Annotated in this window: 52 protein-coding genes and 1 pseudogene (1 of these 53 cut by a window edge); 21 read left to right on the forward strand and 32 right to left on the reverse strand. The window is 63.0% G+C overall.

Features of this window, described 5'->3' with window-relative positions; genetic code table 11:
- The first annotated feature begins 307 nt into the window (after nucleotides 1-307).
- A complete protein-coding gene (locus N805_RS27925) occupies nucleotides 308-931 on the forward strand; it encodes a response regulator transcription factor (RefSeq protein WP_019473397.1) in 624 nt (207 codons plus the stop codon).
- 55 nt (nucleotides 932-986) lie between these two features.
- Here the strand turns inward: N805_RS27925 and N805_RS30840 are convergent, their stop codons facing one another.
- The 7 genes from N805_RS30840 to metG form a co-directional block, all read right to left on the reverse strand.
- A complete protein-coding gene (locus N805_RS30840; protein WP_016498218.1) occupies nucleotides 987-1,163 on the reverse strand; it encodes a PA3496 family putative envelope integrity protein in 177 nt (58 codons plus the stop codon).
- A gap of 103 nt (nucleotides 1,164-1,266) precedes the next feature.
- Nucleotides 1,267-1,905, reverse strand: coding sequence for an endonuclease III (nth, locus tag N805_RS27935; protein ID WP_019473398.1), 639 nt, complete (start codon nucleotides 1,903-1,905; stop codon nucleotides 1,267-1,269).
- 4 nt (nucleotides 1,906-1,909) lie between these two features.
- Nucleotides 1,910-2,434, reverse strand: a complete 525-nt coding sequence (locus tag N805_RS27940; protein WP_019473399.1) for an Rnf-Nqr domain containing protein — start codon at nucleotides 2,432-2,434, stop codon at nucleotides 1,910-1,912.
- Nucleotides 2,427-3,029, reverse strand: a complete 603-nt coding sequence (locus tag N805_RS27945; RefSeq protein ID WP_019473400.1) for an RnfABCDGE type electron transport complex subunit G — start codon at nucleotides 3,027-3,029, stop codon at nucleotides 2,427-2,429. Before N805_RS27945 ends, N805_RS27940 begins: the two co-directional genes overlap by 8 nt.
- The gene (locus N805_RS27950) at nucleotides 3,026-4,000 is read right to left on the reverse strand and encodes an RnfABCDGE type electron transport complex subunit D (RefSeq protein ID WP_019473401.1); all 975 of its coding nucleotides are present in this window, start codon (nucleotides 3,998-4,000) and stop codon (nucleotides 3,026-3,028) included. The genes N805_RS27945 and N805_RS27950 overlap by 4 nt, the downstream gene beginning before the upstream one ends.
- Entirely contained in the window at nucleotides 3,997-4,539 is a 543-nt protein-coding gene (locus N805_RS27955) for an Rnf-Nqr domain containing protein (protein WP_019473402.1), read from the reverse strand. The genes N805_RS27950 and N805_RS27955 overlap by 4 nt, the downstream gene beginning before the upstream one ends.
- An 88-nt stretch (nucleotides 4,540-4,627) precedes the next feature.
- Nucleotides 4,628-6,667: a methionine--tRNA ligase gene (metG, locus tag N805_RS27960; protein ID WP_019473403.1), complete on the reverse strand. Its 2,040-nt coding sequence runs from the start codon at nucleotides 6,665-6,667 to the stop codon at nucleotides 4,628-4,630.
- A 158-nt stretch (nucleotides 6,668-6,825) separates the two neighbouring features.
- Here metG and apbC point away from each other — a divergent pair, with 158 nt between their 5' ends.
- Nucleotides 6,826-7,920 carry an iron-sulfur cluster carrier protein ApbC gene (gene apbC, locus N805_RS27965; RefSeq protein ID WP_016498225.1) on the forward strand — a complete coding sequence of 365 codons (1,095 nt, stop codon included), beginning with the start codon at nucleotides 6,826-6,828 and terminating at the stop codon, nucleotides 7,918-7,920.
- A 185-nt stretch (nucleotides 7,921-8,105) separates the two neighbouring features.
- On the opposite strand, the gene N805_RS27970 is transcribed toward apbC, so the two are convergent.
- Nucleotides 8,106-8,315, reverse strand: coding sequence for a cold-shock protein (locus N805_RS27970; protein ID WP_019473404.1), 210 nt, complete (start codon nucleotides 8,313-8,315; stop codon nucleotides 8,106-8,108).
- A 328-nt stretch (nucleotides 8,316-8,643) separates the two neighbouring features.
- On the opposite strand from N805_RS27970, the gene dcd reads away from it, so the two are divergent.
- Nucleotides 8,644-9,210: a dCTP deaminase gene (dcd, locus tag N805_RS27975; protein ID WP_003258001.1), complete on the forward strand. Its 567-nt coding sequence runs from the start codon at nucleotides 8,644-8,646 to the stop codon at nucleotides 9,208-9,210.
- A 94-nt stretch (nucleotides 9,211-9,304) separates the two neighbouring features.
- Nucleotides 9,305-9,532: a hypothetical protein gene (locus tag N805_RS27980; RefSeq protein ID WP_019473405.1), complete on the forward strand. Its 228-nt coding sequence runs from the start codon at nucleotides 9,305-9,307 to the stop codon at nucleotides 9,530-9,532.
- A gap of 5 nt (nucleotides 9,533-9,537) precedes the next feature.
- Here the strand turns inward: N805_RS27980 and pdeM are convergent, their stop codons facing one another.
- The 8 genes and pseudogenes from pdeM to N805_RS28020 form a co-directional block, all read right to left on the reverse strand.
- A complete protein-coding gene (gene pdeM / locus N805_RS27985) occupies nucleotides 9,538-10,188 on the reverse strand; it encodes a ligase-associated DNA damage response endonuclease PdeM (RefSeq protein WP_028614129.1) in 651 nt (216 codons plus the stop codon).
- On the reverse strand, nucleotides 10,185-12,647 hold the full coding sequence (locus tag N805_RS27990; RefSeq protein WP_019471890.1) for a ligase-associated DNA damage response DEXH box helicase: 2,463 nt from the start codon (nucleotides 12,645-12,647) through the stop codon (nucleotides 10,185-10,187). Before N805_RS27990 ends, pdeM begins: the two co-directional genes overlap by 4 nt.
- A 66-nt stretch (nucleotides 12,648-12,713) precedes the next feature.
- Complete coding sequence (locus tag N805_RS27995) at nucleotides 12,714-13,829, reverse strand: succinylglutamate desuccinylase/aspartoacylase family protein (protein WP_019471889.1); 1,116 nt, start codon at nucleotides 13,827-13,829, stop codon at nucleotides 12,714-12,716.
- 144 nt (nucleotides 13,830-13,973) lie between these two features.
- Entirely contained in the window at nucleotides 13,974-15,632 is a 1,659-nt protein-coding gene (locus N805_RS28000; RefSeq protein WP_019471888.1) for an ATP-dependent DNA ligase, read from the reverse strand.
- Nucleotides 15,629-16,645: a ligase-associated DNA damage response exonuclease gene (locus N805_RS28005; protein WP_019471887.1), complete on the reverse strand. Its 1,017-nt coding sequence runs from the start codon at nucleotides 16,643-16,645 to the stop codon at nucleotides 15,629-15,631. The genes N805_RS28000 and N805_RS28005 overlap by 4 nt, the downstream gene beginning before the upstream one ends.
- Before the next feature lie 118 nt (nucleotides 16,646-16,763).
- Nucleotides 16,764-17,102, reverse strand: a complete 339-nt coding sequence (locus N805_RS28010) for a hypothetical protein (protein ID WP_019471886.1) — start codon at nucleotides 17,100-17,102, stop codon at nucleotides 16,764-16,766.
- A 107-nt stretch (nucleotides 17,103-17,209) separates the two neighbouring features.
- Nucleotides 17,210-19,650 (reverse strand): annotated as a pseudogene (locus N805_RS28015) (penicillin acylase family protein).
- Nucleotides 19,651-19,753: 103 nt separating this feature from the next.
- A complete protein-coding gene (locus N805_RS28020) occupies nucleotides 19,754-21,094 on the reverse strand; it encodes a PLP-dependent aminotransferase family protein (RefSeq protein WP_019471884.1) in 1,341 nt (446 codons plus the stop codon).
- Between the two features lie 172 nt (nucleotides 21,095-21,266).
- Between N805_RS28020 and N805_RS28025 the strand changes: the two genes are divergently transcribed.
- Genes N805_RS28025 through N805_RS28040 form a run of 4 tightly spaced genes read left to right on the forward strand, consistent with a single transcriptional unit; the run spans nucleotide 21,267 to nucleotide 24,872 of the window.
- Nucleotides 21,267-21,980: a serine O-acetyltransferase gene (locus N805_RS28025; RefSeq protein WP_019471883.1), complete on the forward strand. Its 714-nt coding sequence runs from the start codon at nucleotides 21,267-21,269 to the stop codon at nucleotides 21,978-21,980.
- Nucleotides 21,977-22,765 carry an alanyl-tRNA editing protein gene (locus N805_RS28030; protein ID WP_019471882.1) on the forward strand — a complete coding sequence of 263 codons (789 nt, stop codon included), beginning with the start codon at nucleotides 21,977-21,979 and terminating at the stop codon, nucleotides 22,763-22,765. The genes N805_RS28025 and N805_RS28030 overlap by 4 nt, the downstream gene beginning before the upstream one ends.
- Complete coding sequence (locus N805_RS28035) at nucleotides 22,762-23,973, forward strand: MFS transporter (RefSeq protein ID WP_019471881.1); 1,212 nt, start codon at nucleotides 22,762-22,764, stop codon at nucleotides 23,971-23,973. The genes N805_RS28030 and N805_RS28035 overlap by 4 nt, the downstream gene beginning before the upstream one ends.
- A complete protein-coding gene (locus N805_RS28040; protein ID WP_019471880.1) occupies nucleotides 23,970-24,872 on the forward strand; it encodes a pyridoxal-phosphate dependent enzyme in 903 nt (300 codons plus the stop codon). Before N805_RS28035 ends, N805_RS28040 begins: the two co-directional genes overlap by 4 nt.
- A gap of 24 nt (nucleotides 24,873-24,896) precedes the next feature.
- Here the strand turns inward: N805_RS28040 and N805_RS30365 are convergent, their stop codons facing one another.
- Genes N805_RS30365 through N805_RS28060 form a run of 4 tightly spaced genes read right to left on the reverse strand, consistent with a single transcriptional unit; the run spans nucleotide 24,897 to nucleotide 26,569 of the window.
- Nucleotides 24,897-25,100, reverse strand: coding sequence for an SEC-C metal-binding domain-containing protein (locus N805_RS30365; RefSeq protein WP_019471879.1), 204 nt, complete (start codon nucleotides 25,098-25,100; stop codon nucleotides 24,897-24,899).
- Nucleotides 25,101-25,107: 7 nt separating this feature from the next.
- A complete protein-coding gene (locus tag N805_RS28050) occupies nucleotides 25,108-25,593 on the reverse strand; it encodes an LEA type 2 family protein (protein WP_019471878.1) in 486 nt (161 codons plus the stop codon).
- A 2-nt stretch (nucleotides 25,594-25,595) separates the two neighbouring features.
- Nucleotides 25,596-26,072, reverse strand: a complete 477-nt coding sequence (locus tag N805_RS28055) for a YchJ family protein (RefSeq protein WP_019471877.1) — start codon at nucleotides 26,070-26,072, stop codon at nucleotides 25,596-25,598.
- 2 nt (nucleotides 26,073-26,074) lie between these two features.
- Nucleotides 26,075-26,569, reverse strand: coding sequence for a DUF6231 family protein (locus N805_RS28060; protein ID WP_019471876.1), 495 nt, complete (start codon nucleotides 26,567-26,569; stop codon nucleotides 26,075-26,077).
- A gap of 159 nt (nucleotides 26,570-26,728) precedes the next feature.
- On the opposite strand from N805_RS28060, the gene N805_RS28065 reads away from it, so the two are divergent.
- The 4 genes from N805_RS28065 to N805_RS28080 all read left to right on the forward strand — a co-directional run bounded on the left by N805_RS28065 (nucleotide 26,729) and on the right by N805_RS28080 (nucleotide 29,355).
- Nucleotides 26,729-27,421, forward strand: a complete 693-nt coding sequence (locus N805_RS28065; RefSeq protein WP_019471875.1) for an OmpA family protein — start codon at nucleotides 26,729-26,731, stop codon at nucleotides 27,419-27,421.
- An 89-nt stretch (nucleotides 27,422-27,510) separates the two neighbouring features.
- Nucleotides 27,511-28,230, forward strand: coding sequence for an OmpA family protein (locus N805_RS28070; RefSeq protein ID WP_019471874.1), 720 nt, complete (start codon nucleotides 27,511-27,513; stop codon nucleotides 28,228-28,230).
- A gap of 98 nt (nucleotides 28,231-28,328) precedes the next feature.
- Nucleotides 28,329-28,604, forward strand: coding sequence for a DUF1145 domain-containing protein (locus tag N805_RS28075; protein WP_019471873.1), 276 nt, complete (start codon nucleotides 28,329-28,331; stop codon nucleotides 28,602-28,604).
- Nucleotides 28,597-29,355 carry a hypothetical protein gene (locus N805_RS28080; protein WP_019471872.1) on the forward strand — a complete coding sequence of 253 codons (759 nt, stop codon included), beginning with the start codon at nucleotides 28,597-28,599 and terminating at the stop codon, nucleotides 29,353-29,355. Before N805_RS28075 ends, N805_RS28080 begins: the two co-directional genes overlap by 8 nt.
- Nucleotides 29,356-29,504: 149 nt before the next feature.
- Here N805_RS28080 and N805_RS28085 read toward each other — a convergent pair whose 3' ends face one another.
- Nucleotides 29,505-29,969: a CopD family protein gene (locus N805_RS28085; RefSeq protein ID WP_019473748.1), complete on the reverse strand. Its 465-nt coding sequence runs from the start codon at nucleotides 29,967-29,969 to the stop codon at nucleotides 29,505-29,507.
- Between the two features lie 98 nt (nucleotides 29,970-30,067).
- On the opposite strand from N805_RS28085, the gene dinG reads away from it, so the two are divergent.
- From dinG to pdxH, 5 genes are all read left to right on the forward strand, one after another.
- Complete coding sequence (dinG, locus tag N805_RS28090; RefSeq protein WP_019473749.1) at nucleotides 30,068-32,212, forward strand: ATP-dependent DNA helicase DinG; 2,145 nt, start codon at nucleotides 30,068-30,070, stop codon at nucleotides 32,210-32,212.
- A 79-nt stretch (nucleotides 32,213-32,291) separates the two neighbouring features.
- Entirely contained in the window at nucleotides 32,292-34,526 is a 2,235-nt protein-coding gene (locus N805_RS28095) for a beta-galactosidase (protein WP_019473750.1), read from the forward strand.
- A 109-nt stretch (nucleotides 34,527-34,635) separates the two neighbouring features.
- Nucleotides 34,636-35,781 carry an EstA family serine hydrolase gene (locus tag N805_RS28100; RefSeq protein WP_019473751.1) on the forward strand — a complete coding sequence of 382 codons (1,146 nt, stop codon included), beginning with the start codon at nucleotides 34,636-34,638 and terminating at the stop codon, nucleotides 35,779-35,781.
- A 99-nt stretch (nucleotides 35,782-35,880) separates the two neighbouring features.
- Nucleotides 35,881-36,873: an OmpA family protein gene (locus N805_RS28105; protein WP_019473752.1), complete on the forward strand. Its 993-nt coding sequence runs from the start codon at nucleotides 35,881-35,883 to the stop codon at nucleotides 36,871-36,873.
- An 18-nt stretch (nucleotides 36,874-36,891) separates the two neighbouring features.
- A complete protein-coding gene (pdxH, locus tag N805_RS28110; RefSeq protein WP_019473753.1) occupies nucleotides 36,892-37,539 on the forward strand; it encodes a pyridoxamine 5'-phosphate oxidase in 648 nt (215 codons plus the stop codon).
- Between the two features lie 140 nt (nucleotides 37,540-37,679).
- On the opposite strand, the gene N805_RS28115 is transcribed toward pdxH, so the two are convergent.
- Entirely contained in the window at nucleotides 37,680-37,913 is a 234-nt protein-coding gene (locus N805_RS28115; protein ID WP_019472831.1) for a hypothetical protein, read from the reverse strand.
- 147 nt (nucleotides 37,914-38,060) lie between these two features.
- Here N805_RS28115 and N805_RS28120 point away from each other — a divergent pair, with 147 nt between their 5' ends.
- Nucleotides 38,061-38,525 (forward strand): glycine zipper 2TM domain-containing protein, encoded by a 465-nt coding sequence (locus N805_RS28120; RefSeq protein ID WP_009684613.1) that lies wholly within the window; start codon nucleotides 38,061-38,063, stop codon nucleotides 38,523-38,525.
- A 68-nt stretch (nucleotides 38,526-38,593) separates the two neighbouring features.
- Here N805_RS28120 and nhaA read toward each other — a convergent pair whose 3' ends face one another.
- The 8 genes from nhaA to N805_RS28160 form a co-directional block, all read right to left on the reverse strand.
- Nucleotides 38,594-39,769: a Na+/H+ antiporter NhaA gene (gene nhaA / locus N805_RS28125; protein ID WP_019472830.1), complete on the reverse strand. Its 1,176-nt coding sequence runs from the start codon at nucleotides 39,767-39,769 to the stop codon at nucleotides 38,594-38,596.
- Between the two features lie 313 nt (nucleotides 39,770-40,082).
- Nucleotides 40,083-41,690: an NAD(P)/FAD-dependent oxidoreductase gene (locus N805_RS28130; RefSeq protein ID WP_019472829.1), complete on the reverse strand. Its 1,608-nt coding sequence runs from the start codon at nucleotides 41,688-41,690 to the stop codon at nucleotides 40,083-40,085.
- Nucleotides 41,691-41,793: 103 nt separating this feature from the next.
- Complete coding sequence (locus tag N805_RS28135; RefSeq protein WP_019472828.1) at nucleotides 41,794-42,468, reverse strand: COG3650 family protein; 675 nt, start codon at nucleotides 42,466-42,468, stop codon at nucleotides 41,794-41,796.
- Between the two features lie 236 nt (nucleotides 42,469-42,704).
- Nucleotides 42,705-43,406, reverse strand: a complete 702-nt coding sequence (locus tag N805_RS28140; RefSeq protein ID WP_016498257.1) for an ABC transporter ATP-binding protein — start codon at nucleotides 43,404-43,406, stop codon at nucleotides 42,705-42,707.
- A complete protein-coding gene (gene livG / locus N805_RS28145) occupies nucleotides 43,407-44,174 on the reverse strand; it encodes a high-affinity branched-chain amino acid ABC transporter ATP-binding protein LivG (protein WP_019473322.1) in 768 nt (255 codons plus the stop codon). It abuts the gene before it with no gap.
- Nucleotides 44,171-45,427, reverse strand: a complete 1,257-nt coding sequence (locus N805_RS28150) for a high-affinity branched-chain amino acid ABC transporter permease LivM (RefSeq protein WP_019473323.1) — start codon at nucleotides 45,425-45,427, stop codon at nucleotides 44,171-44,173. The genes livG and N805_RS28150 overlap by 4 nt, the downstream gene beginning before the upstream one ends.
- Nucleotides 45,424-46,347 carry a high-affinity branched-chain amino acid ABC transporter permease LivH gene (livH, locus tag N805_RS28155; protein WP_008097482.1) on the reverse strand — a complete coding sequence of 308 codons (924 nt, stop codon included), beginning with the start codon at nucleotides 46,345-46,347 and terminating at the stop codon, nucleotides 45,424-45,426. The genes N805_RS28150 and livH overlap by 4 nt, the downstream gene beginning before the upstream one ends.
- A gap of 185 nt (nucleotides 46,348-46,532) precedes the next feature.
- The gene (locus N805_RS28160; RefSeq protein ID WP_019473324.1) at nucleotides 46,533-47,648 is read right to left on the reverse strand and encodes a branched-chain amino acid ABC transporter substrate-binding protein; all 1,116 of its coding nucleotides are present in this window, start codon (nucleotides 47,646-47,648) and stop codon (nucleotides 46,533-46,535) included.
- Nucleotides 47,649-48,007: 359 nt separating this feature from the next.
- Here N805_RS28160 and N805_RS28165 point away from each other — a divergent pair, with 359 nt between their 5' ends.
- Together N805_RS28165 and N805_RS28170 are read left to right on the forward strand one after the other, a co-directional pair.
- Nucleotides 48,008-48,319: a DUF2288 domain-containing protein gene (locus N805_RS28165; RefSeq protein WP_019473325.1), complete on the forward strand. Its 312-nt coding sequence runs from the start codon at nucleotides 48,008-48,010 to the stop codon at nucleotides 48,317-48,319.
- A gap of 171 nt (nucleotides 48,320-48,490) precedes the next feature.
- Nucleotides 48,491-49,378: an NAD(P)-dependent oxidoreductase gene (locus N805_RS28170; protein ID WP_019473326.1), complete on the forward strand. Its 888-nt coding sequence runs from the start codon at nucleotides 48,491-48,493 to the stop codon at nucleotides 49,376-49,378.
- Here the strand turns inward: N805_RS28170 and N805_RS28175 are convergent.
- Nucleotides 49,278-51,542, reverse strand: coding sequence for a putative bifunctional diguanylate cyclase/phosphodiesterase (locus N805_RS28175; RefSeq protein WP_019473327.1), 2,265 nt, complete (start codon nucleotides 51,540-51,542; stop codon nucleotides 49,278-49,280). The two genes, N805_RS28170 and N805_RS28175, sit on opposite strands and share 101 nt — an antisense overlap.
- Nucleotides 51,543-51,836: 294 nt before the next feature.
- Entirely contained in the window at nucleotides 51,837-54,683 is a 2,847-nt protein-coding gene (gene rapA, locus N805_RS28180) for an RNA polymerase-associated protein RapA (RefSeq protein WP_019473328.1), read from the reverse strand.
- Nucleotides 54,684-54,845: 162 nt separating this feature from the next.
- Here rapA and N805_RS28185 point away from each other — a divergent pair, with 162 nt between their 5' ends.
- Nucleotides 54,846-54,851, forward strand: the beginning of a protein-coding gene (locus N805_RS28185; RefSeq protein WP_019473329.1) for a M949_RS01915 family surface polysaccharide biosynthesis protein. 690 nt of this gene lie beyond the right edge of the window; only the first 6 of its 696 coding nucleotides appear in the window; the start codon lies at nucleotides 54,846-54,848; its stop codon lies beyond the right edge, outside the window.

Consider the following 54,851-nt stretch of genomic DNA (forward strand, 5'->3'; position numbering starts at 1 on the left):
TTGATTTCCGAATGAGGAATAATCGCCAAATAGCCTGGAGGCTTTGATTTTTCACCTTGTTTGAAGTGGATTTGTCTTCAAGAGCGCGTCAGCTTTCAACTGGTGCGCACGTGCGGCCGAATGCTACCGTCCGTTTGGTAATAAAGATGTTAGTTGTTACAACTGCACCCGTTATTTGTAGGAAATTTCCGTAAGTGATGTAAGTTTCTTCTGCTCATGAGTTTCGTCGGGAATTCGCTGCGCCATCGGGCGCCCTGTCGGTTATCGTGGCGTGCCAACGCAAAAATAATGAATCAATGGATATCGCATGAATAAAGTGCTTATCGTGGATGATCATCCGGTCATCCGCCTGGCCGTGCGCATGCTGATGGAGCGGCATGGGTATGACGTCGTGGCGGAGACCGACAACGGGGTGGCTGCACTGCAACTCACACGGCAACACCTGCCGGATATCGTGGTGCTCGATATTGGCATCCCCAGACTGGATGGCCTGGAGGTGATCGCGCGCATGGCAACCTTCAGCCCGTGCAGCAAGGTGCTGGTGCTGACGTCACAGGCCCCCGGCAACTTCTCGATGCGCTGCATGCAGGCGGGTGCATCAGGTTACGTGTGCAAGCAGCAGGAACTCACCGAGCTGCTGAGCGCTATCAAGGCCGTGCTGTCGGGTTACAGCTACTTTCCCAACCAGGCCCTTCATGCGTCGCGAGGCAGGGGAGGGGGTAGCGAGACGGATATGGTCAACCGTCTCTCGGCGCGCGAGATGACCGTGTTGCAACAGCTGGCGCGAGGGCGCTCGAACAAGGAAATTGCCGACAGCATGTTCCTCAGCAACAAGACGGTCAGTACCTACAAGTCCCGGCTGTTGCTCAAGCTCAATGCACGGTCGCTGGTTGACCTGATCGAGCTGGCGCAGCGGCAAGGTCTTAACTGACTGCCAGGCTGCAAAGCCTCCATTCCGGAGGCTTTGCCTGGGCTCCCGAGCAGCGCTACAAGTCGTAGTCGAAATCGGCCAACTGCTTTTGCAGGCGCCGTTCTTCCAGCATGTTGTCGATGGTGCGGCGTTTGCTCAGATTGGTCTTTGCGCTCTCCACCTGGGGTTCCGCTTCATCTTCTGTGGCAACAAAATCATCTTCGATCGACAGGTCGTCTTTATCGGTGCTCATGAGTCGCTCCAAGCCAAGGGGCCATTGGCCGTCCTTATAACCAGAAAGCAGACGCCGGTAAAAAAGATTTTTTCAATCGCCGCGAGCGGTTTGAGCTATCGGCTCAATCGTCGCTGGTCTTGTGCTTGTATTCGCACAAGTCTTCGATCCGGCAACTGCCGCACCTTGGCTTGCGTGCCTGGCACACATAACGCCCATGCAGGATCAACCAGTGATGGGCGTCGAGCAGGTAGTCCTTTGGCACGAACTTGACCAATTTCTTCTCCACCTCCAGCACCGTCTTGCCCGGCGCAATGCCCGTGCGGTTGCTGACCCGGAATATATGGGTATCCACTGCCATGGTCGGTTGGCGGAATGCAGTGTTCAGCACTACGTTGGCGGTCTTGCGGCCCACGCCGGGCAATGCCTCCAAAGCTTCGCGGGTTTGTGGCACCTGGCTGCCGTGCTGCTCGACCAGCAGCCGACAGGCTTCGATGACGTTCTTGGCCTTGCTGTTGTAAAGCCCGATGGTCTTGATGTATTCGCTCAGGCCGGCGACGCCCAGGGCAGAGATGGCCTCGGGGGTATTGGCGACGGGGAACAGGCGGGCGGTGGCCTTGTTGACGCCGACGTCGGTGGATTGCGCGGACAGCGTCACAGCGACCAGCAGTTCGAACGGGGTGGTGTAGGCCAGTTCGGTCTTCGGGTCGGGGTTGTCTTCGTGCAGCCTGCGAAAGATCTCCAGGCGTTTGGCGGCATTCATGAAATCAGAGCTTTCCTTGACGACGTGAGTGGGCTGAGCCCGGACGCAGGCGATTGTACAAGGCCAGCAGCAGTCCGAGCAGTAGCAGCGCGCCGGGGGCCAGGCTGGCAAGGTGCAGACCGGTCAGCTCGGCCAACCATTGGCGGAAGGCGCCGAGCAGCAGGCAGATGGCAAGCACGGCGCCAAGGTGCCTGGCGAGCAGGCGCCAGCGGCCCTGGCCAGGCAACAGGTGGTCGAAAGCCAGGCATTGCAGGCAAAGCAGCGCAGGATAATGGCCGAGGGCAATGGCCAGTGGCAGTAGCCACGCCCGCAGGGCCAGTTGCAGGCAGCTTGTCAGGGCCGCCAACAGCAGCAGGCTTGCCAGCACGTATGCCCAGGTGGCCAGCCGCTGGCGCAAGGGGGCCAGCAGCAACTGGTGCAAGCTGCTGATCACTATCGCGCACACGCCGATGGCAGCGCCCTCGCGCAGCGTTCTGGTGGCGCCAAGTACGGGCACAAGGCTTGCGGCCAGCCAGTAGAAGCTATTCATGCGCGGTGCCCTCCAGCAGCATGCTGCGCTGCTCGTCGAAATAGGTCAGGGCTTCCTGTAATGCTGTGATCACTGCCCGCGAGGTCACGGTTGCGCCAGCCAGTTGGTCGAAGTCACCCTGGTCCCGCTTCAACGCCCAGCGGTCGCCCAACTGACGGTTGGCAAACTGCCCCAACCAGTCCACCTGCGGGTCTGCCAGGCGGGCGCCCAACCCAGGGCTTTCCTGTTGCTCGACCACTTGGCTGCCGATCAGTCGGCCGTCTGTGGCGATGGCAATGCTCAGCACGATCGGCCCGGCATAGCCTTGGGCCTGCGTGATCAGGATGATTGCGGTTGGCTCGCCTGCCCGCATTGCCCGGTAAGCTGCCAGGATACGGCTGTTTGGCCGCTGTGCGGCGGGCCTTGGAAGGGGCGTGTCCAGTGGCTGGTTGTCGTAACTCCCTTCAGGCAGCACCGCCAATCGTTGACGGCTTTGCAGTTGCTTCTCGGCGCTGGCAATGGCAGTACCGGTCCATTGTCGCCATGCCAGCGTGGCAGACACAGCCAGTGCCCCGGTGAGCAGCAGCAGGCCTGCATTTCGCGCCAGGCTGTTCATCGGGCGGCCTGCTGGCGCTGCAGGGCCAGGCGCTCTAGGCTCGGCGCCACGAGGTTCATCAGCAGGATGGCGAATGCTGTGCCATCCGGGTAGCTGCCCCAGGTGCGAATCAGGTAGATCAGCAGCCCTGCTCCCAGGCCAAAGCACAACCTGGCCCACTCATTTTTGGGGCCGGAGACGGGCTCGGTGGCAATGAAGAACGCCGCCAGCATGGTCGAGCCGGAGAACAGGTGCAGCAACGGTGAGCCGTTGGAGTCCGACCCCGAACCGTTCCAGCCCAACAGGCTGAACACGAATAGCCCTGCCAGCAAGCCCGCAGGCGCATGCCAGCTGATCACCTTGCGCTGCAGCAGAAACAGGCCGCCCAGCAGGAACGCCAGGTTGGCCCATTCGCTGCCCCTCCCACCCATACTGCCGAAGCCCGGGTGGCTGGCGAACAGTTCATCCATGGTGAGGCTGCGGTTGTGGCGCAGGCCGTCGAGCAGCGTAGGGCGGGCCCAGGCATCGATGTGTTCGTTACCCGCAAACATCTGATGCAGGGTATCCAGCAGGCCGGGTGCGGGCCCTGGCCAGTGGTTCATCTGTAACGGGAAGCTCAGCAACACGAAGGCATAACCGACCATGGCCGGGTTGAACAGGTTGCGTCCGACACCGCCAAAGGCCTGCTTGCCGATGCCGATGGCAACGCTTGTGGCCACCACCGGCAACCACCACGGGGCCAGGGTGGGCAGGGCGCACGCCAGCAAGACGGCTGTCACCAGTGCGCTGCAGTCGCCAAGCGCCGGCTTCAGCGTTTGCCCGCGCATTGCCAGCAGCAGGGTTTCGCAGAGTATGGCGGCACTGGCGCAGAGCAACAGGTTCACCAGCAAACCCCAGCCGTGCAGCCACAGCAGTGTCAGCAGGCCAGGTATGCAGGCCAGCAAGACCAGGCTCATGCTGGTGCGTAGTCGCGGGTCAGGGCTGGTATTCATTGTGCAAACAACCCATTGAAACCGGAAAATGCCATGGCCATTACCCCGGCACCGATCAGTTCGATAGGCAGGCCGCGCAGCACGCCGGGGATATCGGCATGGGCACTGCGCTGGCGCAGGTCAGTGAACAAGACCAGTGCCAGCCAGAAGCCACCACCGGCCAGCAAGGCTTGCAGCAGAATGGCGGGCCACGTGCTGTCGTCGCTGGTCTGCTGTAGCGCCAGCCCCAGCGCTACGGCATTGCTCAAGAGCAGGGCTGGCAACCCCGTCACGGGCCAGGTCGGGCGCCATTTGTCCAGCAGCCACGGCACACCCCAGGCAAGCAATGCCAGCCAGGGCAATAGCACGAACAGAGCAAGGTCGTGGATGTGCAACGGGGCAAGTCGCATCAGCAACTGGGCACCGATCACGCCCAGCGCAATGCACAGCGCGCAGGCCAGGCCGTGCACATGCAGGTGCAGCCTGGGGGCTGACGGTTGTAGCAGGCACAGGTGATTGACCAGCGCGGCGCTGATCAGGACCAGGATGTAGTCGTTCATGAGATGACGATAGCCGGGAATCAGGGTGATTGTCCGGCAAGCAAGGCGCAGAAGGAACTGCCCCGGCACGAGGGCCGGGGCAGGGGCGTTACTTGATGCGCTGGCCTGGCTTGGCGCCGCTGTCCGGGCTCAGCAGGTAGATTTCTTCACCGCCAGGGCCGGCTGCCATGACCATGCCTTCGGACACGCCAAAGCGCATTTTCCGTGGCTTGAGGTTGGCTACCATCATGGTCAGGCGGCCTTCCAGCTTGGACGGGTCGGGGTAAGCCGACTTGATGCCGGAGAACACGTTGCGGCGCTCGTCACCGATGTCCAGGGTCAGCTGCAGCAGCTTGTCGGCACCCGCCACGGCTTCGGCCTTGACGATCAGTGCCACGCGCAGGTCAACGGCAGCAAAGGTGTCAAACTCGATTTCTGCCGACAGCGGGTCCTTGGTCAGCTCGCCATTGCCCGCCGGGGCCTTGGCTTCGGCGGCCAGCAGGTCTTCCTTGCTGGCGGCAATCATGGCTTCGACCTTGGCCGGTTCGATGCGGCTCATCAGCGCCTTGAACGGGTTCAACGGGTGGTTTTCCAGGCGCGACTGGTGGTCGTTCCAGGCCAGCGGGGCAACGTTGAGGAAGGCCTCGGCGTCGGCAGCCAGCACAGGCAGCACTGGCTTGAGGAAGATCACCAACTGACGGAACAGGTTGATGCCCTGGGCGCAGATGGCCTGCACTTCATCCTGCTTGCCTTCCTGCTTGGCCAGCGACCACGGTGCCTTGTCGGCGATCCAGGCGTTGGCGCGGTCGGCCAGCGCCATGATCTCGCGCATGGCGCGGCCAAAGTCGCGGCCTTCATAGGCTTCGGCGATAGACGGGGCAGCGGCCAGGAATGCTTCGGTCAGCTCCGGTGCGGCATCGCCGGCCACCATCACGCCTTCATTGCCTTTGTGGATGAACCCGGCGCAGCGGCTGGCGATGTTGACCACCTTGCCAACCAGGTCGGAGTTGACCTTCTGCACGAAGTCTTCCAGGTTCAGGTCCAGGTCGTCGACGCCTCGGCCCAGCTTGGCTGCATAGTAATAACGCAGGTATTCCGGCTGCAGGTGGTCAAGGTAGGTGCGGGCCTTGATGAAGGTGCCGCGCGACTTCGACATCTTGGCGCCGTTGACGGTCAGGTAGCCGTGCACGTTGACCGCGGTCGGCTTGCGGAAGCCGGCGCCTTCAAGCATGGCGGGCCAGAACAGGGCGTGGAAGTTGACGATGTCCTTGCCGATGAAGTGGTACAGCTCGGCCTTGGAGTCTTCCTTCCAGAAGGCGTCGAAGTCCAGCTCGGGGCGGCGTGCGCACAGGTTCTTGAAGCTGGCCATGTAGCCGATTGGCGCGTCCAGCCATACGTAGAAGTACTTGCCCGGCTCGCCCGGGATTTCGAAGCCGAAGTACGGCGCGTCACGGGAGATATCCCACTCCTGCAGCCCGGAATCCAGCCATTCGGCCAGCTTGTTGGCCACCGCGTCCTGCAGGGTGCCGCTGCGGGTCCACTGCTGCAGCATGGCCTGGAAGTCTGGCAGCTTGAAGAAGAAGTGCTGGGAATCACGCAGTACCGGGGTGGCACCGGAAATCGCCGACTTGGGGTTCTTCAGCTCGGTGGGCGCGTAGGTGGCGCCGCATTTTTCACAGTTGTCGCCGTACTGGTCTTCGGCCGCGCACTTGGGGCAGGTGCCCTTGATGAAGCGGTCGGCCAGGAACATGCCCTTTTCCGGGTCGAAGTACTGGGTTACCGAACGGGTAGCGATGTGCCCGGCTTCACGCAGGCGCGTGTAGATCAGGCTCGACAGTTCACGGTTTTCTTCGCTGTGGGTGGAGTGGAAGTTGTCGAACTCCACCAGGAAGTCGGCGAAGTCGCCGGTATGCTCGGCCTGGACATTGGCGATCAGCTGTTCCGGGGTGATGCCTTCCTTTTCGGCACGCAGCATGATGGCCGAGCCATGGGCGTCGTCGGCGCAGACGTAGATGCACTGGTTGCCGCGCATTTTCTGGAAGCGGACCCACATGTCTGTCTGGATGTACTCGAGCATATGGCCAAGATGGATTGATCCATTGGCATAGGGCAGGGCGCTGGTGACGAGAATCTGACGTGGCTCGGACATGGTGGCTCGGCTACTTATCTGGCTACGGGGTAAAAATGAGGATGATCGGCCACTATAAAGGGCTGGCGAAGATATTTCACCCCGCATGCGCATCTGCTGACGATTGACGGGTTAGGATAGGCGCCTGTTCTACATCAAGTTTGCCAATGGGAGTGTCCATGAGTGCCGTCACCCGTGCCGCCGTCGAAGGCGTGCTTCGCCAGTACACCGACCCCTACCTGAACCAGGACCCGGTCAGCGCCGGTTGCGTGCGCGCCATCGATATCCAGGGCGGGCAGGTCAGCGTGCAGTTGCAGTTGGGGTATGCCGCCGGGCTGTTCAAGAGCGGCTGGGCCCAGGTGCTGCAGACCGCCATCGGCAACCTCGAGGGTGTCAGCAGCGCCCAGGTGTCGATCGATTGCCAGGTGGCCGCGCACAAGGCCCAGGCCCAGGTACCGGCCATGGCCAACGTCAAGAACATCATCGCCGTGGCCTCGGGCAAGGGTGGGGTGGGCAAGTCGACCACAGCGGCCAACCTGGCCTTGGCCCTGGCCCGTGAAGGCGCGCGGGTGGGTATTCTCGATGCCGACATCTACGGCCCGAGCCAGGGCGTGATGTTTGGTATTGCTGAAGGCACCCGCCCACAGATCCGTGACCAGAAGTGGTTTGTGCCGATCAAGGCCCATGGTGTGGAAGTCATGTCCATGGCGTTCCTCACCGACGACAACACGCCGATGGTCTGGCGTGGCCCGATGGTTTCCGGTGCGCTGCTGCAACTGGTGACCCAGACGGCTTGGGACGACCTGGATTACCTGGTGATCGACATGCCGCCGGGCACCGGCGATATCCAGCTGACCTTGGCGCAGAAGGTGCCGGTGGCCGGTTCTGTGATCGTTACCACCCCGCAGGACCTGGCATTGCTGGATGCCAAGAAAGGCGTGGAGATGTTCCGCAAGGTCAACATCCCGGTGCTCGGCGTGGTCGAGAACATGGCTGTGCATATCTGTTCGAACTGCGGCCATGCGGAACACCTGTTCGGCGAAGGCGGTGGTGAGAAGCTGGCGAGTCAGTATGGCGTCGACCTGCTGGCATCGTTGCCGTTGTCGATGCTGATCCGCGAGCAGGCCGATAGCGGCAAGCCCACGGCGATTGCCGAGCCGGAAAGCCAGATTGCCATGGTCTATCAGGAGCTGGCCCGCCAGGTGGGTGCACGGATCGTCTTGCAAGAAGCGGCGGCACCGGCGATGCCGAGCATTACCATCAGCGAAGATTGATCTGTCAGACCGAGTCGCCTTCTTCGCGGGTGAACCCGCTCCCACAGGTACGACGCAGCCTTCAAATGCTGCGCGGTCCTGTGGGAGCGGGTTCACCCGCGAAGAAGGCGACTCGGTCTTTCAGTCGGGCATAAAAAAACCCGCCAGAAGGCGGGTTTTTTTGAAAGCTAGGAAGCGAGATCGACTTAGGCGATCTGAACTTCTTCAGCCTGCATGCCTTTCTGGCCGCGGGTAGCGACGAAAGTAACAGCCTGGCCTTCTTTCAGGGTTTTGAAGCCGTCAGCTTGGATGGCTTTGAAGTGCACGAACAGGTCGTCGCCCGCTTGAGGGGTGATGAAGCCGTAGCCCTTCTCATCGTTGAACCACTTGACAACACCGGATTGGCGATTGGACATTTTTCTGTCTCCTTGGACAATTTGATAACGGTCAGGAAAAACCCTGCCCGGGACTGAGCGCAAAGAGAGCAGAAAATTCAGCGATGGGCCGATCAGGATCGTGCATCAAACTAGAGATTCTCGGTGTCACGTGCAGCACAGTGGCGTCACCTTACCCCACTTTCCGCAACCTGCCAATGGTCTGAAGGTGCTTTAGGCAAATTCGGATCGACGGCGGCTGCAGCCTCCGCCTGGCGCGGGATGCGGCATAGAACTTTAACCTGGGCGCCGGGACCGGTAAGATGCCGATCACGATTTTTACCACGCAACTCTTCAGGACACCCCCGCCATGAGCATCAAATCGGACAAGTGGATTCGCCGCATGGCGCAGGAACACGGCATGATCGAACCGTTCGTCGAGCGCCAGGTGCGCGGCGAACAGGACAGCCGGGTCATTTCCTTCGGTGTTTCCAGCTACGGCTACGACGTGCGCTGCGCCGACGAATTCAAGGTTTTCACCAATATCAACTCGGCCACCGTCGACCCCAAGAACTTCGATGCCGGCAGCTTCGTCGATATCAAGAGCGACGTGTGCATCATCCCGCCGAACTCCTTCGCCCTGGCCCGCACCGTCGAGTACTTCCGCATTCCGCGTGATGTGCTGACCATCTGCCTTGGCAAGAGCACCTACGCCCGTTGCGGCATCATCGTCAACGTCACCCCGCTGGAGCCCGAGTGGGAGGGCCATGTGACGCTGGAATTCTCCAACACCACCACGCTGCCGGCGAAAATCTACGCCAACGAGGGCGTGGCACAGATGCTGTTCCTGCAGTCGGACGAAGAGTGCGAAGTGTCATACAAGGACCGTGGCGGCAAATACCAGGGCCAGCGCGGCGTTACCCTGCCCCGTACCTGAGCCGACAAACGCGGGGAATTACCCGTGCCTTTGGCACTCCAACGCAGTAATGCCGGTGCGCATGATGTGCATCGGCTTACGTCAGGAGCAGCCAATGAAACTCCATCCCGCAATCAATGCCAAGCTGGCAGGCCTGCAGCCCAACCACGTCGGGTTGTTGCCCTGGTCATTGCTGGCGCACCCGCTGCCGATGCAGGCGGGGGGCGTGCCCCACCAACCTGGCCCCGATACGCCACAGCCGGCGGAACCGGGTGAAACGCAGCCCGTAGAGCCGGGTGAGCCGACGTTACCCGACGAGCCGCCTCCAGCACCTGTAGCCTGAACGCTTTACAGCGGCCAGACGCGCCCTGCGCCAGCCAGGTATACCCGGCCGTTACCATCGGGGGCGATGGTCCAGCCGCCGGTGAACTCACCGAATGCGGGTAGCAGGCTCACGCCTTCGTCGATCAGGAAGCATGGCAGGCGCAGGCGCTGGCGGGCCTTGCCGCGCAGGACGAACACCGGGTGCACATGGCCTGCCAACACCGGGTGGGTGGGGTGGGGCCGGGGTTCGTGCTGTAGCGCAAACGGCTCTAGTATCCAGGGTTCATCCTGCACCTCGATGCGCAGCGAAGCGGGTGGATCGCCCGCGTTACGATCATGATTGCCGCGTAGCAGGACTATGTGCAGGTTCTCATGCCGTTCGCGCCATTGGTGCACCTTGGCCAGCGTTGCGGGTGCCCGGGCCGTTCGGGCATGAAGAAAATCGCCCAGGATGATCAGTCGCTCACAGTCATGAGAGGCCAGCAAGGCATCCAGCCGGGCAAGTGTGGCCTGGGTGGTGCCGCGGGGCACCGGTTGATGAAGGGCGCGGTAGCTGGCGGCCTTGCCGATGTGCACGTCTGCCACCAACAGGGCGCGGCGGGCGGGCCAGTAGACGGCCTTGTCGGGGAGCAGCCAGAGCGCCTGACCACAGTGCTTGATGGGCTGATGATTCATTGTTCAGCCGAGTCCATAGACGCAGCGCTCTCCAGGTCAGCGACCATCCGCGCAATCCGGTCCGCCAGTTTTTCGGTGCTCAGCGTCTCGCGCATGCCCTCCACCAGCAACGCAAACGCCAACGGCCCCGGCCGTTTCAACAGACGCAGGTCCAGCTGCAGGCTGCCCATCTTCAGCAATTGCTGATGCAGCCGTTCGATTTCCAGCTCCTCGCTCAGCACTTCGTCCCGCGCCTGGCCAAGCAGCAGATTGTCGGCGTCATGCTTGCGGAAAACCTCGTAGAACAGCCCACTGGATGCCTGGATCTGGCGGGTGCTTTTCTGCGCCGCGGGATACCCGCCAAACACCAGCCCGGCTATCTGGGCGATCTCACGAAAGCGCCGCAACGCCATTTCCCCTGCATTCAGGCTCGCCAGTACGTCCTCCAGCAGGTGCTCGGTAGCAAGCGCCTGCGGCAAATACGCTGCCCAGTCCACGTTGCCAGGGCTGAGCAGTTCGAACCCGTAATCGTTGACGGCAATCGACACCGACAGCGGCTGCACGCGGCTGACCCGCCACGCGATCAGGTTGGCCAGGCCCAGGTTGGCCATGCGCCCGGCAAACGGGTACATGAACAGGTGCCAGCCCTGGCGGGATTTGAACGTTTCGGCGAGCAGCGTGCCGGTAGTGGGCAACGCTGACCATTGAGCCTGTAGCGCCAGCAGCGGGCGCACCGCGCGCATCTCGGGGCCGTCGAAGCGCTTGTGGGCTGCGGCGTCGAGTTGTTCGACCAGCGCGTCGGCCAGTTCGCTGGAGAGCGGCATGCGTCCGCCGTTCCAGCGTGCCACTGCTGCCTTGCGCGCTGTGCTGCGGCGCACATAGGCCGTCATGTTTTCCACGCGCACCAGCTCCAGCACCCGCCCGCCAAATACCAGGGTATCACCGGGCCGCAGGCGGGAGATGAACGCTTCTTCGACACTGCCCAGTGTCTTGCCCCCGCCGCCCTTGCTCCAGTATTTCAATTGCAGGTGGGCATCACTGACGATGGTGCCGATGCCCATGCGGTGGCGCCGCGCCAGGCGTTCGCTGGGCACGCGGTATGTCCCATCGGCCTGGCGTTCGACGCGCTGGTAGTCCGGGTAGGCGCTGAGTGAGCCGCCGCCGTGGCAGACGAAGTCCAACGCCCACTGCCACTGGCTGTCGCGCAACTCGGCGAACGCCCAGGTGCTGCGCACTTCGGCCAACAGCTTTTCGGCGCGAAAGCCACTGCCCAGGGCCATGCTGACCAGGTGCTGCACCAGTACGTCCATGCACAGCCGTGGCGAGAAGCGCGCTTCGATATGCCCGGCTGCCAGTGCCTGGCGCGCCGCCGCTGCTTCCACCAGTTCCAGGCTGTGAGTAGGCACCAGGGTTATCCGCGAGCGCCGCCCCGGTGCATGGCCGGAGCGACCGGCCCGCTGCATCAGGCGGGCAATGCCCTTGGCCGAGCCTATTTGCAGCACCCGCTCCACCGGCAGGAAGTCCACGCCCAGGTCCAGGCTGGACGTACAGATCACTGCCTTCAGGTTGCCTTGCTTGAGGCGGCGCTCGACCCAGTCACGGGTATCTCGGGCGAGCGAGGCATGGTGCAGGGCAATCAGCCCGGCCCAGTCGGGGCGGGCTTCAAGCAGGGCCTGGTACCACAGTTCGGCTTGGGCGCGCGTGTTGGTAAACACCAGGCAACTGGCGCTGGTGTCGATCTCATGGCTGACCTGTTCGAGCATCTTCAGGCCCATGTGCCCGGCCCAGGGGAAGCGTTCGATCGCCGCCGGCAGCAGGGTATCGACCTGCAGCGTCTTGTCCTGGCGGCCCTCTACCAGCAGGCCGCCTTGGGGCAGCAATACGTCCAGCGCGTGTCGCAGGTTGCCGAGCGTGGCAGAGAGGCCCCAGGTGGGCAGCGCGGGGTGCCACTGGCGCAGGTGGGCCAGGGCCAGTTGCAGTTGTACCCCGCGCTTGTTGCCCAGCAGTTCGTGCCATTCGTCCACCACCACCAGGCGCAGCGTGGCGAAATCCTCGCGGGCCTGTGCCCGGGTCAGCAGCAAGGTCAGGCTTTCGGGGGTGGTTACGAGCACGCTGGGCAGGCGCCGAGCTTGGCGGGCGCGTTCGGCGCTGCCGGTGTCGCCGCTGCGCACCCCCACGCTCCAGGGCAGCCCGAGCTCATCAAGCGGCGCTTGCAAGGCACGTGCAGTGTCAGCGGCCAGGGCACGCATGGGCGTGACCCACACCACCTGCAATGCCACAGGTTGGCGGCCCTGTGGCAGGGCCTTGAATGCACGTAGCGCGGCCAGCCATACCGCGTAGGTCTTGCCTGCACCGGTACTGGCATGCAGCAAGCCGGATTCACCCCGTTCGACGGCTGCCCAGACGCGTCGCTGGAAAGCGAACGGCTTCCAGCCGCGTTTGGCAAACCAGGCATTGGCAAGGTCGGTGGCCGTAGGCATGAGGCAGTGGTCCGTCGAAGGTTGTGCTTCTACAGACCAGCCGCCAGGGGCAATGGTTTTACCGAATCAGTTGCCCAGCAGGTAGCCGCTGCGGCACACCTGCTCGCCTGCCACATGGGCGATGACCATGCCCGCCGTTGCCATGCGCCGCACGCTGCGGGCGTACAACAGGCCCGGCTGGCTGTTGCGTATGGCGGTCACCCGGTCGCTGAGAGGGTCGATGATTTCTGCGATCAACTGGCCGGCTTCCAGGTGCTGCCCTGGTTTGGCGTGATACACCAGCAAACCGCCCAATGGCGTCGATACCGGCTCGACAGCGGCCAGCGCAGTGGCGGGGTTGAGCAAGGCCGGCAAGGCGGGGCTAGTGCCTTCGATGACACCCGCGTGGGTCAGGAAGTCGATTATCGCCTGGCAATCTTTGCTGGCCAGGTCATGGCTGACATCCGCCTGGCCGCGCAGCTCGACAGTCACCGAGCAGCAGCCCAGCGGGATGGGGAAGCGCTTGCCGAAGCGTTGCTGCAACTGCCACCAGACCAGGCTGAAGCATTCGTCGAACGACTGCCCGCCCGAGTCGGTGGCCAGCAGGCTGGCCTGGGCGCCCAGGTAGCGGGCCAGCGGCTCGATTTGCGGCCAGGCGTCGGGCGTGGTGTACAGGTGCTCGACCGCCTCGAAATCGCAGTGCAGGTCCAGCACCAGGTCGGCGTCGCAGGCCAGGCGCTGCAGGATAAGGCGCTGGGCCTGCAGGGGCGTGCGGGCCGGGTGAGCGTCCAGCCCCCGGCGCAGGTATTCGCGAATCAGCGCGATGTTGTGCGCAGGGTCCTGGGCCAGGTGTTCTTCGATCTGGTCGCCAATGCTGTCCGACAGGTCGACGAAGTTGCGGTTGAAGTTCTCGCCGCTTTGCAGTTCGAAGCGCCCCAGTGGCGCATCCAGCAGCACTTGCTCCAGGCCGACCGGGTTGGCCACCGGTACCAGGATGATTTCACGCTGCAGGCGGCCTTGCTGCTCAAGTGCCATCAAGCGGCGCTTGAGGTGCCAGGCCACCAGCATGCCCGGCAGCTCGTCGGCGTGCAGCGAGGCCTGGATATAGACCTTGCCGCCACCGCGGGGGCCGAAGTGAAAGCTGTGCAGTTGGCGAGTGATGCCCGGAACGGGTGAGAGCAGGTCGTGGGTTGAATGGTGCATGGTGGTCCTGGATGCGTGGCGAATACGGTCTGCGACACGGGTCGGCTCAAAGATAGAAGCATAATTTTTAGCGTTGCGCCTCCCTGTCACCGCGCAGGCCTCTTCGCGGGCACGCCCGCGAAGAGGCCGGGGGCCGGAATCGCCTCAGGCCAGCAATGCCTGCAAGGTTGCCAGGTCATCCGCCTCTTCCACCGGCTTGTCCAGCCGCCAGCGCAGCATGCGCGGAAAGCGCACGGCGATGCCGCTTTTGTGGCGCTTCGATAACGCGATGCCTTCAAAGCCCAGCTCGAACACCAGCGTCGGCGTTACGCTGCGCACCGGGCCGAAGGTTTCCACTGTGGTCTTGCGGATAATGGCGTCGACCTTGCGCATTTCTTCGTCACTGAGCCCGGAGTAGGCCTTGGCAAAGGGCACCAGTGCGCGCCCCGGGGTGCCGGCCGGTGCGTCCCACACGGCGAAGGTATAGTCGCTGTACAGGCTGGCCCGCCGGCCGTGGCCACGCTGGGCGTAGATCAATACGGCATCGACGCTGAACGGGTCGATCTTCCACTTCCACCAGGTGCCCATGTCCTTGGTGCGCCCCACGCCGTACAGGGCTTCACGCTGCTTGAGCATCAGCCCCTCGACACCCAGGCTGCGTGATTGCTCGCGCTGGCGGGCGAGGTCGGCCCAGTCCGGGCCTTCGAGCAGCGGCGACAGCAGCACCGGCGCCAGTGGGTGGTCTTCCACCAACCGTTCCAGTTGCCGGCGGCGCTCGTGCTGCGGCCGGTTGCGCCAGTCCTCGCCTTGCCATTCCAGCAGGTCGTAGGCTTGCAGTACCACCGGGGCATCGCTCAGCAATTTTTTGCCCAGCGTCTTGCGCCCGATGCGCTGCTGTAACAGGGCAAAAGGCTGTACGGCCAGTTCTGCGGGGGTAGCGCCTGGCTTCCATACCAGGATTTCACCATCCAGCACGACGCCATCGGGTAACGTCTGCGCCAGGCTGTGCAGCTCGGGGAAGCGTTCGGTGACAAGCTCCTCACCACGCGACCAGACCCACAGTTGGCCCTCGCGCTTGACCACCTGGGCGCGAATACCGTCCCATTTCCACTCGATCTGCCAGGCACTTGGCGGCCCGAGCAGTGTGTCGAACTGTTCGGTTGGCGCTTGCAGCGGGTGGGCCAGAAAGAACGGGTAGGGCTGGCCGCCGCGCTGGCTGTGTTCATCGGCCGACTCGGCGGCGATCAGCATCTGGTAGCTGGCCGCCGTGGGGCGGTGGCTGATATCGGTGTAGCCGACCATCCGCTGGGCCACGCGTTTGGCGTCCAGGCCGGCCAGTTGCGCCAAGGCACGGGTGACCAGCAGCTTGGACACGCCCACGCGAAAACTGCCCGTGATCAACTTCAGGCACAGCATCAGGCTGGGGCGGTCCAGCTGCGCCCACAGCGGCTGCAGGCGCTGCTGAACCTGCTCCGGCGGTAGCCCGCGCAGGGGCAGCAAATACTGCTCCACCCAGGTGGCAAGGCCTTCATCGCTGCCATCGGCGTGTATGGGCAACAACAGCGAAATGGTTTCGGCCAGGTCGCCCACTGCCTGATAGCTTTCTTCGAAGAGCCAGTCCGGCAACCCGGCCCGGGCGGTTGCCTGTTCGCGCAACACGCGTGTGGGCACCAGCTGGCGCGGGCGCCCGCCGGCCAGAAAGTACACGGCCCAAGCCGCATCCTCGGCGGGGGCACTGGCGAAATAGTCGCGCAGGGCCTCAAGCTTGGCATTGCTGGAGGTGGTCGCATCCAGGCGCAGGTACAACGTGGCGAAGGCTTTCATGGTGTGGGTTCAGTAGTGACAGCGTCGTCCTCGTCGCCGTATTCGGTGGCGAAGGCGCGGGCATCAAGGCCTTGTTCGTTGAGGTAGCGCACCAGCACGTTGACCGAGCCGTGGGTGACCATCACCCGTTCGGCGCCGGTCTGGCCGATTGCCCACAGCAGGCCGGGCCAGTCGGCATGGTCCGAGAGCACGAAGCCACGGTCCACACCGCGCCGCCGGCGAGTGCCGCGCAGCAGCATCCAGCCACTGGCGAACGCATCGCTGTACTCGCCGAAGCGGCGCATCCAGCTGCTGCCGCTGGCCGAGGGGGGCGCCAGGACCAGCGCCTGGCGCAGCAAAGGGTCGTTGCGCGGGATATCGCCGGCATAGCGCGTCTCTGGCAGGTGTATGCCGGCGTCCCGGTACACCCGGTTAAGAGGCTCGACGGCGCCATGCACGAGGATCGGGCCGATGCTGGGGTCCAGCCCATGCAGAATGCGCTGGGCCTTGCCGAAGGCATAGCAGAACAGCACGCTGGCCTTGCCCTGTTCGCTGTTGGCCCGCCACCACGCGTTGATGTCGGCAAAAATCTCGCCCTGGCTGGGCCAGCGGTAGATCGGCAGGCCGAAGGTCGATTCGGTGATGAAGGTGTGGCACGGCACCGGTTCGAAGGGGGCACAGGTGCCATCCGGCTCAACCTTGTAGTCACCAGAGGCGACCCAGACTTGGCCCTGGTGCTCCAGGCGCACCTGCGCCGAGCCCAGCACATGCCCGGCCGGGAGCAGGCTCAGGGTCACGCCATGGTGTACCAGGCGCTCGCCGTAGGGCAGGGTCTGCAAGTTGATGTCTTGGCCCAGGCGGCTACGCAGGATGCCGGCGCCGGGGCTGGCGGTCAGATAATGGCCATTGCCAGTGCGTGCATGGTCACCGTGGCCATGGGTGATCACGGCGCGGTCCACGGGCCGCCAAGGGTCTATGTAGAAATCACCGGGCGGGCAGTAGAGGCCTTCTGGGCGGGCGATGACGAGGTCCATGGCAATCCCGTTATCTGAGGGCTTGCCAGTTCTGAGCCTCATCGGGCAGGTAAAGTTCGAGTGACACGCAGCCGCCATCGCACAAAGGGGGCGATGGCCGCATTTAGTCAGTCACTGTTCAGCGCAGAGACATTTTCCAGCCGGATGCCATGGCCTCGGCAACGCTGATCTTTTCTGCGTAGGCAATATTCTTGATGAACCCGCCGTGCACCAGCCTGGGGGATGTATGGAAGTAGTCCCAGCGGGTGGTGCCATCTTCACTTTGCAGTTCCTGCATATTGACGGGCACTTCAAAGGTGACCGGCGAGTTGACCGCCGCTTCGGAAATTTCAACGTCGATCATGCCGTAGCTTGCATGCTCATTGCCTGCCCACAGCTGCAATTCAATGGTGCTGCCATCTGGAATTTCTTGCGTTGCTGGCCAGGATACTTCGATCTTCAGGGTTTCAGCGGTCATTACGAACATCCTCTAAATGAAGTGAAGCCGCGTGTGCTGATACAGCGCACGCGGTATAGAGGAGGTTAAAGACCTGGATCGGGGATAAGGAGTTGGAAGCTTGACCCCTAGCGGGCCGGTACCAGTGTCAGCCGCTGGTTGCCAAACGCCCGCCCGAAGTTCTGCGGCTGTAGCGGCAGGCTCATGAAGCGCCCTTTGAGCCAGGCATCCAGGCCGTCATTGTAATGCACGCTGGCCGGGTTGCCGGACTGCCCGCTGCTGGTCAGCACCTGCAACGGTTCGGCCTGGCCAAAGTCGACGATCATCCGCGCCGAGGCCGGCAGGCGGGTGTCGAAGTCGCTGCCCCAGGCGTACGGCGTGAGCGCCAAGGTCGTGAAGTCGCCCCGGCAGCCAGCGGCGCACGGCTGATTCCATCGCCCAGGCCATGGTAGGCCGGGGTCGGCCAGCGGTACTGGTGCAGCTTGCCCCACTGCCAGGCGCGGCGGTCGGCGCCCAATTGAGCGAAGCCGGCATCCACCGCGCCAGCCAGGCTGCGGGCGAGGATGGTTGGCTTGTCTTCCTTCTGCGGGGTATTGCGGTCATCCCAGAACGGGCTGTCATCGCGACCCAGCAGGTGATCTGCCTGCGCCGAGAACGACAAACGAGCATTGTTGACGAAGGCCTGCCAAGCCGGGCCGGACTCCGGGCCAAGGTCGTCGAGGAACGTCTGCCGTGCAACTTCCTGGAGGAACAGCTCATACAGCGCTGCATCGGCCGACACCGGGCTCAGACGGCCGTCGAAAGCCTTCAGCCGGGCCAGCGCGTCTTTGGCCTTGTCGCGCTGTGCGGCGGGCAGGGCATCGATCGCCTGCTTCAGTGGCTGGGCCATGCCAGGGGCATCGAACATCTGCTTGAGCTTGTCGGCCAGCAGGGTTACCTGATCGTTTTGCAGGGCCATCAGGCTGCGGCTGTCGTGGCGGCCATTGCCGGCCAGCTGGGCCAGGCGTTCAGCGCGTTCCGGGTAGTACCAGGTGCTGGACAGCTGCATGCCATAGCCACGTGGCAGGCTGCGCTGGTTGGCGTGGCCGATCCAGCCGGCGGGTGGGTCCTGGTCGTAGGGGTGCAGCATCGGGTCGGCATAGCCGTCCCAGTCATAGCGCCCGTCCCAGCCCGGCGAGGGCAGCAGGCCCTGGCCTTCGCGGCGATTGGGGTAGCGGCCACTGACTTGCCAGCCGATGTGCTCAGGTTCGGCGAAGACGAAATTGAGGGCAGCAGCCGTCACTTCACGGGTGCTGTCGAAGGCGCGCTCGACGTTCTTGGCCCGGGTCAGGTCAAACAGCGCATCCAGGCTGCGGTCACCCTTGAACTGCGGTAGGTTCAGCGCCAGGCCCAGGCTTGCGTTGTCGGGTTGGGCCAGCAAGGTGCCGTGGCGGGTGTCGTACATCACCTCGCGCAGCGGGCGCTGGCCACGGACAAAGAAGGTTTCGCTACGGGCGCGGGCCGGCAGCCATTTGCCATCGGCCAGGTAGCTCAGCTGGCTGCCCTGGCGACGCAGTTGCTCCAGGTACAGGTCCTGGTTGTCGGCCATCACGGCGCTGCTGCTCCAGGCCAGCTTGCCGTTGTAGCCAGCCAGCACGATCGGCAGGCCGGGCAACGACAGGCCGGCGACCTGGTACTTGCCCGTGTGGATTTGCACCGGGCTCAGGGCCCAGGCGGCGCGGCTGTCGCTGGCCAGCAGGCTCTTGCCACTGCGGCTGCGCTGCGGGCCCAGCGCCAGGTTGGCCGAGCCCGGGCTGCCGAGCAGGTCAAGGTCGGCCAGTTTCTGGCTGGCGGCCGCCAGCGCCTGAAGGCCAGGCAGCTGGCTGGCCAGGTTCAGGCCCTTGAGCTTGTCCACTTCGCTTTCAGCCAGTGGCTCATCCGGGGCGCCGGGCAGCAGCCAGGCCAGTTTGTCGCTGCCAGCCTTCTGGGCCAGGGTCAGGGCGCTCAGTTCTTCCTGCAGGTTCACCGACTGGCTGAACGCGTACAGGCAGAAGATCAGCGCCGAATCCTCAGGCTTCCAGTATTCGGGGCGATAGCCACTGTTGGCCAGATCGGCCGGCAGCTTGTCGCGGTAGCGGAACAGGTAGGCGTTGACCCCGCGTGCATACACTTCGAAAAAGCGCTTGAGCCGTGGCGATGCGTCGGCGTATTGCTGGGCGGCGCTCTGCTTGAGGTTGGCAGCGCGCATCAGGCGGTCGATGTCCAGCGCTTCGCTGCCGGCCAGTTCGGCCAGGCGACCCTGGGCCAGCAGGCGCATGGCGATCATCTGCTCGATGCGGTCGCCGGCGTGCACATAGCCCAGACTGAACAGCGCATCGTGGAAGCTGCTGCTTTCGATCAACGGCGCGCCCATGGCGTTGCGGCGTACCGAGACGTTTTGCGCCAGGCCTTTGAGCGGCTGCACGCCGCTGGTCGGTGGCACGCTGTCCTGATGGCCGCCCGTCTGGCAGCCGGCCAGCCCGAGCATGCCGAGCAGCGTGGCGGCGGTTGCAAACCGCAGGCGGAAGGGAGGAAAGGCGGGGGCGGCCATGACAAGGGCTCCTGCAAGGCGAGGCGGGTTTCGAAAGGCGCTAAGGTAGTAAGCGCGCAGGCGCCATGCAAGGTCCCATGTCGGTTTATTTACCTGCGCAGGCTTAAACGATGAAGTGGTCTGCCAACGTCTCGGAAAAATGCGTGCAGTTGATGCGCGCATAGCGTCGGTAGTCACGGGTGACCGCAAACGCAGAGCCGGGCATCAGCAGGATCTTGTGCTGCTCCAGTTTGCGCACCAGGGGTTGCAGGTCTGGCAGGTCCGGGTGATAGACCCAGAGGAACATGCCCCCTTGCGGCGCGATCTCGAACTGCCAGCCACGCTCGAGCAACAAGCGTTGGGTCTGGACCTGTTGCCTGATCAGGCGCTGCTGCACATCCTTCATATGCCGGGCATAGGTGCCGTCCGACAATATGGTGTTGACGAAGCGCTCGCAAAACGCAGGCACGGCAACGCAGGTCAGCAGTTTCAGGCGGGTCAGCGGTTCTATCAGGTCTTGCGAGCAGGCGATGAAGCCCACGCGCAACGAGGCGGACAGGCATTTGGAAAAACTGCCGATGTAGATGACCCGGTCAAGGTTGTCCAGCTCGGCGAATGTCTGGCGCACGGCAGGGCTGAAGTCGCCGTATACATCATCCTCGACCACGTAGAACTCGTGCTCCACTGCCAGGCGCAGCACGCTGAAGGCGTTGTGCGGGCTGATGTTGCTACCGGTCGGATTGTGGAAGGTGCTGTTGCAGAAGAACGCCTTGACCTTGTGCCTGGCCAGGTGGCTTCTCATTTCTTCCACGTCCGGCCCGTCCTGGGTCCGTCGAATGCCGACGACGTGCCCGCCCGCCAGCTGGATCAGCTTGATCAGGTTGCCATTGCCCGGTTCATCGACAAAAACGTGGTCGCCCGGCTTGATCAGCAACCGGGCAACCAGGTCCAGGCCTTGCGTGGCACCCAGGGTGGTCAGCAACTGGTTGGGGCGGGCTTCGACACGGGTCAGCCGCTTCATGTGCACGCACAGCTGCTTGCGCATGGGCAGGTAACCCTGGATATCGCCATATTCGGCCAGCGAACTTTGCTCCAGCCGCGCCGTGCGGCGAATCGCCTTGGCCAGCAGCTCGGTGTCGCGCCACGCTGGGGGCAGCCAGCCGCTGCCCAGCTTGGTGTAGTGCTGGCCGCCCTGCAGCAGACGGAAAAGCGGATCGCCCGCCATGCACTCGGGTTCATGGATCACGCTGGTTTGCCGGGTGCGGTTTGCGACGAAGTAGCCGCGGCCGGGCGAGGCCGTCAGCACACCTTCGCTGACCAGCTGGGCATAGGCCGAGACGACGTCGTGGTAACTGAAGTCGACCGCCGCCGTCAGCTTGCGAATGGAGGGCATGCGTTGCCCTGGCAACCATTCGCCTGCATCCAGGCGTTGTTTCAACAGGTGATGAAGGCTGCAGGGGTTCATGGCAGGTCCGAAACCGTTAGAAAAAAAAGCCTAACAGTTAACGGAAATGCTTGTCGACTGTTCGTTTGCTAATGGCCAGTACATGCCACTATCCCCTTGTCGGAACTTTCGGCTGCCAGCAAAGGCGGCACTTTTAGCGTCTGTGCAGACCAGACAACTGGATATCAAGCCCATGCATACTATGGACATGCAATCAGCCGTCATTGCCAGGCTCCCTGTGCCTGACGAACTGGCGTCATTCAAAGTTGTGAAAAACCTCGTGACCTCGGCGTTATTGGAGTGCTGTTCACTCGACGAGTTTGAAGCACTTAAGCAAACATCGATTATTGAAAGTGTTTCAGAGCAGGCCCATGCCGACTTGCAGGCCTTTGCCCAGAAAGACCCGGCTGCTGGCCGCGACCTGGTATTTATTGCAAGAACCTATACCTCCTATTCTGCGGTGCTTCATTATCGGCTTGCCCATTGGATCTACAGCAATACGGCTTCTATATACGGTGCTGGCGGCCAATGCCTGGCCGCCATGATCTCCAGACGCGGGAAAATGCTCTCCGGTGCGGAAATCCATTTCCGCAGCCGCATCGGTGCGCGCTTCATCATCGATCACGGCATGGGCACCGTCATTGGTGAAACATCGACCATTGGTGACGATTGCTACGTGCTCGGCGGCGTCACTCTGGGCGCCCGCGGTATCAGCGACAACCCTTCGAGCCCTCGGCACCCGACCGTCGGCAACCGAGTCCAGATCGGCGCTTTCGCCAGTGTGCTCGGCGCTATCCATGTCGGTGACGGCGCATTCATCGGGCCGGGCTGCATTGTTACAAAAGACGTCCCTGCCGCGGCCCGGGTACAGGTAAAAACATCATTGCAGGTGGTACTGGAATCATGAACGCTCTGAACTATGAAGTTTTGCGTAATACCGAGAAGCTGTATTACAAGGACCAGTATCTGGCGGGCGCCAATACGCAAGTAACGCGGGTGCACAGTGACGGTATCGAGTTGCAAAGTACCGTGGCCTATCCGGAAGGTGGCGGCCAGGAGGCTGATGTCGGCACGATTGAACTACCGATCGGTACCGTGCGATTTATCTGGGTTAAAAAACTCTACGGTAGCCCTATTCGCCTGGAGGGTTTCAAAGGCGGAAAACTGGGCGGCATCATCATTCACAGCCTGCACCCTGATGACTTGCATCTGCTGGATGAAGTCACCGTTGGCATGCCGGCCCGCGTCACGATTGATACTGAACGGCGCGAACGGTTGACGCTGTCTCACAGTGCCAGCCACTTCCTGTATGCCGCGGCCATCAGCCTGCGAGAAGAATTGAAACAGTGGACCATTGGCTGCCATATCAAGGAAGACTCGGCGCGCTTCGACTTTCTGGTCGAAGACGCATTCACTGCCGAAGAGGTGGTTGAGATAGAGCGGCTTGCAAATGAGCTGATCGCCTGCGATGCGCCCATCGAGCACTACGCGGTGCACGGCCTGGAAGACGCGCGCTTGTGGACCTACAACGGCATCGAAATCCCGTGTGGCGGCACACACCTTGAGTCGCCTCGGCGCATCGGGCGCGTGTCCGTGCGCCGCAAACGCCTGGGCAAAGGCAAAGAGCGGCTGATCTGTGTGTTCCCAGATGCCGAAATCGATGTGTCCACCTATCACGAGCCTGCGCTATGAACAGCACACTCCCGCGGCGTACCTATCTGTACTTCACCGCACAGTCGATCAACCTGACGACCGCCGTCATGTCCGTGACCATGGCTGCCATCGTCGGGGCCGCATTGGCGCCGGCTGCTGCGTGGTCCACCGTGCCCTACGGGTTCCAGTTTCTCTGCCTGATGCTGGCAACGTACCCGGTCTCCAGGTTGATGAGCCGTATCGGTCGCAAGAAGGCGTTCATGCTGGGGTCGATCCCTTTGGCAGCTTCTGGTATCAGCGGTTACCTGGCGGTGGAGTACCAGCATTTCCAGCTATTGGTGTTGAGCCATTCGGCGTTGGGCATTTATATCGCCTTTGCCAACTTCAACCGCTTCGCGGCCACTGACAACCTGGCCCAGAGCCTCAAGCCCAAAGCCCTTTCACTGGTTGTGGCGGGGGGCGTCATTGCCGCCGTGGTGGGGCCGACACTGACCGAGTGGCTGAGGGACGTTGGCGGGTACCCGCTGTTTTCGCTGTGTTATGCCTCGTTCGTTGGCCTGGCGCTGATGTCGCTGATGATTGCCATTTGCCTGCCCAACGATACCGGCACCGCCAAGGCAAGTCAGCAAGCGCATAAATCGGCCAGTCCCCGCGCCGAACCCTTCAGCCCGTCGGTGAAAGTTGCCATGGCGGTTGCGGCGCTGAGCTACGGGATCATGAACCTGCTCATGATTCAGGCATCGATGCACATGAAACACATGCATGAGGACTTCTCTGACGTCCGCCTGGCAATCCAGTGGCATGTGGTAGCGATGTTTGCACCGTCATTTTTCACCGGCGCAATCATCCAGAAGCTGGGCATCAAGACCACCATCTGTGCCGGGCTCGCCCTGTTGATCGGTTGCTCGGCGCTGAATATCTGGTCGCACAGCTACGCGATGATGACCCTGGCGCTGATTGCCCTCGGGCTGGGCTGGAACCTGACCTATGTCGGCGGCGGCGCACTGCTTGCCCAGGCGCTGCAGAACAGCCCTGCAGCGATGCAGATGCAGGGCAAGAACGACTTGGCTATTGCCATTTTGGCAACCGTCGGTGCGTTCAGCCCATCGCTGTTGCTGAGTACGGTTGGCTGGGATGGCACCAATGCCATCTGCATGGCCCTTTGTATCGGTTTGCTCTTCGCCACTGCTGGCCTGCTGCAGAACAAGGCCTGTTTGCACACTTCAATGGAAGGTAGCCGCAAATGAGCGAGCTCATCAGCGTCAGCGAACGCATTTACACCAAGCTGGAAATGAACAACCCTGGCGGCAGCCACAAGTACCGCGCAGCCCGGCATATCGTCGAACATGCCTTGCGCAACGGCGACATTATCCCGGGTGTGACTACGGTCATCGAAAAAACCGGTGGCAGTTTCGGTTTCGGCTTGCTGGCGGCCTGTCACAAGTACCAGGTTGCCGTGGAGCTGGCGGTAGGGCTTGGCTTCAGCCAGACCAAACGGGATTTGCTGGAGTGTTTTGGTGCCAGGCTGATCGGCAAGGAAATGCTGGTGGCCGGGGCCACGCCCAAGGATGTCGTGATGCATCATCTGGATAACCAGGCGGCGATGGGCAAGTCGTATTTCTATACCGACCAATTCAATAACCCAGTGGGCATCGAGGCCCATCGTTACCAGACGGCCGGCGAGCTCGCCGTGCAATTGACCAATGTCGGGGCTGGGCGGGAAATCCTGTTTGTCGGTTGCGCCGGCACTGGCGCAAGTTTCACAGGTATCACCCTGGGGCTGAAGGACCACGGTTTCGAGGTGTCGACAGTGTTGGTCGACCCCAGCGGTTGTGATTCAAGGGCGGGTGTGTTCACCGACCATCGCTTTGAAGGCATGGCGGTGGGTGTTTGCCCGCCCTTCATGGACTGGTCGCTGGTGGACGAGCGGGCCCAGGTGCAACATGCAGAAATGCTGGCTGCACAGCGCTGGTTCTACATGCAAAGTGGCATTTTCGTGGGGAATACCGCCGCAGCCTGCCTCGCCGTTGCCCAGCGCATGGCACAGCACCCGCGCTATGCCGCGACCACCCTGGTCACCATCGCCTACGACGCGGGGCTCTGGTACCAGGACTTGCTAGGGGCGACCCGGCGAAAGGCCGCGTAGCAGACTTTTAATCGAGCCAGTCGATCAGGCGCCGTGGCACTTCTTGAACTTTTTCTCGCTACCGCAAGGGCAAGGGTCGTTACGGCCAACGTCCTTCAGGGCGTTGCGTACCGGCTCCTGGTGGCCGTGGTTGCAGTGCGGGCCGTGTACATGGCCATGATCGTGGTGGTGGTCATGATCATGGTCGTGGTTGCAGTCAGGGCCATGAACGTGGGGTTGTTGGGACATTGCAGGGTTACTCCGGGATGTGATCGCCGGGGATTATCTCACCACTGCGCGATAAGTGCAGGTCCCGATGGATGAACAACCCGGTCGCCAGTTCGCCCTGCAGGGTGTAGTGCAGCGGCTGCCTGCTTTTGAGCAGCTTGGCCAGGGGCTTGAGGTGCTGCCACAGGTTGGTTCGCGCGGTGATCTTGAAAGTGCGCCGGGCGTGCCCGCCCACGCTGCGCCAGACACTGGCTTCGTCCTGCACCAGCAGCAGGTCGTTGAGGCGTATTGCATACGACAGGTTGCGGATGAACAGGCGGCTGTCATTGGGGTTGTCGACCCGCAGGTGCAGCACAAACTCCTGCTCCAGCAACCTGGCCTTGACCGTTTCGACCTCGACCAGGTGCACTTCGGGTTCGCGCCACTCGTCACCCCCCCAACTGGCACAGCCCGCCAGCAACGCCAGGCATGCCATCAGTGTGCAGGGCAGCAGCAGGCGGGCGCGGGCCATCATGTTCAGCTACCCACGTAACTGGCGCAGCATTTCTTGAACTTCTGCCCGCTGGCGCAGGGGCAGGGGTCGTTGCGCCCGGCCTTGAGCCCGACCGTAGGGTCGATGAAGTACCAGCGCCCGCCATGCTGGACGAACGCCGAACGTTCACGGTGCTGGTGATCGCCATCCTGGTCGTGCCAGCGTGCGGTGAAGGTGACAAACCCGTGCTCCGGCTGGCCGCCCAGCACTTCGGCGCCTTCCACCTCCAGGCCCAGCCAGGTGCTCTGGGCGCTCCAGGCAGCCATGGCGGCCTGGTCCAGGTCGGCTTGCTGGGCCGGCAGGGTGGTGGCGACCAGGTAATCGACCAGACCCAGCACGTAGGCGCTGTAGCGTGAGCGCATCAGCGCCTGGGCATCGGGTGCCGGGGTGCCGGCATGGTAATGCCCGCAGCAGGCGTCGAGCAGGTTGCCACTGCCGCAAGGGCAGACCGAGACACTCATCATCACCACCAGTACTTGCCGAAGTTTTCAGGGTTGGCCCAGAACCTGGCGTTCAGCCAGTCCGGGACCTGCTTGTAGTCATGTAGATCATAGGTGAACAGGCTCAAAACCTGCTGGTCACGGCGGAATTTCTCGCTGGCCGACAGGGCCAAGGCAAAGAAGTCGGTGTCTTGCCAGCCGCAGGCGGCCAGGTCGGCCAGCACCGCTACCCGGCTGGCATTGAGGTTGCGAATGCCGCCGAGCAGTTCCAGGCCGGTGCGCTTGGGCAAGTGTTCCAGGCAGTCCACCAGCACCGCCAGGTCAAAGCGTTGGGCCGCCAGTTCGGCCGGCAGCGGGCCCGGGGCAGCAGTGGCGATAGTCACCTGGGGGTGCGCCTGGGCGAAGGCGTCCAGCGCCGGAAAGCGCGTGCCGACCAGCAGCAGGCGTTGCGGGGTGAAGCGCTCGAGCAGGGCCGCGAGGGCCTGCTGCGGGGTGCGTTGGGAAAAACCGTCGGTCATTGCCAGTCCTCGTTCAAGTCGTCCAAGACTAGCGGGCCGCGGCGTGCGGGCAAAGCGCATTGTGACCACGTCGTGGCTTATTGCTGGCAGGGTTGGAATGCGCGGTCTTTACTCCCACAGATCGGCCTTATGCCGATTCCCCCTAGGAGAAGCAATGAAATGAGCATAGTACGCACAGCGTTACCCCTGGTACTGCTCACCAGTGTGTTGACTGGTTGTGCAGGTTTGCAAAAAACCGACTGGCCGAAGTGTGCCGCCGTCGGGGGTGTAGGCGGCGCCGCTTTGGGCGCTATTGAAAGCTCCAGCTGGGCTGGCTGGGGTGCGTTGCTGGGCGGTGGCCTGGCGGCGGGTTATTGCTGGGCCCATGGCGATGGCGACGAGGATGGCGACGGTGTGCCGGACAGCCGTGACAAGTGCCCGGGCACACCGCGCGGCGTGCAGGTGGATGCCAACGGATGCCCGCCTGAGCCGGTAGCAGTGGTGGAAGAAGTGGTGGTGCAGAAGGAAGAAGTCATCGTCATCCGCGATGTGCACTTCGAGTTCGATTCTGCGCGCCTGACCGCCAGTGACAAAGAGCGCCTCAATACCATTGCCACACGCCTGAAACAGGAAGCGCCGTCTGCCCGCCTGAGCGTCAGCGGCCATACCGACAGCGTCGGCTCCGACAATTACAACCAGAAACTGTCCGAGCGCCGCGCCCATTCGGTGACCGATTACCTGGTCGAGAGCGGTGTACCGCGCAGCAGCTTCGTTTCGGTGGTCGGTGCCGGTGAAACCCAACCGGTAGCTGACAATGCCACGGCCGACGGGCGTGCCATGAACCGCCGTACCGAAATCAAGATCCAGCGGTAAGGCGGCATGCGCCCGTGCCTGGAGCAGTGGCACGGGCGCGTCTTCATGCCGGTCAGCCGTTTGTGGCCAATGACACAGGAGCATTCAGCATGAGTGTGACGTCGAAGGCGGCGCTGCCGTTGTTGGTGGCTGCCAGCCTGCTCGCGGGCTGCGCTACCCACAGCGATGGTAGCGCACCGCTCAACCAAAGGACCTGGCCCATTTGCAGCCTGCTGGGTGGCCTGGCCGGTGGCGGCCTGGGCGCTATTGAAAGTTCTACCTGGGCCGCAGGTGGCGGCGCTCTGGGCGCCATCGCCGGGGGGTTGATCTGTTACGCCCAGGATGGTGACGAAGATGGCGACGGTATTTTCGACCGCCGCGATCATTGCCCCGATACCCCCGCCAACACCGCAGTCGACCACATGGGTTGCCCCCTGAAGGTATACCCGGCAGCGCCGCCCGCCACTGCACCTGAGCCCTCGCCAGAGGTGATCATCCTCGATGACAATGGCGCGGTGATGTTTGCCTTCGATTCCGCCGACCTGACCCCGGCGGCGCAGCAACGTCTGCAAGGCCTGGTGGCGAAACTCGATTCACCGACGATAGCCAAGGTGAGCGTGATCGGGCACACCGACAACGTGGGGGCCGACAGCTACAACCAGGCGCTTTCCGAGCGCCGTGCCAGCAGCGTTGCCGAGTACCTTATCAGCCAGGGCCTGGAGCCGGGCAAGGTCACCAGCCAGGGCCGCGGCGAAAGCGAGCCGATCACCGATAACGAAAGCGAGGAGGGCCGCGCCCGCAACCGACGGGTGGAGCTGCATCTGAACTGAGCGGTGCTGGCGCCTGCCTTGGCATTGCAGTTACTGTTGGTCCCACGGCCCGCTCGAACGGGCCGTCTCGACATAACAACACTCTATAGGGGCGGGGTATGAAGTTCATCCTGGGCGTGGGCAAGGTCCTGACGGTCGCTTTCTGGGGGGTGGTGTTGTTCAATCAACTGATGCCACAACCTTTGCCCTTCAATCTGCTGATCAATGCCGCTGGCATCGTCCTGTTCAGCTTGCACCTGCTCGAAGTGCTGTTCTTCAATGGCAGCCTGCGGGGGCGCAGCCACCGCTGGTTCGACCGTTTGCAGATCCTGCTGACAGGTATCTTCCATGTCATGTCCATTCCCCGTGCGCAGGAGGCGCCGCGAAATGCGTAATCTGATGTTGCTGGCCATGTTGGCCGCCCCCCTGGCCCAGGCTGAAAGCCTGGAGGTCGCCGCCAATTCCATGCTGCGCCTGCCCGACAAGTCGGCCAGCGTGCACTTTACGCACCTGCGTGTCGCCGATGCGGCAACCCTGCTGCTGCCTGCCTCGCTTGCGCAATTGACGGTGGATCAGCTGGAACTGGGGCGTGATGCGCGTATCGCCATTGCTCCCTCCGACAGCCTTCTGGTGATCGAGGCGCGTAGCGCGAGGTTGGGCGAGGGCAGTGAATTCAGTGCCACCGGCGCGGCGGGTAGCTATCAACGGGCAGCTCGCCCGGGCCGCAGCCTCGACCTGAAACTGGTTGAAGTGGATGCCGAGCGGGTTGCGATCGATGCCCGTGGTGGCGCGGGCGCGCCGGGTTATGTGGGGCTTGATGGGGGCAATGGGCAGGCGGGTGGCTGCACCTGGGGGCAGGCCAGCCGTGGTGCCAATGGCGATGACGGCGGCAACGGGCACGATGGCGCGCCGGGTGGGCGCATTCGCCTGAGCGTGCCGCAGGGGTTCCCGCAAGAGCGCGTTGTCGTGCGCCTGGATGGCGGCGCCCCAGGCAAGCCTGGGGCGGCGGGCAAGGCGGGTAAAGGTGGGGCTAGCAAGGGTTGCCTGGTGTACAGCACCGATGCTGGCGCCAATGGCCGGCCAGGGCAACCTGGGCAGCCCGGCCTGGCAGGCGCCGCAGGTGAGCTGATCTTGCAACACCTCTGAGCCACACCGCGCACCCCTGTAGGAGCGGCCTTGTGTCGCGATGGGCTGCGCAGCAGCCCCCGGATTCCAGCATGTTGCCTATATTGCTGGGGCTGCTGTGCAGCCCATCGCGACACAAGGCCGCTCCTACAGAGACCGCGTAGAGCCTGTCAGAACATCAGGCGCGAGCTGGCAACTGCAACGATCGCCAGGCCCAGCAGCAGGTTGACCCCCACCATCCGCCGAATGCGCCCGAGTACCGCCGCCCCCGTCGGCCAGTCCTCGGCTTGCACCGCCGTCTTCAACTCCGGCAGCAGCAACGCCTGAATGCGCATGAACAAGGCAAACATGGCGATGCCCCCACCAATCATCACCTGCACGTACTTCGGTGCAGTCTCTAAGCCGCTGAAACGCATGTGCAACATGCCGATACCACTTATCGCCAAAATCGCCACCGCCACCCAGACCCAGCCGAAGAAGCGTCGGAAAACTTCCACCCACAGCCGCAGCCGCGCAGGCCCTTCAAGGGCTGCAACCGTTGCCGGGCGCAGCACCAGCCAGGCGAAGAACATGCCGCCGACCCATACCAGGGCAGCCAGAACATGCAATGTGTAGGGCAGGGCAAAGGCGAGCATCCGGATCTCCATGCGGCATAAAGGGCAATAGCGGGGTATGATAGCCGCCCCATGCGAAACACTGAAAATATATCCAGCCCGACGGGCGCCTGCAGACCATGATCAGCACCGAACTCAAAGCCACCATCCAGGGCGCCTACTCGCGTTTTCTCGAAGCCAAGAGCCTTAAGCCTCGCTATGGCCAGCGCCTGATGATCGCCGAAGTGGCCAAGGTACTTGGCGACATTGCCTGCGACGATGAAGGCCGCCGCGCCGGCGAGCCTGCCGTGGTCGCCGTGGAGGCGGGCACCGGTACCGGCAAGACGGTGGCCTACAGCCTGGCCGCCATCCCGGCCGCCAAGGCTGCCGGCAAGCGCCTGGTGATCGCCACCGCCACCGTGGCCCTGCAGGAGCAGATCGTCTTCAAGGACCTGCCCGACCTGATGCGCAACAGCGGGCTCAACTTCAGCTTTGCCCTGGCCAAGGGCCGTGGCCGCTACCTGTGCCTGTCCAAGCTCGACATCCTGCTGCAGGAGGGCCACGCCCAGTCGGCCACTGCCCAGTTGTTCGAGGAAGAGGGCTTTCGCATCGAGGTCGACGAGCGCAGCCAGAAGCTGTTCAACAGCATGATCGAGAAGCTGGCCGGCAACCGCTGGGACGGTGACCGTGACAGCTGGTCAGAAGCCCTGGAAGACCAGGACTGGGCCCGCCTCACCACCGACCATAGCCAGTGCACCGGCCGCCACTGCCCGAATTTCCAGCAGTGCGTGTTCTACAAGGCCCGTGAAGGCATGGGCAAGGTCGACGTGATCGTTACCAACCACGACATGGTACTGGCCGACCTGGCCCTGGGCGGCGGTGCGGTGCTGCCGGACCCGCGCGACACCATGTATGTGTTCGACGAAGGCCACCACCTGCCAGACAAGGCCATCGGCCACTTCGCCCACTACTCCCGCCTGCGCTCCACCGCAGACTGGCTGGAACAGACCGCCAAGAACCTGACCAAGCTGCTGGCCCAGCACCCGCTGCCCGGCGACCTGGGCAAGTACATCGAGCAGGTGCCAGAGCTGGCGCGGGAAGTGCGCACCCAGCAGCAGTTCATGTTCACCCTCTGCGAGCAGGTTGCCGACTTCCGCCCCAGTGAAGACACCGAGGGCCGGGAGCGCCCGCGCTACCGCTTCGAAGGCGGCGTCGTTCCGGAACAGATGCGCGAAGTGGGCATCGAGCTGAAGAAGGGCTTTGCTCGCCTCAACGATTTGTTTACCCGCCTGGCGGACCTGCTCAAGGAAGGCATGGACGGCGAGGTGAATATTGGCATCGCCAGCCACCAGGCCGAAGAGTGGTACCCGTTGTTCGGCAGCCTGGTCACCCGCGCCCAGGGCAACTGGGAACTGTGGACGGCCTTTACCGCCGAAGACCCTGAAGACAGCCCGCCCATGGCTCGCTGGCTGACGCTGGCCGAGAGCGGTGCAATGTTCGATATCGAAGTCAACGCCAGCCCCATCCTCGCCGCCGAAATGCTTCGTCGCAGCCTGTGGAGCGTTGCCCACGGTGCGCTGGTGACCTCGGCGACGCTGACCGCGCTGGGCAAATTCGACCGCTTCCGCATGCGCTCGGGTCTACCGCGTGATGCCGTAACCTGTGTGGTGCCCAGCCCGTTCGTGCACGGCGACGCCGGTCTGTTGCGGGTGCCCGACCTCAAGGCTGACCCCCGCGACGCGGCGGCACACACCGCGGCAATCATCCGCGAGCTGCCGAACATCGTCGAAGATGCCCGTGGCGCACTGGTGCTGTTCTCCTCGCGCAAGCAGATGCAGGACGTGTTCGATGGCCTGGACCGTGACTGGCGCAAGCTGGTACTGATCCAGGGCAACCTGTCCAAGCAGGAAACCCTGAACAAGCACAAGGCGCGGGTCGACGATGGCCAGCACAGCGTGCTGTTCGGCCTGGCAAGCTTTGCCGAGGGTGTCGACTTGCCTGGCGCCTATTGCGAGCATGTGGTGATCGCCAAGATTCCGTTTGCCGTGCCCGATGACCCGGTCGAAGCGGCGCTGGCGGAGTGGATCGAGGCCCGCGGCGGCAACCCGTTCATGGAAATTGCCGTACCCGACGCCTCGCTGAAGCTGATCCAGGCCTGCGGTCGCCTGCTGCGCACCGAGCAGGATCGCGGTGTCATTACCTTGCTTGACCGGCGCCTGGTCACCCAGCGCTACGGCAAGGCTATTCTCAATGCGCTGCCGCCGTTCCGGCGGGAGATTTCCTGACCGCCGGAGCACTTGCTCTGGCGCGTTGTCCATTACTCAGTCTGGGCCCGTGAGTGGCCTGAAGGAGAGCCCCAGCCTCATGGTCCGCCTCACCCTGCCCGCCGTTTTCGCCCTGTTGTTCAGCTCGCCGTTGCTGGCTGGGCAGCAGACGCTGTTCAGCTTCGTGCGCCCGGCCTCGGTGGTCAATGTGGCGACCGAGGATGCCGGCATGCCGCAGTACAACGCGGAGCAGACGGCCGAGGGCGAGGTGTTGCGGCGTGTAGTGTTCAACCCGGTCGAACGGCCGACCCTGCGCCTGAGCCCGCAAGGCGGGACGTGGGACTGGTCCGCCGGGCAGTTCCTCACCTTGCGTCTGCAGAGCGCGATGGACTGGGCGCTGACGGTGGATGTCACGGTGCAAGGTAGCGATGGTCGCACATTGACCAGCCGGATTGACCTGCCGGCCGGCCCGGCGCAAACCGTGATGGTGCCGCTGACCGCCAGCTCGCCGCTGAGCCAGGGCATGCGCGCCGGCCCGCCCATGCCGTGGAGCCATGGCGGCCAGCGCTTGCTGTTGACCAGCAGCGCTGGCGCGATCGACCTCAAGCAGGTGGCCTCGGTCAGCCTGAGCATCCCCAGCCCCAAGGTTGCGCAGAACCTGCTGATCGAGCGGGTGGGTATCCAGGATGACGACCAGGCCTACAAGGCGGCCTACCAGGACCTGATCGATGCCTATGGCCAGTCCACGCGCGCCAATTGGCCCGAAAAGGTCGCCAATGACGAGCAGCTCAAGGCGGCCGATATGCGTGAACAGCAGCAGCTCAAGGGCTGGCTGGCTGAGCGTGGCAAGCAGCAACTGGACGGCTACGGCGGGCTGATGGCCGGGCCGGCGTTCGAGGCCAAGGGCTTTTTTCGCACCGAAAAGCGTGATGGGCGCTGGTACCTGGTAACGCCGGAAGGGCACCCGTTCTATTCCCTGGGGGTGAATGCCGTCGCCGCAGATGGCGGGCGTACCTACGTCGCCGGCCGTGAAGGCATGTTCAAGGCCTTGCCGGGCGAGGGCGATGCACTGGCCGCATTCTACGGTGAGGGCAACAACGACGATGGCAATGCCTCGTCGCAAGGGCGCAACTTCAAACAAGGGCGCTGGTTCGACTTTTATGCTGCCAACGTGCAGCGTACCTACGGCAAACCCTGCGCGCCTGCCGCAGAAGGGCAGCCCGCCAACTGCCCGCCACTGGTGCTGGACGCTGCCCGCTGGCAGGCGCATGCGCTGGACCGTTTGCTGGCCTGGGGTTTCAACACGGTCGGCAACTGGAGCGAGCCCGCCCTGGGCCAGGCCAAACGTATGCCCTACACCTTGCCGCTGTCGATCGTGGGTGATTACGCCAGCATCAGCACCGGCATGGACTGGTGGGGCAGCATGCCCGACCCGTTCGACCCGCGTTTCGCCATGGCCACCGAGCGCGCCGTGGCCATTGCCGCCCGTGATCACCGTGACGACCCTTGGCTGATCGGCTACTTCGCCGACAACGAGCTGGCCTGGGCTGCCCCTGGCAGCGACCCTAAAGCCCGGTATGGCCTGGCCTACGGCACTTTGCGCCTGACCACCGATGTACCGGCCAAGCGCGCCTTCCTCAAGCAGCTACGTGACAAGTACCGCAACCAGCAAGGGCTGTCCAAGGCCTGGGGCATCGAACTGGCCGCCTGGGAACTCATGGAAGACCCGGGCTTCGAGGCGCCGTTGCCCGACCCGGAACACCCGGAAATCGAGCGCGACTACCAGCACTTCCAGCAAGTGTTCGCCGAGACCTACTTCAAGACCATTGCTGACTCATTGAAGTGGCATGCCCCCAATCACCTGCTGCTCGGTGGCCGCTATGCGCTCAGCACGCCAGAGGCGGTCAAGGCCTGCGCCGAGTTCTGCGATGTGCTCAGCTTCAACTTCTACACCCTCAAGCCGCAGGACGGCTACGACTTCGCCCGCCTGGCCGAGCTGGACAAGCCGGTGCTGGTGTCCGAGTTCCAGTTCGGTTCGCGTGATCGCGGGCCGTTCTGGCCGGGGCCGCTGGAGTTGGCGCGGGAAGAAGACCGCGGCCCGGCCTACGGCAACTTCCTCAAGGCGGCCCTGGCGCAGCCGATGATCGTTGGTGCGCACTGGTTCCAGTACCTCGACCAGCCAGCCAGCGGCCGCCTGCTGGACGGCGAAAACGGCCACCTTGGGCTGGTGGCGATCACCGATGTGCCGTACCCGGGTTTTGTCGACGCCGTGCGCAAGAGCAACCTGCAGGTGATGGACCAATTGCGCACACAGTTGGAAAAACCGGCTCCCTGAGCACAAGCTACCGTTCGTCGCGACCATTTGGCCCAAGCCGGTTTGCAAAACACCCAACTACTGAAACAATGCACACCTTTTTTGGACATGGTCGTACGGAGTACAGCGGGTGCAGATCCAGGGTCACTATGAGCTGAAGTTCGAAGCCGTGCGCGAAGCCTTTGCCGCGCTGTTCGAAGATTCCCAGGAGCGTGGCGCTGCGCTGTGCATCCAGGTCGGTGGCGAAACCGTCGTCGACCTGTGGGCCGGCAGTGCCGACAAGGATGGCCAGCAGGCCTGGCACAGCGACACCATCGCCAACCTGTTCTCCTGTACCAAGACCTTCACCGCCGTCACCACCCTGCAACTGGTGGGCGAGGGCAAGTTGGCCCTCGATGCCCCTGTGGCCAACTACTGGCCCGAGTTTGCCCAAGCCGGTAAACAGTCGATTACCTTGCGCCAGCTGCTCAGCCACCGCGCCGGCTTGCCGGCCATCCGTGAGTTGCTGCCAGCCGAAGCCCTGTATGACTGGCAGGCCATGGTCAATGCCCTGGCGGCTGAAACGCCATGGTGGGCACCCGGTAGCGAACACGGTTATGCCGCCATCACCTACGGCTGGCTGATTGGCGAGCTGATTCGCCGCGCCGATGGCCGTGGCCCTGGCGATTCGATCGTGGCCCGTACCGCCCGCCCGTTGGGGTTGGACTTCCATGTTGGCCTGGCTGACGAAGAGTTCTACCGCGTGGCGCACATCGCCCGTGGCAAAGGCAACCCCGGTGATGCCGCCGCGCAGCGCTTGCTGCAGGTGACCATGCGCGAACCCGAGGCGCTGTCGACCCGTGCTTTCACCAACCCGCCGGCGATCCTGACCAGCACCAACAAGCCGGAGTGGCGGCGCATGCAACAGCCAGCGGCCAATGGCCATGGCAATGCCCGCAGCCTGGCGGGCTTCTATGCCGGTTTGCTGGACGGCAGCCTGCTCGAATCTGAACTGCTGGATGAGCTGACCCGCGAGCACAGCCTCGGCCAGGACCGCACCTTGCTCACCCAGACCCGCTTTGGCCTGGGTTGCATGCTCGACCAGCCCGATGTGGCCAATGCCACCTTTGGCCTCGGCGCCCGTGCTTTCGGCCACCCAGGTGCCGGTGGCTCGGTCGGTTTTGCCGACCCGGAGCACGATGTGGCCTTCGGTTTCGTGGTCAATACACTCGGCCCATACGTGCTTATGGACCCACGGGCCCAGAAGCTGGTGCGTGTGCTTGCCGATTGCCTTTGATCGGGTAATGCGGGTATTGCCTCACCCCTTTGACTATCCTCAATGCCAACGCTTGAAGTGCGTTGGCAAAATCTCTTTCTATTTCATGGTGTATCGCTGATGTCTTCACATAAAACCTTAGCACTCGCCCTGTGCCTGACCGCCGTTACCGGCTGCGCCAGTCATTCTCCGGACGGCTCCAAGGAAGGTGGCTCCAGCTGGTGGCCTTTCGGTTCCGACAAGGTCGCCGAGCAGGAAGTGAAGGCAGCCGTCACTGAAAAAGTGGCCAAGGCCGACGCCAAGTCAGAAAGCGCCAGCCGCTGGTGGTGGCCGTTCGGCGGTGATGACAAGCAAGCCAAAGGGCCGGTCGTGCCGAAGATCGACCAGAAGGCCACCCAGGCCTGGCTGGACGAGTACGAGCCCAAGCTGCGCGAAGCCATCAAGGACAGCAAGCTGGAGTTGGAGCGCCGCGACAATGTGCTGGCGGTAACCCTGCCGGTGGACAGCTCGTACAACCCTGATCGCCCGAACATGCTGCTGCCAATGACCCTCGGCCCGATCACCCGCGTGGCCAAGACCGTCGAAGGTGACCCCAAGACTGCCGTGCTGGTACTGGGCCACGCCGACACCAGCGGTGCTACCGCTGCCAACCAGAAACTCAGCCTGGAGCGCGCCGCCTCGGTGTCGGCCATCTTCCGCCTCAGCGGCTTGCAGCGTGACCGCCTGACCCTCAAGGGCATGGGTTCGGTCATGCCACGCGCCGCCAACGACAGCGCCGAGGGCCGCGCACTGAACCGCCGCGTGGAAATGCTGCTGACCCCGCAGAACACCATGGTCGCGCTGTTGGCCAAGTACCAGCAGGCCGCTCCGACACCTGCACCTGCCTCGATGGTTGCGGTGCAGGATGCCAAGGCACCTGCCGCCAAGGCCGTCGAAAGCAAGCCGGCAGCCAAGAAGCCTGCGGCGAAGAAACCTGTTGCCAAAGCCAAGGCCCCTGCCAAGACTACGGCCAAGAAAACAGCCGCGCCGGCCAAGGCAGCCGCCAAGCCTGCCGCCAAGAAAGCTACCGCTGACAAGAAAGTAGCTGCCAACAGCCCTGCGAAGACCAACTGATCGTCAAGGAACGCAGCAATGACCCAATCCCTGGCCGATATGCGCCGCGACTACACCCGTGATGGCCTGGCCGAAGCCCAGGCCCCGGGGGAGCCGTTTGCCTTGTTCCACCAGTGGTTTGCCGATGCGGTGAAAACCGAGCAGGTACCGGTGGAAGCCAACGCCATGACCCTGGCCACTGTGGACGGCGAAGGCCGCCCGCATTGCCGTGTATTGCTGCTGAAGGGGCTCGACGAGCAGGGGTTCACCTTCTTCACCAACTACGACAGCGCCAAGGGCCAGCAACTGCAAGCCAACCCCTTTGCCGCCATGACCTTCTTCTGGCCTGCGCTGGAGCGCCAGGTGCGCATCGAAGGGCGAGTGGAAAAGGTCACGGCCAAGGAATCGGATGACTACTACCAGGTGCGCCCGCTGGGCAGTCGCCTGGGGGCCTGGGCTTCGCCGCAGAGCCGGGTGATTGCCGGGCGTGAAGAGCTGGAAGGTTTGGTCAAGGCCACCGAAGCACGCTTCTCCGACACCCAGCCGCACTGCCCTGAGCATTGGGGTGGTTATCGCCTGTTGCCTGAGCGCATCGAGTTCTGGCAGGGGCGGGCGAGCCGCCTGCATGACCGGTTGAACTACCGGCTGGTGGATGGGCAATGGCTGCGGGAGCGGCTGGCACCCTGAGAATTTGAGGCTGCTTTGCAGCCCATCGCGACACAAGGCCGCTCCTGCAGGAGAACGTGTCCCCAGCAGCGGGCGCGATCCCCTGTAGAAGCGGCCTTGTGTCGCGATGGGCCGCAAAGCGGCCCCAGTGATCAATCAGACTACCCCGGATACCCCGCCGCCTCGCGCTCCAACCACCCCGCCAGTTGCTTGCGCCCCACCTTCTCCTGCCGCGCCTGCGCCAACCTTGCCAGCATGTACTCACGCTTTTCAGGGTCAGCCCCCGCCAGCGACAACGCCAGGTCACGGTCCATCCAGCGGCGCATGCGCACATATAACCACCCGTGGAAATACAGCCCCGCAACGGTGGTGACCACGACGATGAAGTAATCCATGGCTATCCTTGGTCTCAATTGAAGAGCCTCTGGCACAACCGCACAGGCTGTACCCCGGCTGAATGAAAACAATTTTATTACGTTTGCACCGTGACAGCCGTCAAGGTGCAGCGTCTAATGAGCATCTGACTTATGGAGACTTTACCCATGCGTAAATCCGCTTTGCTGGTGGCGACCTTTACCACCATGTCGCTGTTGCTGGGGGGCTGTGCCTCGAGCCTGACCGGTGACAGCTACTCCCGTGATGAAGCCCGCCGCGTGCAAACCGTGCGCATGGGCACCATCGAATCCCTGCGCCCGGTCAAGATCGAAGGTACCAAGACCCCGATCGGCGGTGGCGCTGGCGCCATCGTTGGTGGCGTAGCCGGCAGTGCTGTAGGCGGTGGCCGTGGCAGCATTGTTGCAGCCGTGATCGGTGCCGTGGCCGGTGGCCTGGCGGGTTCCGCTGCCGAGGAAGGCCTGACCCGCACTCAAGGCGTTGAAATCACCGTGCGCGAGGACGATGGCAGCATGCGTGCCTACGTTCAGGCCGTGCAGGAGAACGAAATCTTCCGCGTTGGCGACCGCGTGCGCATCATGACTGTTGATGGCACCAGCCGCGTTTCGCACTGACCTGGCGCGCTAAGAAAAAACCCCGACATGGCTGCTGCCAGTCGGGGTTTTTTCATGCTTCAGCCACGTCAACCAACACTGGTTTTGCGGCTGGCCATGGCGATGACGGCGTAGCCGATCACTGCGGCGAAGAACGAGCCGGTAAGAATACCCATGCGGTCCATGCCGGCGTAATCGCTGCTACCCGGGGCGAAGGCGAGCGAGCCAACGAACAGGCTCATGGTGAAGCCAATGCCGCAGAGTATCGCCACCCCCAGTATTTGCCCCCAGCCGGCACCCTCAGGCAGCGCGGCCAGGCGCAGCTTGACCGCCAGCCAGGACAGGCCGAAAACGCCCACGGTCTTGCCCAGCAGCAGGCCAACCGCGATGCCCATCGGCACCGGGTGGGTGAAGCTGTCTACGGTCATGCCTGCCAGCGAGACGCCGGCATTGGCGAAGGCGAAAATAGGCAAAATGGCATAGGCCACCCAGGGATGCAGGGCATGCTCAAGGGACAGCAGCGGCGAAGTCTCGGCGTTGCGTGTACGCAGCGGAATGCACAAGGCCAGGGCGACGCCGGCCAGCGTGGCATGCACGCCGCTCTTGAGTACGCAGACCCACAGGATCAGGCCAACGATCATGTACGGCCCAAGCTTGACCACGCCAAGCCGGTTCATCGCTACCAGCGCCACCAGGCAGGCCGCAGCCAGTAGCAGCGACACGCTCGACAGGGTCCCGGAGTAGAACAGGGCGATGACGATGATCGCGCCCAGGTCGTCGATAATCGCCAAAGTCATCAGGAACAACTTCAGCGATACCGGTACGCGTTTGCCCAGCAGGGCCAGCACGCCAAGGGCGAAGGCGATGTCGGTGGCAGTGGGGATCGCCCAGCCGGCCACGGCCGCCGGGTTGTCACGGTTGATGAACCAGTAGATCAGTGCTGGCACCACCATGCCGCCCACGGCAGCAGTGGCAGGCAGGATCACCTGGGCAGGTTTGGACAGGTGGCCGTCGACCACCTCACGCTTGACCTCCAGCCCGATGAGCAGGAAGAACAGGGCCATGAGGCCGTCATTGATCCACAGCAACAAAGGCTTGGCGATATTCAGCGCGCCGACCTGGACGGCGACGGGGACGTCGAGCAGGCCGCTGTACAGGTAGGACAGTGGCGAATTGTTGATGATCAGGGCCAGAACGGCGGCGGCGATCAGCAGCAGACCGCTGGCGGCTTCAAGCTGGAAGAAACGGGTAAACAGGCTACGCACGGGCTATAGGCTCTCCATGAGCAGTTTACGAATGGTACGGGCGTACACCCTAGCCTGTGACGATATGCTTTAAAACAAAAACTATATTCGTTTTTGTTATATGGTGTTGCCGGCTAGGTTGTGTGAAGCCTAGATGCAGATGGGAGGAAAGGGGGGAGGGAAAGTCTGGTGTTTGGGGCGGATAGTTCTGATCCCTGTCAGGGCCTCTTCGCGGGCTCGCCCGCTCCCACAGGTACTGCACAGTTTTCAAATACTGTGCAGTACCTGTGGGAGCGGGCGAGCCCGCGAAAGGGCCCTTGCAGGCGATACAAAATTACAGGCCGAGCATGTCCCGTGCTACCGCCTCGGCGATACGGATACCGTCCACGCCCGCCGACAGAATCCCGCCCGCGTAGCCGGCGCCTTCACCTGCCGGGAACAGCCCTTTAAGGTTCAGGCTCTGGTAGTCCTCACCCCGGGTAATCCGCAGTGGCGACGAGGTGCGTGTCTCGATCCCGGTCAACACTGCATCATGCAGGTTGTAGCCCTTGATCTGCCGGTCGAACGCCGGCAGTGCCTCGCGGATCGCTTCGATGGCGAAGTCTGGCAGGCTCGGCGCCAGGTCACCCAGGGTCACGCCTGGTTTGTAGGACGGTTCGACACTGCCCAGTGCGGTCGATGGCCGGCCGGCGACAAAGTCACCCACCAGTTGCGCCGGGGCCTGGTAGTTGCTGCCGCCCATCACGTAGGCGTGGGCTTCCAGGCGCTCTTGCAGTTCAATACCGGCCAGCGGGCCGCCCGGGTAGTCGCGCTCGGGGTCGATGCCCACGACGATGCCAGAGTTGGCGTTGCGCTCATTACGCGAGTACTGGCTCATGCCGTTGGTAACCACGCGGCCCGGCTCGCTGGTGGCCGCGACCACGGTGCCACCCGGGCACATGCAGAAGCTGTATACCGAGCGGCCGTTCTTGGCGTGGTACACCAGCTTGTAGTCAGCGGCGCCGAGTTTCGGGTGGCCGGCGTACTTGCCCAGGCGCGCCTTGTCGATCAGCGTTTGCGGGTGCTCGATACGGAAGCCGACCGAGAACGGCTTGGCTTCCATGTACACGCCCTTGGCGTGCAGCATACGGAAGGTATCGCGGGCACTGTGGCCAAGGGCCAGGACCACATGGCGCGAGTGCAGCTGTTCGCCACTCTCCAGCACCACACCGGTCAGCTGGCCGTCTTCGACCAGCAGGTCAGTGACCTTCTCCTGGAAGCGTACTTCTGCGCCGAGGGCGATCATGTCCTGGCGCATCTGCTCGACCATGCCGGTGAGGCGGAAGGTGCCGATGTGCGGTTTGTTGATGTACAGGATCTCGTCCGGCGCACCGGCCTTGACGAACTCCTCCAGCACTTTGCGGCCGTGGTGCTGCGGGTCCTTGATCTGGCTGTACAGCTTGCCATCGGAGAAGGTGCCGGCGCCGCCTTCGCCGAACTGTACATTGGACTCGGGGTTGAGCACGCTCTTGCGCCACAGGCCCCAGGTGTCCTTGGTACGCTGGCGCACTTCCTTGCCACGTTCGAGAATGATCGGCTTGAAGCCCATCTGCGCCAACAACAGGCCGGCGAAGATACCGCACGGGCCGAAGCCGACCACGATCGGGCGTTCCTGGATGTCGGCCGGGGCGTGGCCGACGTACTTGTAGGTCACGTCCGGTGCCGGCCCGATGTTGTGATCGTCGGCGAACTTGCTGAGCAGCTCGGCTTCGTTGCTGGCTTCGAGGTCGATGGTGTAGATGAACAGCAACTCGCTGTTCTTCTTGCGTGCATCGTAGCTGCGCTTGAACAGGTTGAAGCTGAGCAGTTGCTCGTCGCGGATGCCCAGGCGCTGGACGATGGCTTCACGCAGCGCTTCGTCGGGATGGTCCAGGGGCAGCTTGAGTTCGGTGATTCGTAGCATGGCAGGGTCCAGTATCCCGGCCATGGGCGGCCGGCGGCTTTACACAAACCGCCAAGTATAAGCTGTTAGCCGCCTCGACTGGCAGGATAAAAGTACCCGGCGATCAGTTGTCACGCGCGCCGCCGTAGTAACCGCAGCCCTGCAGGGTCTTGCCGTCGATGCGCAGCTCGGCACGCAGGTGGCGGATGGCGCCAGTGGCGCTGTCTACGCAGCGCTGCGGCGCGACCCACAGTTCCACGTGCTGGCCGTTGGCTTCGCTGGTGAGGGTCAGGCCACCGCCGGGTACCTCTTCTTCCAGAAACGGCAGCGGCAGGGGCTGTTGGCCAACGCGATCGAGCACCATGCCCTTGCCGCTGGCCTTGATGTCCCACTCTGGCTCATGGCCATTGGCACGCAGGGTCAACTGCTTGAAGTTGGGGTCTTCGCAGGCACGGGTGGAGGGTTCCAGGCGGTACAGCCGGCGTACTTCCATCTGACCATCGTTGTTGGCCTGCTTGCTGCCGGTGAGGCGGCCACGGACGTCGGCGAACAGCTTGTCGTTGGCGTCCTGTGCGAGGTTGGCGGCCTCCTGCAGGATGCCCGTGGCGCCGACGTCGTTGATCACGAACGTGCGGTTTTCGCTGCACGGCTTGAACAGCAGTTGGCCACCGGCGGCACGCAGTTCGCCCTGCATGCGCGTGGTGCCGATGTTCGGGTCGCTTGGGGTATCGGCCATGAGCTGGCAGCCGGCGAATAGGGGCAGCAGGGCGGTGAGCAGCAGGGTGGGGGTGAGGCGCATGGGGCGGGCTCCGGGGATCTTTGCCAAAGAGCTGGCCACGTTACGCAGGCTGGCGGCGGATCACAAGTTAATGGTTGCCTGTGCCGGCCTCTTCGCGGGCTTGCCCGCTACCACAGGTACTGCACGGTTTCCCAAGGCTGTGGCGTTCCTGTGGGAGCGGGCAAGCCCGCGAAGGGGCCGGTACTGGCAATGCATTTCTGGCAGGCATAAAAAAGGGCCCGAAGGCCCTTTCCCGTTTAACCGCCGAGGTACGCGTCGCGCACCTTCGGGTCAGTCAGCAGGGCTTCACCCGTCCCTTGCATCACCACCCGGCCGTTCTCCAGCACATAGGCGCGGTCAGCGACCTTCAGCGCCTGGTTGGCATTCTGCTCCACCAGGAACACGGTCACGCCATCGCGGCGCAGCTGTTCGATGATGTCGAAGATCTGCTGGATGATGATCGGCGCCAGGCCCAGCGAAGGCTCGTCGAGCAGCAACAGCTTGGGCTTGCTCATCAGCGCCCGGCCAATGGCGAGCATCTGCTGCTCGCCACCAGACATGGTGCCGCCCCGCTGGATATAACGCTCCTTCAGGCGCGGGAACAGCTGCAATACCTTGTCCAGCTGCTCCTGATAGTCGCCCTTGTTGGTGAAGAAGCCACCCATCGCCAGGTTTTCTTCGACGGTGAGGCGGGCGAACACGCGGCGGCCTTCAGGCACCACGGCAATGCTCTTGCGCATGATGTGCGAGGACGGCTGGCCGACCAGTTCTTCACCCAGGTACTTGATGCTGCCACTGTGCGCCTGCGGCGAGCCGCACAGGGTCATCAGCAAGGTCGACTTGCCGGCGCCGTTGGCACCGATCAGGGTGACGATCTCGCCCTGGTTGATCTCCACGTTGACGCTGTGCAGCGCCTGGATCTTGCCGTAGAAGGTGGAAACGTTTTCGAACTTCAGCATTTACGCTTCCCCCAGGTAGGCTTTGATCACATCAGGGTTGTCGCGGATCTCTTCCGGCGTGCCGTTGGCCAGGGGGGTGCCCTGGTTGATCACCACGATATGGTCGGAGATGCTCATCACCAGCTTCATGTCGTGCTCGATCAGCAGCACGGTGACGTTGTGCGACTCACGCAGGTAGGCGATCAGTGCCTTGAGGTCTTCGGTTTCCTTCGGGTTCAGGCCCGCCGCCGGTTCGTCGAGCATGATGATGCGCGGCTGGGTCATCATGCAGCGGGCGATTTCCAGGCGGCGTTGCTGGCCGTAGGCGAGGGTGCCGGCGGTACGGTTGGCGAATTCGGTCAGGTTGACCTTCTCCAGCCAGTACTGCGCGCGTTCCATGGCCTCCTTCTCGCTGCGGCGAAAGCTCGGGGTCTTGAACAAGCCGGCGAAGAAGTTGGTGTTCAGGTGACGGTGCTGGGCGATCAGCAGGTTTTCCAGCGCGGTCATTTCCTTGAACAGGCGCACGTTCTGGAAGGTCCGCACCACGCCCTTGCGGGCGATTTGATGGCCGGCCAGGCCCTGGATCGGCTGGCCATCGAGCAGAATGGTGCCGCCGCTGGGTTTGTAGAAACCGGTCAGGCAGTTGAACACGGTGGTCTTGCCGGCGCCGTTCGGGCCGATCAGCGCCACCACCTGTTTTTCCTTGACGGTCAGGGCCACGCCGTTGACCGCCAACAAGCCGCCGAAGCGCATGCTCAGGCCGCTGACTTGCAGAATTTCACGGCTCATCGATGCAGCTCCATGTGTGGACGTTGCATAGGCAGCAAGCCTTGCGGACGCCAGATCATCATCAACACCATCAGCGCACCGAACATCAGCATCCGGTATTCGCTGAACTCACGCATCAGCTCGGGCAGCAGGATCATCACGATGGCCGCGAGGATCACGCCCAGTTGTGAGCCCATGCCGCCAAGCACGACGATGGCGAGGATGATCGCCGACTCGATGAAGGTGAACGACTCCGGTGTCACCAGGCCTTGGCGCGCAGCGAAGAAGCTGCCGGCGAAACCGGCGAAGCAGGCACCCAGGGTAAATGCCGAGAGCTTGATCACGGTCGGGTTGAGGCCCAGTGCGCGGCAGGCGATCTCGTCTTCACGCAGGGCTTCCCAGGCACGGCCGATGGGCATGCGTAGCAGGCGGTTGATGACGAACAGCGCCAGCAGGGCCAGCAGCAGGGCCACCAGGTAGAGGAAGATGACCTTGTTGATCGAGTTGTATTCCAGCCCGAAGAACTCATGGAAGGTCTGCATGCCCTCGGCGGCACGGCGTTCGAAGGTCAGGCCGAAGAACTCTGGCTTGGGGATGTTGCTGATGCCGTTGGGGCCACCGGTCCAGTCGGTGAGGTTGCGCAGGAACAGGCGGATGATCTCGCCGAAGCCGAGGGTCACGATCGCCAGGTAGTCACCGCGCAGGCGCAGCACCGGGAAGCCAAGCAGGAAGCCGAAGGTGGCGGCCATCAGGCCGGCAATCGGCAGGCACACCCAGAAGCTCCAGCCCAGGTAGTGCGAGAGCATGGCGTAGCTGTAGGCGCCGACGGCGTAGAAACCGACGTAGCCGAGGTCGAGCAGGCCTGCCAGGCCGACCACGATGTTGAGGCCCAGGCCCAGCAACACGTAGATCAGGATCAGCGTGGCAATGTCGACCGCACCGCGCGAGCCGAAGAACGGCCACACCAGGGCAGCGACGATCAGGCCAATGATCACATAGCGCTGGGTCTTGGGCAGGGTCAGGTAGTTGCTTACGGCCGGCGGGATCAGCTTGCGATCCGAACGGCTGCCCATCACCGAACTCCACTGCTTGTCGAACAGCACGCGCAGGAACATCAATACCGAGCACACGGCGATGATGCTGAGGGTGAACGAACCCTGGCTGTGCACGACCAGGCTGATGCCGTCGATGCTCAGTTTCAGGCCCAGCACCGGGAAGGCCACGGCCCAGACCAGCAAGGCGCTGAAGAACGCCTGTTTGAGATTTTTGTTCATACTTTTTCAACCTCCGGGCGGCCCAGGATGCCGGTCGGCCGGAATAGCAGGACAAGAACCAACAAGCCGAATGCCACCACGTCCTTGTACTGGTCGCCGAAGATGTCGGCGCCAAACGCTTCGGCCACGCCAAGCACCAGCCCGCCGAGCATGGCGCCCGGGATACTGCCGATGCCACCCAGCACCGCCGCGGTGAAGGCCTTCAGGCCCACCAGGAAACCGGCGTTGGGGTTGATCACCCCGTACTGCATGCTCAGCAGCACGGCCGCCACGGCTGCCAGGGCGGCACCGATGACGAAGGTGAGGGCGATGATGTTGTTGGTGTTGATGCCCAGCAGGTTGGCCATCTTGATGTCCTCCGCGCAGGCACGGCAGGCGCGGCCCAGGCGGGAACGAGAGATGAACAGGGTGAGCAGGGTCATTGCCACGAGGGTGACCACGAACACCAGGATCTGCATGTAGCTGATCAGAACTTCCTCCGCACCGCCTGGCCCGAACGAGAAGCTTCCGGGGATCAGGTTGGGGATGGACTTGTCCTTGGAGTCTTGCGACAGCAAGACGGTGTTCTGCAGGAAGATCGACATGCCGATGGCGGAAATCAGCGGGATCAGACGGTTGCTGTTGCGCAAGGGGCGGTAGGCAACCCGTTCGATACTGTAACCATAGGCACTGGTGACGAAGATCGTCGCGACGAAGGCAACGGTCATCAGGATTGGCAGCGAATGGATACCCATCATGGCCAGGCCCGCCAGGGCGATGAAGGCCACGTAGGAACCGATCATGTACACCTCGCCGTGGGCGAAGTTGATCATGCCAATGATGCCGTACACCATCGTGTAGCCGATGGCGATCAAGGCATAGGTGCTGCCGATGGTCAATCCATTAACCAGTTGTTGGAAGAAATGGTAGATCTCAGGCATTACAGCGCTCCTAAAAACCTGATTTGCATTTCGCTGGCGGGGGTATGCCAGGAAACCGCGGGTGACGGTTTTAAGATTTTCAGGTGAGCTCGCCCCCGGATCGCGGGGGTCGGGCCCATGAACCTCGTAAAACAAAGCCCACTGCTCGCACAGTGGGCTCGTAGGTCAGCTATTTAGTCACGCAGTTACTGAGGGGAGACTTCGGTCTTCGGCTTGCCGAAGTGCCATTCGTAGACCACGAACTTGAAGTCTTTCAGGTCGCCTTTGGCGTCGTACGACAGGTCGCCGGTCGGGGTCTTGAAGGTACCGGCGTGGATGGCCGCTGCCACCTTCTCGGCGTCTTCGGACTTGGCCGCTTTGATGCCTTCGGCGATCAGTTGGACAGCCGAGTAGGCAGGGAACACGAACGGGCCGCTCGGGTCTTTGCCGTCTGCCTTGATGGCGTCGACGATGGCCTTGTTTTCAGGATCGGCGTCGAACGACTTCGGCAGGGTGACCAGCAGGCCTTCGGAGGCGTTCTGGGCGATCTGCGAGATCGAGTCGTTACCCACGCCCTCTGGGCCCATGAACTTGGCTTTCAGGCCTTTTTCCTGAGCCTGGCGCAGGATCAGGCCCAGCTCCGGGTGGTAGCCGCCGTAGTAGACGAAGTCGACGTTGTTCTGTTTGAGCTTCTGGATGATCGAGGAGAAGTCTTTGTCACCGGCGTTCAGGCCTTCGAAGACGGCGACCTTGGTGCCTTTCTGCTCCAGGGTTTGCTTGACCGCAGTAGCGATGCCTTCACCGTACTGCTGCTTGTCGTGCAGCACCGCAACGACCTTCGGCTTGACGTGGTCGGCGATGTAGTTGCCGGCCGCCGGGCCCTGGGCGCTGTCCAGGCCGATGGTACGGAAGATCATTTTGTAGCCACGCGCGGTAATTTCCGGGCTGGTAGCGGCGGGGGTGATCATGATCACGCCTTCGTCTTCGTAAATGTCGGACGCAGGCTGGGTAGAGCTGGAGCACAGGTGGCCAATGACGAACTTGACACCGTCGTTGACCACTTTGTTGGCGACTGCCACGGCCTGTTTAGGGTCGCACGCGTCGTCGTATTCCTTGGCTTCAAGCATTTTGCCATCGACGCCGCCCTTGGCGTTGATGTCCTTGATGGCCTGTTTGGCGCCGATGAACTGCATGTCGCCGTACTGGGTCACAGGACCCGTCTTCGGACCGGCGATGCCGATCTTGATGGTATCGGCGGCAAACGAATGGCTGGCTACCCCGGCCAGTACCATTGCGGCGAACAGCTTGGAAATCTTGATCATAGTGCTCCACTCATTCTGTTGTAATTCTTATAGTCCTGGCGGCCAGGGCTACAGACCGGGCGGGATTTGCGGCGTGGCCATGCCAACGCGCAAGCCCACCTTCCCCCGGAACATGTCCCGGAACTGTACCGGTACAGTGTAGAGCGCTGTTCGAGCGCTTGAAAAGCGGTCAAAAAGTGCCTGTTTCCTGGGTTGTCGCTTGCTCGACAGAAAGATACAAAAAGGCGCCATTAAATTGCCTGTATCTGCGACCCCGCCCCACAAGTTCGGGGTCAATCGACCAAATTACATATTTGTACCCGGGTTTTTCTGCAAAAATGCCGACCTTTTTTATTGGCCGATTTTTGCGGATACCGCCCATGACTGATCAAACAAGCACCCTCTATGCCAAATTGCTTGGCGAGACAGCAATCATCGAGTGGAAGGCGCTGGAGCGTTTCTGGGCCAAGGGTGACCTGATTTGGGTCGACCCCAGCCTGGACCTGATCACAGTTGCCGAAGCGATGGCCGAGAATCGCGGCGAGATCTTCGCCAAGTGGCGTAGTGATGGCACTGTCGGGCCGGTGACGGCCGAGCAGGCACTGGAGCTGCAAAGCCGCGATCCAGAGATCTGGGCAGTGGTGGTTTCGCCGTTCATCGTCATTCAGGTGAAGCGCCCGGTTGATGCATGATCTTTTTTGGTGCGCAAAAATGCGCAGCAGCCCCGTTTTGGTGCTTGAAGGCGTTCAAGGCGGGTAGAGGTAAGTAACAATTCGGCGTGGCGGTAACAGTTTACGGGATGCGTAATGTGTCCAGCGTTCTGATCAGCCTGGAAAATAATTCGAAATAGTCGGGAGTCATTCATGAGCACTGCACTACCTTCGCTTGGATTCGCCGGCATTGGCCTGATGGGCCTGCCCATGTGCCGACGTCTGTTAGCGGCGGGGTACCCGCTGACCGTGTGGAACCGTAGCCCGGACAAGTGCGCCGCGCTGGTCGCCGCCGGCGCGCGCCTGGCTAGCAGCCCCGCGCAACTGTGCCAGGACAGCGACATGGTGATGTTGTGCCTGGCCGACACGGCCGTGGTGCGTGAGGTGGTGTTCGGCGAGCAAGGCATTGCCCTGGGGGGGCGCAGTGGCCAGTTGCTGATCGATTTCTCCAGCCTGGAACCCACCGCCACCCGTGAAATGGCCGCCGAACTCGCAGTACTGTGCGGCATGGCCTGGCTCGATGCTCCGGTGTCTGGCGGCACTCCAGGTGCAGAGGCCGGTACTCTGGCGATCATGGTTGGCGGGGAAGCGGCGGACCTGGAGCGTGCACGGCCAGTGCTGCAGGTGCTTGGTCAGCGGGTGACGCACATGGGGGCGGTGGGGGCGGGGCAGGTGACAAAGGCCTGCAACCAGATGATCGTGGCATGCAATGCCCTGGTGATTGCCGAAGTGGTGGCGCTGGCTGAACAGTCCGGGGTGGATGCGACGCTGATCGCCGAAGCGCTGGCCGGGGGGTTTGCCGATTCCAAGCCGCTGCAGATCCTCGCGCCGCAAATGGCCGAAAGCCGCTTCGAGCCGATCAAGTGGCACGTGCGCACGCTGCTCAAGGACCTCGATGGCGCAGTCAGGTTTTCCCGTGAGCAGGGTTCGGCGACGCCGCTCAGTGGCCTCGCCGCGCAATTGATGCGCCTGCACGGTAGCCAGGGTTACTTGCAAAAAGATCCGGCGACCCTTGTAGAACTGTACCGCAACAAGGGCTGATTACCTCGCGTTGGCGCTGCAGCCGCTCCATTAGCGGCTGTAGGTCGGCCAGCGGCACCGGGCGGCCCAGCAGGTAGCCTTGCAGGTAGTCACAGCCATGGTTCTCAAGGAATGCCTGCTGTTCGACGGTTTCCACGCCTTCGCTGACGACCTGCAAATGCAGGGTATGCGCCATAGCGATTATCGCCTGAACGATCTCGCGGTCTTTCTGACTGCCTGGCACATCCTGCAGGAAGGTACGGTCGATCTTCAGTATGTCCAGCGGCAGGCGCTTGAGGTAGGCCAGTGACGAGTAGCCAGTGCCGAAGTCGTCGATCGACAGCGCCACGCCCAGCGCACGAATGCGCTTGAGCAGGTTGACGGTACGCTGGATGTCGCCCATCAGGGCGTTTTCGGTCACTTCCAGCTCCAGGTGACGAGGCGCGAGCCCGGCGTGGAATAATGCTTTTTCCACTTCGTTGGGGAGTTCGTCGTGGCTGAGGGTTACTGCCGAGCAATTGACCGTCACCTTGATATCACCATGACCGTGGCGCTGCAGGTGCGCCAGGTCGGCACAGGCGTGGCGCATTACCCATAGGTCAAGGTCGATGATCAGGCCATTGGCTTCGGCAATACCGATGAAGCGGTCGGGCCCCAGCAGGCCGTGCTGCGGGTGATGCCAGCGCACCAGGGCTTCGAGCTTGGCCACCTGCCCGCTGCGCATGTCGAAGATGGGTTGGTAATGCACACCCAACCCGCGCTCTTCGAGCAGGGCCAGGCGCAGTTCCTCTTCCAGTTGCAAGGCCAGGGAGGCCTGGGTTTTCAGGCTCTCGTTGAAAAAGTGCAGGCTGTTGCGCCCACTGTCCTTGGACTGGTAAAGGGCCAGGTCGGCATGCTTGAGCAGTTCTTCGGCGCTGGTGCCGTCGTCGGGGAATATGCTGATGCCAATGCTGGTGGTCATGACCATACGCCGGCCACCCAGGTCGATGGGCTCTTTCATCCGTTGCATGATGCGTTGTGCCAGGTGGCGGGCTTCGTCGCAGTTGCCAAGGCTGGTGACCACGCAGAACTCGTCGCCGCCCAGGCGTGCGACCAGGTCTTGATGGCGGGTGGCGGCCTTGATGTGGTTGGCAATCACCTTGAGCAGTTCGTCTCCGGCGTCGTGGCCGAGGCTGTCGTTGATGCGCTTGAAGTGGTCGATATCGAGGACCATCACTGCCAGGCGATTTTCAGTGGCGTGGTGTTCGGCCAGGCGCTCCGCGAACACCTGGTTGAAGCCACGGCGGTTGACCAGGTTGGTCAGGGCATCGTAGTGCGCGGCCTGCTGCAGCGAAGCGCGGGCCTGGTCCAGTTGGCTGAGCAGTACGTTGACCCGGCGCAGGTCGTGCTCCTTGCTCTGCAGCTTCTTGTCGGCCAGTGCGGCGCTGATGCTGGCGCCGCTGATCAGCAGGGTGATAAAGCCAATGCCCAGCGCCAGTTGCAGGCTGTTGTCGCCAGAGGGCAGGCGCAGTGCGGTGTCGGCCGGGATCACCAACGTCATGGCCGACATTGCGGTGAAATGGGTGGCGACGATACCACCGGCCATCAGCAGACTGGCGCCGTACTTCATGGCCTGGTGCAGGGTGCCGCTGCCATTGCTGAAGTAACGGGCCAGGTATAACGCAGCCAGGCTGGTGAGCAGGGCAATGGCGGCAGAGGCCAGCAGCAGGCCAGTCTGGTAATACTGACGGGCGCCGGTTTCCATCGCAGCCATGCCGACAAAGTGCATGAGGATAATACCCAGGCCGATCAGTACGGCGCTTAGCAGGAAGTGCTGCGCGCGCATCTGGCTGCGGTCGAGGCTGCGCATGGTTACCCAGGCGACCGCCAGGGCGATGAGCAGCGAAAGAATGGTCAGGGAGACGTCGTAGTGCACCTCTACCGGCGCCTGGAAGGCAAGCATGCTGATGAAGTGCATGGCCCAGATACCACCGGCCAGGCAGCAGGCGCCAAGCATGTGCCATTGTCGGTGTGCAGTGGGCTCTTCGCTGTGGGACTGGCGCTCGGCCATGTCCAGGGTCGCGAAGCAAGCCGCGCAAGCAACGAAGTAGGCGAGCAAAACCAGAAACGGCTCATGGCGGCAATCGATAACGATACGCCCGGTTGCCGGAAGGTCGGCGAACAGTTGCAGCCCCAGCCATTCCATTGAGTGCCCCATGATCGAGTTTTCACTCGTCTGCGCTACAACCCTGTGCAGACTGTCCAGAGGCAGTATAGGAAGAGGTGTTTAAGCCTTCCTGAATAATGGCACATTGATTCCGACGATTTGGTTATCAACCCAATCGCCAGCAGGCATAAAAAGGGGGCATATAGGTGTGGGAGCAGCCTTGTGCTGCGAAGAGGCCGTATGCCTCACAATAATCTTGTGGGGCATACGGCCTCTTCGCAGCACAAGGCTGCTCCTACAGAGGGTGGTCAGGCCACCAGAGGGCTTGTCAGATCAGCCAGCCACCAGAACGCGAATGGCTTCCAGGCGCAGTGCGGCTTTGTCCAGCATCGCCAGGCCCTCTTCACGCTGCTTGCGCAGGGCGTCGATCTCGCTGTCGCGCACGCTCGGGTTTACCGCTTGCAGTGCCACCAGGCGAGCCAGCTCTTCGTCGGCCTCAGCCGCCAAGCGGCGCTGGGCTTCAGCTACGCGCTCGACGTGGGTCGGCATGATCTTTTCTTCACCGCCGCTGATGCGCTTGGCCAGCACGTCACGCTGGGCCTGGACGAACTTGTTGGCGCTGGCGCGCGGCACGCTTTCGAGCTGCTCGTTGAGGGTTTCGAAGGCAACGCGGGAGGCCAGGTCGTTGCCATTGGCGTCGAGCAGGCAGCGCAGTGCCGCCGGCGGCAGGTAGCGGCCCAGCTGCAGGCTGCGTGGTGCCACCACCTCGCTGACGAACAGCAATTCGAGCAGGACGGTGCCCGGCTTGAGTGCCTTGTTCTTGATCAGCGCCACGGCAGTGTTGCCCATCGAGCCGGACAGCACCAGGTCCATGCCGCCCTGCACCATAGGGTGCTCCCAGGTGAGGAACTGCATGTCCTCACGCGACAGCGCCTGGGCACGGTCGTAGGTGATGGTCACGCCTTCGTCGTCGCCCAGCGGGAAGCTGGCATCGAGCATCTTTTCGCTCGGCTTGAGGATCAGGGCGTTCTCGGAATGGTCTTCGCTGTCGATGCCGAAGGCGTCGAACAGGGTTTCCATGTAGATCGGCAGGGCAAACTGGTCGTCCTGTTCGAGAATGGCCTCGACCAGCGCCTGGCCTTCGCCGGCACCGCCCGAGTTGAGTTCCAGCAGGCGGTCGCGGCCAGTGTGCAATTCTGCCTCCAGGCGCTCGCGCTCGCTGCGGGCGTCGGCCACCAGGGTATCCCAGGCCTTGCTCTCGCCACCTTCAAGCAACGGCAGCAGGCGTGGGCCGAACCGGTGCTGAAGGGCGTTGCCGGTGGGGCAGGTGTTGAGGAAGGCGTTAAGGCCTTCGTGGTACCACTGGAACAGGCGCTCTTGCGGGCTGCCCAGCAGGTACGGGATGTGCAACTGGATGGTGTGCTTCTGGCCGATCCGGTCCAGGCGGCCGATGCGCTGTTCGAGCAGGTCCGGGTGCGCTGGCAGGTCGAACATCACCAGGTGGTGGGCGAACTGGAAGTTGCGGCCTTCGCTGCCGATCTCGGAGCAGATCAGCACTTGCGCACCGAATTCTTCGTCGGCGAAGTAGGCGGCGGCGCGGTCGCGTTCGAGGATGTTCATGCCTTCATGGAACACCGAGGCCGGGATGCCGGAGCGCACGCGCAGGGCGTCTTCCAGGTCCATGGCGGTTTCGGCGTGCGCGCAGATCACCAGCACCTTGGTGCGCTTGAGCATCTTCAGGGTGTCGATCAGCCAGTCGACGCGCGGGTCGAAACGCCACCAGCGCTCGTCTTCAGCCACATCGCCTTGAGCCTGGAAGGCAACTTCCGGGTACAGCTCGGCGTGCTCGCCGGCTGGCAGGTCGCGGTACTGCTCGGGTGTGGCCAGCGGGTAAGGGTGCAGCTGGCGCTCAGGGAAGCCCTGGATCGCCGCACGGGTGTTACGGAACAGGACGCGGCCGGTGCCGTGGCGGTCCAGCAGTTCGCGGATCAGGCGTGCGCTGGCCTGGCTGTCGCCGTCGCTGACCGCAGCCAGCAGGGCTTCGCCTTCGGCACCCAGGAAACCCTGGATGGTGGCGTGGGCCTTGGGCGAAAGCCGGCCTTCGTCGAGCAGTTCCTGCACGGCTTCAGCCACCGGGCGATAGTGCTCGCTCTCGGCGCGGAAGGCCGCCAGGTCGTGGAAGCGGTTGGGGTCGAGCAGGCGCAGGCGGGCGAAGTGGCTGTCCTGGCCAAGCTGCTCGGGGGTGGCGGTGAGCAGCAGCACGCCCGGGATCACCTGGGCCAGTTGCTCGACCAGGCCGTATTCGGCACTGACCTGGTCTTCGTGCCAGACCAGGTGGTGGGCCTCGTCGACGACCATCAGGTCCCAGCCAGCGGCAAACAGTGCGTCCTGGGCCTTTTCGTCGTCGACCAGCCATTCCAGCGCAACCAGCGCCAGCTGGGCATCCTCGAACGGGTTGCTGGCGTCGCTTTCGATAAAGCGCTCGGCATCGAAAAGGGCTACCTGCAGGTTGAAGCGGCGGCGCATTTCCACCAGCCACTGGTGCTGGAGGTTTTCCGGCACCAGGATCAGCACGCGGCTGGCGCGCCCCGACAGCAGCTGGCGATGAATCACCAGGCCAGCCTCGATGGTTTTACCCAGGCCCACTTCGTCGGCCAGCAGTACCCGCGGAGCGCTGCGGTCGGCGACTTCGCGAGCGATGTGCAACTGGTGCGCGATCGGTTGCGCACGGCAGCCACCCAGGCCCCACAGCGCCGACTGCATCTGCTTGCTGGTGTGCTGCAGCGTGTTGTAGCGCAGGCTGAACCAAGACAGCGGGTCGATCTGCCCGGCGAACAGCCGGTCGCTGGCCAGGCGGAACTGGATGAAGTTCGACAGTTGGGTTTCTGGCAGGGTACGCGGCTGGTTTTGCGCGTCCAGGCCGTGGTAGACCATCAGCCCGTCGATGTCATCGACTTCGCGCACGGTCAGCTTCCAGCCCTCGAAGTGGGTGATCTGGTCACCTGGCGAGAAGCGCACGCGGGTCAGCGGCGCGTTGCGCAGGGAATACTGGCGGGTGTCGCCAGTGGCCGGGTAGAGCACGGTCAACAGGCGGCCATCCTGCGCCAGGATGGTACCCAGGCCGAGCTCTGCTTCGCTGTCGCTGATCCAGCGTTGCCCCGGTTGATACTGCTGCGCCATACTGCCTGAACTCCCGCGATGAAAAAGCCGATTATGTTAACGGATCGGCCGGTCAGACCAAAGTGCGAACGCACCGAAAGGTGCCGAACGACAACAGGAAGTAAGTCAGTCTAGCCGTTTCATCGCTTCGCACCGTGCAGCTGACGAGGGCCCCGGATCAACATGTCT

The sequence above is a fragment of the Pseudomonas putida S13.1.2 genome, from assembly GCF_000498395.2.
GTDB lineage: Bacteria > Pseudomonadota > Gammaproteobacteria > Pseudomonadales > Pseudomonadaceae > Aquipseudomonas > Aquipseudomonas putida_Q.

What these genes read in the sequence shown, in the direction of transcription:
- N805_RS28080 (WP_019471872.1), top strand. Translation starts at nt 28,597, where the DNA reads ATGCGTAATCTGATGTTGCTGGCCATGTTGGCCGCCCCCCTGGCCCAG.
- N805_RS28170 (WP_019473326.1), top strand. Translation starts at nt 48,491, where the DNA reads ATGAGCACTGCACTACCTTCGCTTGGATTCGCCGGCATTGGCCTGATG.
- N805_RS30840 (WP_016498218.1), bottom strand. Translation starts at nt 1,163, where the DNA reads ATGAGCACCGATAAAGACGACCTGTCGATCGAAGATGATTTTGTTGCC.
- dinG (WP_019473749.1), top strand. Translation starts at nt 30,068, where the DNA reads ATGATCAGCACCGAACTCAAAGCCACCATCCAGGGCGCCTACTCGCGT.
- N805_RS28030 (WP_019471882.1), top strand. Translation starts at nt 21,977, where the DNA reads ATGAACGCTCTGAACTATGAAGTTTTGCGTAATACCGAGAAGCTGTAT.
- N805_RS27925 (WP_019473397.1), top strand. Translation starts at nt 308, where the DNA reads ATGAATAAAGTGCTTATCGTGGATGATCATCCGGTCATCCGCCTGGCC.
- livG (WP_019473322.1), bottom strand. Translation starts at nt 44,174, where the DNA reads ATGAGCCGTGAAATTCTGCAAGTCAGCGGCCTGAGCATGCGCTTCGGC.
- N805_RS28060 (WP_019471876.1), bottom strand. Translation starts at nt 26,569, where the DNA reads ATGACCGACGGTTTTTCCCAACGCACCCCGCAGCAGGCCCTCGCGGCC.
- N805_RS28000 (WP_019471888.1), bottom strand. Translation starts at nt 15,632, where the DNA reads ATGAAAGCCTTCGCCACGTTGTACCTGCGCCTGGATGCGACCACCTCC.
- N805_RS28070 (WP_019471874.1), top strand. Translation starts at nt 27,511, where the DNA reads ATGAGTGTGACGTCGAAGGCGGCGCTGCCGTTGTTGGTGGCTGCCAGC.
- N805_RS28040 (WP_019471880.1), top strand. Translation starts at nt 23,970, where the DNA reads ATGAGCGAGCTCATCAGCGTCAGCGAACGCATTTACACCAAGCTGGAA.
- N805_RS28135 (WP_019472828.1), bottom strand. Translation starts at nt 42,468, where the DNA reads ATGCGCCTCACCCCCACCCTGCTGCTCACCGCCCTGCTGCCCCTATTC.
- dcd (WP_003258001.1), top strand. Translation starts at nt 8,644, where the DNA reads ATGAGCATCAAATCGGACAAGTGGATTCGCCGCATGGCGCAGGAACAC.
- N805_RS28085 (WP_019473748.1), bottom strand. Translation starts at nt 29,969, where the DNA reads ATGCTCGCCTTTGCCCTGCCCTACACATTGCATGTTCTGGCTGCCCTG.
- N805_RS28115 (WP_019472831.1), bottom strand. Translation starts at nt 37,913, where the DNA reads ATGGATTACTTCATCGTCGTGGTCACCACCGTTGCGGGGCTGTATTTC.
- N805_RS28175 (WP_019473327.1), bottom strand. Translation starts at nt 51,542, where the DNA reads ATGGAATGGCTGGGGCTGCAACTGTTCGCCGACCTTCCGGCAACCGGG.
- pdeM (WP_028614129.1), bottom strand. Translation starts at nt 10,188, where the DNA reads ATGAATCATCAGCCCATCAAGCACTGTGGTCAGGCGCTCTGGCTGCTC.
- N805_RS28010 (WP_019471886.1), bottom strand. Translation starts at nt 17,102, where the DNA reads ATGACCGCTGAAACCCTGAAGATCGAAGTATCCTGGCCAGCAACGCAA.
- N805_RS30365 (WP_019471879.1), bottom strand. Translation starts at nt 25,100, where the DNA reads ATGTCCCAACAACCCCACGTTCATGGCCCTGACTGCAACCACGACCAT.
- N805_RS27940 (WP_019473399.1), bottom strand. Translation starts at nt 2,434, where the DNA reads ATGAATAGCTTCTACTGGCTGGCCGCAAGCCTTGTGCCCGTACTTGGC.
- apbC (WP_016498225.1), top strand. Translation starts at nt 6,826, where the DNA reads ATGAGTGCCGTCACCCGTGCCGCCGTCGAAGGCGTGCTTCGCCAGTAC.
- N805_RS28095 (WP_019473750.1), top strand. Translation starts at nt 32,292, where the DNA reads ATGGTCCGCCTCACCCTGCCCGCCGTTTTCGCCCTGTTGTTCAGCTCG.
- N805_RS28120 (WP_009684613.1), top strand. Translation starts at nt 38,061, where the DNA reads ATGCGTAAATCCGCTTTGCTGGTGGCGACCTTTACCACCATGTCGCTG.
- N805_RS28150 (WP_019473323.1), bottom strand. Translation starts at nt 45,427, where the DNA reads ATGAACAAAAATCTCAAACAGGCGTTCTTCAGCGCCTTGCTGGTCTGG.
- nth (WP_019473398.1), bottom strand. Translation starts at nt 1,905, where the DNA reads ATGAATGCCGCCAAACGCCTGGAGATCTTTCGCAGGCTGCACGAAGAC.
- N805_RS28055 (WP_019471877.1), bottom strand. Translation starts at nt 26,072, where the DNA reads ATGAGTGTCTCGGTCTGCCCTTGCGGCAGTGGCAACCTGCTCGACGCC.
- metG (WP_019473403.1), bottom strand. Translation starts at nt 6,667, where the DNA reads ATGTCCGAGCCACGTCAGATTCTCGTCACCAGCGCCCTGCCCTATGCC.
- N805_RS27990 (WP_019471890.1), bottom strand. Translation starts at nt 12,647, where the DNA reads ATGCCTACGGCCACCGACCTTGCCAATGCCTGGTTTGCCAAACGCGGC.
- N805_RS28075 (WP_019471873.1), top strand. Translation starts at nt 28,329, where the DNA reads ATGAAGTTCATCCTGGGCGTGGGCAAGGTCCTGACGGTCGCTTTCTGG.
- N805_RS27945 (WP_019473400.1), bottom strand. Translation starts at nt 3,029, where the DNA reads ATGAACAGCCTGGCGCGAAATGCAGGCCTGCTGCTGCTCACCGGGGCA.
- N805_RS27950 (WP_019473401.1), bottom strand. Translation starts at nt 4,000, where the DNA reads ATGAATACCAGCCCTGACCCGCGACTACGCACCAGCATGAGCCTGGTC.
- N805_RS28050 (WP_019471878.1), bottom strand. Translation starts at nt 25,593, where the DNA reads ATGATGGCCCGCGCCCGCCTGCTGCTGCCCTGCACACTGATGGCATGC.
- N805_RS28160 (WP_019473324.1), bottom strand. Translation starts at nt 47,648, where the DNA reads ATGATCAAGATTTCCAAGCTGTTCGCCGCAATGGTACTGGCCGGGGTA.
- N805_RS28105 (WP_019473752.1), top strand. Translation starts at nt 35,881, where the DNA reads ATGTCTTCACATAAAACCTTAGCACTCGCCCTGTGCCTGACCGCCGTT.
- N805_RS27970 (WP_019473404.1), bottom strand. Translation starts at nt 8,315, where the DNA reads ATGTCCAATCGCCAATCCGGTGTTGTCAAGTGGTTCAACGATGAGAAG.
- N805_RS27995 (WP_019471889.1), bottom strand. Translation starts at nt 13,829, where the DNA reads ATGCACCATTCAACCCACGACCTGCTCTCACCCGTTCCGGGCATCACT.
- N805_RS28005 (WP_019471887.1), bottom strand. Translation starts at nt 16,645, where the DNA reads ATGGACCTCGTCATCGCCCGCCCAGAAGGCCTCTACTGCCCGCCCGGT.
- N805_RS28140 (WP_016498257.1), bottom strand. Translation starts at nt 43,406, where the DNA reads ATGCTGAAGTTCGAAAACGTTTCCACCTTCTACGGCAAGATCCAGGCG.
- pdxH (WP_019473753.1), top strand. Translation starts at nt 36,892, where the DNA reads ATGACCCAATCCCTGGCCGATATGCGCCGCGACTACACCCGTGATGGC.
- N805_RS28165 (WP_019473325.1), top strand. Translation starts at nt 48,008, where the DNA reads ATGACTGATCAAACAAGCACCCTCTATGCCAAATTGCTTGGCGAGACA.
- N805_RS28025 (WP_019471883.1), top strand. Translation starts at nt 21,267, where the DNA reads ATGCATACTATGGACATGCAATCAGCCGTCATTGCCAGGCTCCCTGTG.
- N805_RS27955 (WP_019473402.1), bottom strand. Translation starts at nt 4,539, where the DNA reads ATGAACGACTACATCCTGGTCCTGATCAGCGCCGCGCTGGTCAATCAC.
- N805_RS28020 (WP_019471884.1), bottom strand. Translation starts at nt 21,094, where the DNA reads ATGAACCCCTGCAGCCTTCATCACCTGTTGAAACAACGCCTGGATGCA.
- N805_RS27980 (WP_019473405.1), top strand. Translation starts at nt 9,305, where the DNA reads ATGAAACTCCATCCCGCAATCAATGCCAAGCTGGCAGGCCTGCAGCCC.
- N805_RS28130 (WP_019472829.1), bottom strand. Translation starts at nt 41,690, where the DNA reads ATGCTACGAATCACCGAACTCAAGCTGCCCCTGGACCATCCCGACGAA.
- N805_RS28065 (WP_019471875.1), top strand. Translation starts at nt 26,729, where the DNA reads ATGAGCATAGTACGCACAGCGTTACCCCTGGTACTGCTCACCAGTGTG.
- rapA (WP_019473328.1), bottom strand. Translation starts at nt 54,683, where the DNA reads ATGGCGCAGCAGTATCAACCGGGGCAACGCTGGATCAGCGACAGCGAA.
- livH (WP_008097482.1), bottom strand. Translation starts at nt 46,347, where the DNA reads ATGCCTGAGATCTACCATTTCTTCCAACAACTGGTTAATGGATTGACC.
- N805_RS28035 (WP_019471881.1), top strand. Translation starts at nt 22,762, where the DNA reads ATGAACAGCACACTCCCGCGGCGTACCTATCTGTACTTCACCGCACAG.